The organism is Streptomyces sp. NPDC005803, assembly GCF_040630435.1.
Lineage (GTDB): Bacteria > Actinomycetota > Actinomycetes > Streptomycetales > Streptomycetaceae > Streptomyces.
The window spans coordinates 1-57,671 of the sequence record NZ_JBEXXO010000035.1 but is presented as its reverse complement, the minus strand read 5'-3'; the positions used below and the strand labels follow the sequence as shown (position 1 = coordinate 57,671).

The window sequence follows — 57,671 nt, the reverse complement described above, 5'->3', positions numbered from 1 at the left end:
CGGCGCGGCCGTCCAGACGCGGGGCGAGCGGCCGGGCACGGAGGAGGTCGTCGGGCTGGTCGTCAGCTGGCGCGGCGATCTGGAACTCGCCCTGCCCACCGAGAACGACCTGGCGTTCTCGTACATGATCCCCATCGACCGCGTCGCCGCGCTCGTGCCGCTCGTCGCCGAGCTGAGCGGGCCGGACGGCTGGGACCGGGGGCTGGAGCGGCGGCTGCGGCACTGGTTCGCCGGCGGCGAGGAGCCCGCGGTGCGTTTCGGGGTCGTCGCACCCGGCACCGGCCGTGACCGCGCGCTCCAGCACCAGCTCCACCGGGCCCACCTCGTCTGCCGGGGCGGTGTCACCCGGCCCGAGGAACTGGTCGAGACCCTGGTGGCACAGCTGCGGCCACCCCGCTACCAGCGCAACGCCTACCGCGACTGGCTGCTGGAGGGCGGCAACGCCCCGGACCGCTCGGACGGCGGCAGGCCCGCCGGGTCGGGGCCGGTGCTCGCCGTGATCGGACTGGACGAGGACCCCGACCCGGCGGCCCTGGTCCCGCTGCTGGCACGCGTCAGGACACTCGGATTCCGGCTGCTGGTCATCTTCCGCCGCGCCGACGGCGAGGGACTGGCCGAGGTGGCGCGCCACCTGCTGGTGCCGGCCCTGGAGGAGCGGGCCGAGGTGCTGGTGCGCCGGGTCGAGCACATCGAGCGCGAGTGGACCGGGCTGCGGGGCATGGTGGACTCGGCCTCCCTGGTCCCGCGCCCCGCGGTCGACGCGGCGGCCCGCCGCCGCCGGCTGCGGGAACTGCGGCTGCTGGCCGACCCGCAGGACCAGCTGACGGAACTGAAGCGGCTGTTACGCGAGTTACGTGACGACCTCGGCCGGGCGCACGGGCCGGGCCGTGCGGCTCTGCCCGCCCCGCGGACCGGCCGCGGCCCGACGGAGCGCCGATGAGAGTTCCCTGCCCGCACCGCCGCTTCACCGGCGCCCCCTGCGGCGGCGCCGTCCAGCCGACCGGCTACTGCGACACCTGCGGCCGCGACGAGACCGCCCCGGGGCTGCCGCCGCTGCCCACCGCCCCCGAGCGGAACGGCCCCGCCGGACTCCTCGAACTGCCGCTGCTGGACCCCGGCAGCCCCGCCGAGCGCCTCGCCGCCGCGGAGCGGCCGGTGCGCATCGTGATGACCTGCTCGGCCGACGCGTGCCGCACCTCGTTCGTCCCGCCGGACACGGCCGCCCCGCCACCGGACGAGGGGTACTGCCCGCGGTGCGGCACCCCGTACTCCTACCGCCCCGAACTGACGAAGGAGGGGCCCCCGCTCCAGGACCAGTACCGGATCCGCGGTCCCATCGCGCACGGCGGCCAGGGCTGGGTGTATCTGGCCGAGGACACCCACCTGGAGGACTTCGTCGCCGTCAAGGGCCTGCTCAACCGGTACGCGGAACGCGGAGCCGCCCAGGCCGGCGAGGAGCGCCGCAGCCTCGTCGCCATCCGGCACGAACGCATCGTCCAGATCCGTGACTTCGTCAGCACCCGCAACGCGGACGGCACCGTCTCCGGCGGCTACATCGTGATGGAGGACGTCGGCGACCGGACGCTCTCCGCCGTCGTCGAGTCGACCCGCCAGGGCGCCTTCGTCCTCGATATCGAACACGTCATCACCTACGGCTGCCAGATCCTGGAGGCCCTCGCCCATCTGCACGGCATGGGATTCCTGTACGGCGACATGAAGCCGTCCAACGTCATCCACCAGCTCGACGGGATCAAGGTCATCGACCTCGGCGGGGTCCGCAAGGCGGGGGCCACCGACCCGCCCCCGGTGATCACCCCGTGGTTCGCCGCCCCCGAGACGGACGGGACGGGCCCCCTCACCGTCGCCCACGACATCCACACCGTCGGGGTCACCCTGGCCGAACTGGCGGGCTGGGCGGTCGGCGACGACGTGCCGGGGCTCGGCATCAGCTCGTTCCGGCTGGCCGTGGACCGGGCCACGGCCCACGACCCGGAGCGCCGGTTCGGCTCCGCCGAGGAGATGGCGGGCCAACTGCGCGGCGTGCTGCGCGAGATCCGGGCCCTGCGCGGCAAACGCGACCAGCCCGAGCCCTCGGCCTACTTCACCCCCTCCACCGAACTGCTGGGCGCGCGCCTGGGCTCGGTGCCCGACTACGCGCACTGGCTGAGCCGCCCGCTGTACGGCCGCCGCGAGACGCCGCAGGCGCCCGCGCTGGACGCGGGACGGCCCACCCCGACCGAGATCGCCCGCAGGCTGCCGGTGCCCCGGCCCTACCCGCGGGACCCGCAGGCCGCCCGGTTCGGGGTCAGCAGCTACGACCCGGGGCAGCCGCTGACCCAGCCGGACGAGGGGGAGCGGTCGGTGGAGATCTGCCTGCACAACGCCCGGCTGCTCCTCGGCCAGGACGGCGACGACGCCCTGGTGGCGGCCCGGGAACAGGTACAGGCCGCCGCCGCGATCCCGGGCCCGGGGCCCGTCCGGCAGTGGCGGCTCAGCTGGCACTGGGGTCTCGTCGCACTGCGCAGCGCCGATGTGCTGGACGACCGGCAGTCGATGCTCGAAGCGGCCCTGGAGCACTTCTCCGCCGTGCACCGGGCCCTGCCCGGCGAGTACGCGGCCAAGCTCGCCCTCGCGTACAGCGCGGAACAGCTCGGCGACGGCCGGCCGGCCGCGACGGGGCCCTCGGCGTACGAACTCTTCCGTGCCGTGCACGCCCGCAACCCCTCGCACGTCGGCGCGGCCCTGGGACTGGCCAGGCTCGCCCTCGCGCGCGGCGACCGGACCGCGGCGACCGAGGTCCTCGACCTGGTGCCCGACGAGTCACGGGACCACACCGTCGCCCGCGTCGCGGCCCTGCGCATCAGGGCGGCCCGGCTCGCGACGGGCGAGCGGCCCCTGCCCGGGGAAGCGGAGATCGACGCCTGTCTGACCGCCCTGGCACCGGGGCCGGGCACCCCGCCCCCGGCCGTCGCCGGCGACGAGGCGGCCTGGCTGCTGCGGACCGAGCTGTACGAGTGGAAGCTCGACGCCGTCCGGGCCGCCGGCCGGGCCGCACGCCCCCGGGGCGGCCCGCTGCGGATCGGGCTGCCGCCACCGCCCGTACCGGGGGAACGGGCGGTGCGGGCGGAGCTGGAGCAGTGCTACCGCTGGCTCGCCCGGCAACGGCAGCGACCGGCCGAGTACGAGCGGCTGATCGACCTCTCCCACGCGGTCCGCCCGCAGACCCGCTTCTGACGGCCGGCGCCGATGGACACGTCCGCCGCGGCCGCACGGCCGGTCCCGGCCGCTGCCGCCGGAGCGTCGGCCCGCTCGCCCGCGCCCGCCCCGTGGGCCCCTGGGGTCCGTGTCCGCCCGCCCGGCTCGCCGCCCGCCCTGCCGCGACCGCAGCCCGCACCCCGTCCCGTCACCCCTGGAGGCAGTCCCATGGGCGCTACCGCCCCCTCGTCCGGGCTCGAGTTCACGGTGTCGCTCGACGTCCGGCGCGACCAGCAGCCGCACCATGACGCCCGGATCGACGCCCACCTGCGGGTCAAGGCCGTCGGCATCGGCCCCCGCGACCAGGTGCCCGCCGTCGAACTCGCCGTCGTCATCGCGCTCGACGTCGCCGCCGGGCGCCGGGAGACCGCGGCGGCCGCCCTCGCCGCCGCGCTGCGCGCCCTGCCCGACGGTGTCTCCTTCGCCGTCCTGGGCGGCGCCGACGCGAACGGGGAGCCGACCCGCTGCTACCCGCTCGGCGGCCGGTGGGCGCTGGCCGACACGATGGAGAAGCGCCGCGCCGCGTTCAGCGCGGGCCGGATCGCCCCGGCCGCCGACGACCGGCCGCCGCCCGGCTATCCGGCCTGGCTCGCCGCCGCCCGCGAGCTGCTCGCCGAGCGCCCGCTGCCGCTGCGCCACCTGCTGCTGATCACCGACGGCAGCGGACGGGACCCGGCGGACGACGCCGGCCCGGACGGCGACGGCGGCGCGCTGCGCACCGAACTCGCCGCCTGTGACGGCGCGTTCACCGCGGACGTCGTCGCGGTCGGCGCGGACTGGGACCCCGCGCCGCTGCTCGCCGTCGTCGAGACCCTGCACGGCACCGCCGAGCACGCCCCCGACCGGTTCGCCCCGGCGGTCACCGAGGCGCTGCGCCGGCTGCGCCGGGTCCGCAGCCCGGAACTGCCCGTCGTGGTGACCGCGCGCCCGGCGGTGCGCGCGGTGGAGCTGACCGAGACCGCCCCCCGTCAGCAACGCCTCGAACCCGCCCACCGCCAGGAGACGAAGGAGCCGCACCGGATCGGCTTCCCCACCCACCAGTGGGAGCCGGGCACCCGCGACTACCTCCTCACCGTGCACGCCGACGCGAGCACCGACCCGCTCGGCGTGCTGCTCCAACTGGCCACCGTCTCCGTCGGGGAGGCCATCGCCCCGCTGCTGGTGCGCTGGCTGCCGCCCGGAGTCGCCGTGGGCGCGGGGGCCACCGGCGGTGGGGGCGGCACGCTCCAGGCGATGAACGCCGCCACCCAGATGCGGACCGCCCTCAACCGCGGCTACGCCGCGCTCGACCCGATGAGCCGCGACGAGGCCGAGCGGCAGTTCGGCCTCGCGGTCCGGCTCGCCACCGAGATCGGCGCCGCCTGGGTCCTCCAGGACGTGCGCAAGGTGGCCGACATCCTGGACGGCCGCCGCGGACTGGTCCGCGTCGGCCCGACCGTCGACCGCGGCACCGTCCGCCGTGGACAGCTGCACATCGCGTCGGGCCACCGGCTGGACCTGCCCGGCCACACCACGGGGAAGCCGGTGAAGTGCCCGCACTGCCGTCATCTCGCCGGGCCGCACGCCCGGTTCTGCATCGCCTGCGGAAGGAGCCTGTGATGGCGAGGCGCTCGACGGCCAGGTGGGTCCGCCTCTTCGGGGCCCGCCGGCCGAGCCGTTCCCGGACCAGACGGCTGCTGGAGCGGCACCTGGTGGTCATGGTGGTGACCGCGCTGGTCGCGATGACCGCGCTGCTCGTCTCCTACCGGGAGGTGCAGAACGCCGCCGGTGAGATGCGCACCCGTGGCGCGCCCGCCGTGCAGGGCGTCGCGGCCACCCAGCTCGCGCTGCTGCGCGCCCACCAGGAGGCGCAGACGTCGGTGGACCAGAAGATCGACACGGTGGTCGGCGCCGGCGCGCGGTACGAGAACCAGCTGTCCGCCGCCAGCCAGGGCCTGTCCCGGCTCTCCGACGTACAGCTCGACGGGGACCGCGGCCGCGGCGTCCTCAAAACCGTCACCGGCGTGCTGACCTCGTACAGCAGCTCGCTGACGCCGGGCGCCGTCAAGTACGTGCGCGAAGAGGACAACCTGATGCAGCAGGAGAAGTTCCTGGAGGCCAAGACGCTCCTCAGCCGCCCGGGGACCGGTGTCGTGCCGCGTCTGGACGTCCTCCAGGAGCACCAGATGCGGCGCGTGGACCGGGTCAGCTCGATGGGCGCCCTCCAGCAGGCCGGCTGGGCGGTCGCCGAACTGGCCCTCCTCGTCCTGGCCCTGACCGGCCTCAGCGCCCTGTGGGTGCTGCGCACCCGCTGCGGCCGCACCCTCGACCCCTGGCTGCTGGCGGCGGTGCTGGTGACGCTCGCCCTGGCGGTCGTGCCGCTGTGGTCGACCGCGGCCACCCAGGAGCGGCTGGACACCGCCCGCCACCGGCTGGTCGCCATCGAGGAACGCGCCCACGTCCACGGCGACCTGGCCGGATCCCAGCGCTACGTCACCGACACCTCCACCGCCCTGCGCGGCCGGCTGGCAGCCCGGAGCTGGCAGAGCTGGACGTACTACGGCGCACTGGGCGGCGGCGCGCTGATCGTCCTGCTGCCGGCCGTCGGCATCGTCCGGCGCCTCAACGCCGACTACTGGAGGGCCGGATGAACCCCTGCGCTCGCACGGTCCTGCTCGTCCTGGCCCTGTTCATGACCGCGGCCGGCTGCGGACTCGGGGCCCCCGGCGGCAGCGACGCGGAACCGAAGGTGACGATCCTCGGCCCCTGGACCGACGATCAGGAACGCCAGTTCAAGGACGTCCTCGACGGGTTCGGAATTCCGTACACCTACCAGGGGACCGCCGCCACCCGCGAGGTGCTGCTCGCCGAGGTGCAGGCGGGCAACCCGCCCGACATCGCGATCCTGCCGGGCGTCGGCGAACTCGTCGAGTACGCGGACGAGGGCCGGCTGCGCTCCCTGGACGGCCTGTACGACCCCGACGAGTACGGGCAGCCCTGGCGGCCCAGGGCGGAGGGCGTCCCTGAACACCGGTGGGTGCCGCTCAAGGCCGACCTCAAGTCCATCGTCTGGTACCGCAAGGGCGAGGCCCCGCGGCGCCGCCCCGCGCCGCCGGCCGCGTGGTGCGTCGGCATGGGCGACGACGGCGCGTCCGGCTGGCCCGGCAGCGACTGGATCGAAGACCTCATCCTCCAGCGGATGGGCCCGGTGCTGTACGCGCGCTGGGCGACCGGCGACCTGGACTGGACCGACGACCGGGTGGTCGCCGCCTGGACCGCCTGGGCCCGGATGCTCGCCCAGGACCCGGCCGCGGCCGGCCGCATGCTGCTGGCCGACCACCGCGGGAAGGCCGGGGGGCACGGGCTGCTCTTCGGCGGCGGCTGCGACCTGGAGCACCAGGGGTCCTTCGCCCGCGCCTTCTACGGAAAGCGCAGCGGCGAGGCGGCGTTCGAGGACTCCGCGCCCCTGCTGCCCGGCGGCTCCTATACGGTGAAGGCGCACGAGGTGTCGGCCGACTTCGCCGCGCTCTTCGGCGGGGGCGGCGCGGCCCGTGACCTGATCCGGCGGCTCGCCTCCCGGGAGGCGCAGGAGGACTGGGGCCGCAAGGCCGGGGTGTTCTCGCCGAACGCCGCGGTCCCGGCCAAGCGGGGCGCGGTCGACGAAGAGGTGAGCCGGCGCTTGACGGACCAGCGGGTCCCGCTGTGCCTCGACGCGTCGGACGTCATGCCGGCGGCGGTGCGGGACGCGTTCTACGAGGCCGTGCTGCTCACGATGGCGCATCCGGCCGAGCCGGTGAAGGCGAAGCTGGAGGACATCCAGAAGGTCCAGGGCGCCCAGTCGCGAAACACCCCCCGGTTGACCGGGGTGTGTGGAAGACCACAGTGAATTTTTGTGGAACTCCCACAAACGGGGATGGGTGCGGGCTGGCACTTCGCCTGCATGGCCCAACACTTCTGTCAGGCTCCACCAGGAAACCGGGCAGGAGACTGTGCGGAGTCGACGGCAGGGTTTTCGCGGTCGGGTTCGTAGGGTCGATACATGACCGTTGTGGACGAAACCCAGGGCGAGCCGAGCGACACCCGTGGCCGTGTGGCCGAACTGCTGGCACTGCGCGAGCAGGCCCGGCGCGGACCGAGTGACCGGGCGACCGAGGCACAGCACGCCAAGGGCAAGCTGACGGCGCGTGAGCGCATCGAGCTGCTCCTGGACCCGGGTTCGTTCAAGGAGGTCGAGCAGCTGCGCCGGCACCGGGCGACCGGCTTCGGCCTGGAGGAGAAGAAGCCCTACACCGACGGTGTCATCACCGGCTGGGGCACGGTCGACGGCCGCACGGTCTTCGTCTACGCCCACGACTTCCGGATCTTCGGCGGCGCGCTGGGCGAGGCCCACGCCACGAAGATCCACAAGATCATGGACATGGCCATCTCGGCCGGTGCCCCGCTGGTCTCGCTCAACGACGGCGCCGGCGCCCGTATCCAGGAGGGCGTCTCGGCCCTCGCCGGCTACGGCGGCATCTTCCAGCGCAACACCCGGGCCTCCGGAGTCATCCCGCAGATCAGCGTGATGCTCGGCCCGTGCGCGGGCGGCGCGGCCTACAGCCCCGCCCTCACGGACTTCGTCTTCATGGTCCGCGAGACCTCGCAGATGTTCATCACCGGACCGGACGTCGTCAAGGCGGTCACCGGCGAGGAGATCACGCAGAACGGCCTCGGCGGCGCCGATGTGCACGCCGAGACCTCGGGCGTCGCGCACTTCGCGTACGACGACGAGGAGACCTGCATCGCGGAGGTCCGCTACCTGATCGGGATGCTGCCCTCGAACAACCGCGAGAACCCGCCCGTCGCGCCGAGCGACGACCCGGCCGACCGGCGCGGCGACGTCCTGCTGGACCTGGTCCCGGCCGACGGCAACCGCCCGTACGACATGCACAAGGTCATCGAGGAGCTCGTCGACGACGGCGACTACCTGGAGATCCACGAGCGCTGGGCCCGCAACATCATCTGCGCACTGGCCCGTCTGGACGGCCAGGTCGTCGGCATCGTCGCCAACCAGCCGCAGGCCCTGGCCGGTGTCCTGGACATCGAGGCGAGCGAGAAGGCAGCCCGCTTCGTCCAGATGTGTGACGCGTTCAACATTCCCCTCATCACTCTTCTGGACGTACCCGGCTTCCTGCCCGGCGTCGATCAGGAGCACGGTGGAATCATCCGGCACGGCGCGAAGCTGCTCTACGCCTACTGCAACGCGACGGTGCCGAGGATCTCGCTGATCCTGCGCAAGGCCTACGGCGGTGCGTACATCGTGATGGACAGCCAGTCCATCGGTGCGGACCTCACCTACGCCTGGCCGACCAACGAGATCGCGGTGATGGGCGCCGAAGGTGCCGCCAACGTCATCTTCCGCCGGCAGATCGCCGACGCCGAGGACCCGGAGGCCATGCGGACCCGCATGGTCAAGGAGTACAAGGCCGAACTGATGCACCCGTACTACGCCGCCGAGCGCGGCCTGGTCGACGACGTCATCGACCCTGCCGAGACCCGCGAGGTCCTGATCGCCTCGCTGGCGATGCTCCGGTCCAAGCACGCCGACCTGCCGTCCCGCAAGCACGGCAACCCCCCGCAGTAGTCCGCGGCCCCACAAGGCCCCGCGAAGACCTGCCGAGAAGACGGAGAGAGATACATGAGCACTGCCACCGAGTCCGTGCTGCGCGTCGAGAAGGGCCTGGCCGGCCCCGAGGAGCTGGCCGCCATCACGGCGGTCCTGCTCGCCCGTGCCGCTGCCCAGCCCGCCGGAACCCCCGCCCGCCACGGCCGCGACACCGCGGGCTGGCGCCGCCTGGAGCGCACCCCCGGCTTCCGCGCCCCGCACAGCTGGCAGGGCTGACGCCCGAGCCTGAATGCGGCCACACCGGCACGGTGTGGCCGCATTCGCCGTTTCCCGGCCCCTTCGGCGGCGTGGGAAGCGCCCGTCGGTGTGGGAAGAGCCCTCGTCGGCCCACGGAGGCCGCGTCGGCCCACGGAGCCCGCGTCGGCCCACGGAGCCCGCGTCGGCCCACGGAGGCCCTCCCCGGGCACGCGGAAGCCCCTGTCGGCACGTGGAAGCCCTCGCCGGCGCACCAAGGCCCCTCGTCGGCCCTCGCGAGCCCGTCCGGCGATCGAGGGCACGGCAACCCCCGGCCGAGGGCCGGGCGCACGACCGAAAGGCCCCGCACCCCCGAGGAGGGGGTGCGGGGCCTTTCGTACATCCGGGCCCGGAAGGGGACCTACCGCAGGCGTGCCATCAGCGCGTGCTCCACCAGGGTGATCAGCGCACTCTTCGCGTCCGCCCGGTGCCGCGCGTCCGTCGTGAGGATCGGGGTGTCGGGCCCGATCTGGAGGGCTTCGCGGACCTCGTCGGGGGTGTAGGGCTGGTGTCCGTCGAAGCCGTTGAGGGCGATGACGAAGGGGAGGCCGCTGTTCTCGAAGTAGTCGACGGCGGGGAAGCAGTCGGCCAGGCGGCGGGTGTCGACGAGGACGACGGCGCCGATGGCGCCGCGTACCAGGTCGTCCCACATGAACCAGAAGCGGTCCTGTCCGGGGGTACCGAAGAGGTACAGGATCAGGTCCTGGTCCAGGGTGATGCGGCCGAAGTCCATGGCCACCGTCGTGGTGGTCTTGTCCCCGGTGTGTGTGAGGTCGTCGATGCCCGCGGACGCGGACGTCATCACGGCTTCGGTGCGCAGCGGATTGATCTCCGAAACGGCACCGACAAACGTGGTCTTACCCACGCCGAAGCCCCCTGCCACCACGATCTTCGCCGAGGTAGTGGAGCGGGCCGCTCCGCCGCTAGAGCTTGCGAAGTCCACTGAGCACCCTTTCGAGCAGTGTCACATCTGGCTGGCCGCCGGCGGACTCGTCGCCGCCGGGCTGGTGGATAGCGACGAGTCCGGCCTCAGCCAGGTCGGCTACGAGGATCCGGGCAACGCCGAGGGGGATCGAGAGCAAGGCCGAGACCTCGGCCACCGACTTGATCTCGACGCACAGCCGGCAGATCCGCTGGTGCTCGGGCAACTGCCCTTGCAGCCGGGACGGATCGGCCGTCGTACTGACCAACGCCTCAATGGCGAGTTGGTAGCGCGGTCGGGTCCGGCCGCCGGTCATGGCGTACGGACGAACCAGCGGATTGTGTGCCGCGGGCGCGGCCGGCTCCGGGGCGCGCCGCGGCTGCACCGGCTGGATGCGGGGCGGCGGCGGGGAGTCGTACCGGTGCGGCCGCTGCGGCCGGTGGGGCTGCTGCGGCCAGTCGTCCGCGCTCTGCACGTGCCGCGGCTGCTGCGCCTGCTGCGGCCAGTCGTCCGCGCCCTGAGCCTGCTGGGGCTGCTGGTATGGCTGATAAGGCTGCTGCGCGCCCTGTCTGCCGGGTGTGGAGGGGAAGCCGAAACCATTGTCCCCGTGCTCACCCTGAGGGTGCTGACCACCGTTGAACTGGTGCCCGCCTGGGGGTGTACCCACGATTCCTCCTCCGCCTGCCGGTCCCGATTCCAGTGGGTCCGCGCCACCGCACCCTATGGCGCGGTGACGCGAAACGCACTGTCTGTCTACTAGTTAAGAAGACTTCCCTGAAGCTCGGCACGGAGGTCCGGGGTGAGGACGCTGCCGGCACGGTCGACCAGAAGGGCCATTTCGTACCCAACCAGACCGATGTCGGCGTCCGGGTGTGCGAGAACGGCCAGCGAAGATCCATCGGAGACGGACATGATGAAGAGAAATCCTCGCTCCATCTCCACAACGGTCTGATTGACGGCGCCGCCCTCGAAGATCCGGGAGGCGCCCGCGGTCAGCGAGGTCAGACCGGAGGCGACAGCCGCCAGCTGGTCGGCACGGTCGCGCGGAAATCCCTCGGACATCGCCAGCAGGAGTCCGTCGGCGGAGACCACCACCGTGTGCGACACCCCAGGGGTGTTGTCCACGAAGTTGGTGATCAACCAGTTCAGATTCTGCGCCGCCTGGCTCATCGGGCTCACACTAACGCTCCTGGTTGTAGGTATTACTGGTGTCCGAACCCGCGTTACGTCCCCGCAGCACGCCACGGCGCAGGTTGCTCAACCTGCCCCGCACGTCCTCCGGGGCGCGGGAGACCTGGGGGCCGCCCTGCTGGGTCTGTTCGGCCGTGCCCTCGACCAGATTGGCCTTGGGCACGCGCCGGGGGAGACCGGACGGGGTGACCCCGCCCGCCTTCGGCTCCCGGAGCTTCTCGGCCCGCTCCCAGCGCTCGTCGTTCGCCGAGCGCCAGTCCTCGGAACCGGCCCCGTCCGCCTGCGCGGACGGCTGCTGCCGCGGCGGTTCCTCCCGCTGCGGCTGCTGGACGGCGACGGGCTGGTCGTTGCCACGGCCGGTGGGCTGCCAGTGCTGCTGGCCGCCGCGGCGCGGCAGACCGGCGTCGGTCAGCTCGTGGCCGGCGTTCGGCACGGGTCCCGAGTGGTCGAAGCCTACGCTTTCCTGCGCGGGTGCGGGAGCGCTCGGACGAGATTCCGCGTCCTGCGCCACCGGCTCGAACGCGCCCTGGTACGTGCCCTGATCAGCCCACTCCGCCTGCTGGGGCTGAGCGGCGTACTGCTCGTCGTAGCCCTGCGCGGGCGCCTGAGGAGCCGCGTACGGCGCCTCCTGGTAGCCGCCCTGGGCGTCGTAGCCGGGCTGCTCGGCATAGCCGGCGTCGCTCCGGTACGGGTCGTAGGCGCCTTCGTAGGAGGGCTGCTCGTACGGCTGCTCCAGCGGGCCGCCCGTCTGCGCGTCCTGGGCGTAGGAGGGCTGCTCGTACGGCTGCTCCTGCGAGCCGTCCGTCTGCGGGTCCTGGGCGTACTGGTCCGCGGCGTAGGGGGCCTCGCCGTACGGCGTCTCGGCGTACTGCTGCTGCGGCTCCTGCTGCTGCGGGAACTGCGGGCGCTCACCGCCCGCCTGGGCCTCCAGCGCGGCACGGCGCTCCTCGCGCATCAGCGAGCGGCCCACCGGGTCGAGCTGGGCGGAGTCCGCGGACGGCTCCTCGTAGCGCGAGTCGTCGAAGCCGAGCTCCGCGGCCGTACGCATCTGCGGCTGCTGCGGAGCGGCGTCGAAGGACTGCTGGTGCTGCTGCTGAGGAATGATCGAGGAGACGGTGAAGTCGTCCTGGACGGGGGCGCCGTCGCCGCCGCCACCGTGGGTGATCGCGTCCGGCAGCATGACCAGCGAGGTGGTCCCGGCCTGCTCGCCCGAGGGGCGCAGCTGGACCCGGATGCCGTGCCGGTCGGAGAGGCGGCCGACCACGAACAGGCCCATGCGCTGGGAGACCGCGGCGTCCACCGTCGGCGGGTTGGCCAGCTTGTGGTTGATGTCGGCGAAGTCCTCGGCGGTGAGGCCGATGCCCTTGTCGTGGATCTCGATCATCACGCGGCTGTCGGGCAGCCGGGTCGCGGTGACCCGCACCTTGGTCTGCGGCGAGGAGAAGGTGGTGGCGTTCTCCAGCAGCTCGGCCAGCAGGTGCACGAGGTCGGTGACGGCCTGGCCGTGGATCTCGGTCTCCGGCACGCCGGAGAGCTCGATGCGCTCGTACGACTCCACCTCGGACGACGCGGCCCGCAGGACGTCCACCAGCGGGACCGGCTGGTTCCAGCGACGGCCGGGCTCCTCGCCGGCGAGGACGAGGAGGTTCTCGCCGTTGCGGCGCATACGGGTCGCCAGGTGGTCCAGCCGGAAGAGGCTCTCCAACTGGTCCGGGTCCGCCTCGTTGTTCTCCAGGTCGGTGATGAGGGTCAGCTGGCCCTCGATGAGCGACTGGTTGCGGCGCGAGAGGTTGGTGAAGATCGCGTTGACGTTGCCCCGCAGCATGGCCTGCTCGGCCGCCAGCCGGACCGCCTCGCGGTGCACCTGGTCGAAGGCGCGGGCGACCTCGCCGATCTCGTCCTGGGTGTTGATCGGGATCGGCTGGACGCGGGTGTCCACCCGGCCCGGATCGGTCCGGGAGAGCTGGTCGACGAGGGAGGGCAGCCGCTGCTCGGCGATGCCGAAGGCGGCCGTACGCAGCTGGCGCATCGAGCGGCTCATCTGGCGGGCCATGAGCCCCGCCAGGAGGAAGGCGGCCAGCAGGGCGACGATGACGATCGCGGCGTTCACGATGGCGTCGGTCCGGGCGCTGGAGGAGATGTCCGCGGCCTCGGTCACCGCCTTGTCGACGAGCTCGTCCTCGACCGTGGTGTAGCCGTCGAACTTCGCGGTGGCCGCGGCCATCCAGGTCTCGGGGGTGATCCCCTTCGCCTTGAGCTGCTTGGGGTTCCTGCCGAGGCCGATCTCCTGGGCCATGCCGTCGTAGACCGAGCCGTCGACGGTGGGCGGCGTCACGAACGGCACCCCCGCCGCGTCGGCCTGCTGCTTCGCGGACTTGAGCTTGGCGGCGCCCTCGGCGGCCTTGCCGGCCATGACCGTCTTCAGCCGGGCGGCGTCGGCCTCCGTACCACCGGAGACGAATTCGCCGAGGGCGATCTGCTCCAGGTAGTTGTACGAGCCGAAGGCCTTGACCTGGTCGTTGAACGTGCCGTTCTCCTGGCTGGGCCGCACCAGAAGGTGCAGGCCGATGGAGCGCTGAAGCGATTCTGCAGCCTTGGCCAGCTCGATCGCGTACACGGTACGGCCGTAGCTGGTGATGTTCCCGGTACCGAGGCCGAGCTCGTTGCAGAACTCCATGAGGGAGTGCTGGACCTGGGTGTATCCCTCTTCGGTCTTCACCGGGTCCAGGGCGGCCGTGTAGGCGGCCTTGCGCAGGTCCGGAAGCTTGGGCTCCTCCAGCTTGAAGAGCTTGAGGCGGCGTTCCAGGCCCTGCTTGCCGGGCATGTCCTTCACGGCCGTGTCGAACTTCTCCGCGGCCGCGTCGGTGGTGGCCCGGGCCTGGGTGACGGCCTCGGCGTCGCGATCGTTGGACAGCAGCGGCTGAGCGGTGAGGTCACGCTCGTTGAGCAGTGCCTGACCGTACTCGGCGGCCGCGCGCACGATCAGCGCGGTCTTCTCGGCGTCCTGGGCCTCCTGCCAGGTGTCGACCGAACCCTTCACCTGGAAGCCGCCCATGATCAGGCCGACCAGTACCGGGATCAGGAGGATCGCGTTCAGCCGGGTGGGCACCCGCCAGTTGCGCGGGGACAGCCGACTGGTGCTGCCACCGGCCGGTATCCCCTCGGAGACATCGGCGGACGGCGCCGCGGCGCGCGGCGGCGGGGTGAAGTTACCCCGCTCCGCCTGCGCCGTTGCGCCTTCGTTGTTACGCCTCACTCGACCAACAACCTCTCGGCGTCGGCACCTACGCTGTGCCGTGTTCTTCGTTCAGGGCCGTACTACTCGGGAGTTCGTCGCATTGCAGCACGGCTACCGGTCGCGTTCCAAACAGTCGGAATGTGCGATTCCGAGTGGCCCGGGCCTCAGATAAAACGGGCATAAAGAACGAGCCCCGTCAAAAGGCGGGGCTCATGTGAGCGCAGTGGAACCGACCGTGCGCATCGGGTGTCGGCCGTCGGGCAATTCTCATTCGAAACGTTATGAACACGGGGGCGGATCGTGTCAAAGGACACAGTCCGCCCCCGTGCGACTACTGCAATTACCGTACGGCAATACCGACTTGTGCCTACTTCAGCCGTGCCATCAGCGCGTGCTCCACGAGGGTGATCAGGCCGCTCTTCGCGTCCGCCCGGTGCCGCGCGTCCGTCGTGATGATCGGGGTGTCGGGCCCGATCTGGAGGGCTTCGCGGACCTCGTCGGGGGTGTAGGGCTGGTGTCCGTCGAAGCCGTTGAGGGCGATGACGAAGGGGAGGCCGCTGTTCTCGAAGTAGTCGACGGCGGGGAAGCAGTCGGCCAGGCGGCGGGTGTCGACGAGGACGACGGCGCCGATGGCGCCGCGTACCAGGTCGTCCCACATGAACCAGAAGCGGTCCTGTCCGGGGGTACCGAAGAGGTACAGGATCAGGTCCTGGTCCAGGGTGATACGGCCGAAGTCCATGGCCACCGTCGTGGTGGTCTTGCCGCCGGTGTGTGTGAGGTCGTCGATGCCCGCGGACGCGGACGTCATCACGGCTTCGGTGCGCAGCGGATTGATCTCCGAAACGGCACCGACGAACGTGGTCTTGCCCACGCCGAACCCGCCCGCCACCACGATCTTCGCCGAGGTGGTGGCCCGGGCCGCACCGCCGCTAGAGCTTGCGAAGTCCACTGAGCACCCTTTCGAGCAGTGTCACATCCGGCGCGCCGCCGGCCTCTCCGTTGCCCGGCTGGTGGATGGCCACCATGCCGGCTTCCGCCAGGTCGGCCACGAGGATCCGGGCCACACCGAGCGGCATCGACAGCAGGGCCGACACCTCGGCCACCGACTTGACTTCACGGCACAGGTGGCAGATGCGCTGGTGCTCGGGGAGCAGCGTCCCCAGGTGCGCCGGGTCGGCCGTGGTGCTGACCAGTGCCTCTATCGCTAGCTGGTAGCGCGGTCGGGTCCGGCCGCCGGTCATGGCGTACGGACGGACCAGCGGCTGGTCGCCCTCACCTTCGTACGACGCGTGGTTCAACGCGCCGTACGGATCGGGTGAGGCGGGTGGCGGGGTCATGAATCCTCCGGGCGTGACAGCAGGGTGTCGGCTTGCCGTCTGAAGGGGCCGGTGGGGGGCTGTAAGCGGCCGGACGGACGAGAGATGAGTGCGGTACCTGGGCTGGTCGTCTGGTTCACCGGATCACGGCCGCCTAGTGGAGCAGGCTGCCCTGGAGCTCGGCGCGGAGGTCCGGGGTCAGGACCGTGCCCGCCCGGTCCACCAGCAGGGCCATTTCGTAGCCGACCAGACCGATGTCGGCGTCCGGGTGGGCGAGAACGGCCAGCGAGGAGCCGTCCGAGATGGACATCAGGAAGAGGAATCCGCGTTCCATCTCCACCACGGTCTGGCTGACGGCGCCGCCCTCGAAGATCCGGGAGGCGCCCGCGGTCAGCGAGGTCAGACCGGAGGCGACAGCCGCCAGCTGGTCGGCGCGGTCGCGCGGGAAACCTTCGGACATCGCCAGCAGCAGGCCGTCTGCGGAGACCACCACCGTGTGCGACACCCCGGGGGTGTTGTCCACGAAGTTGGTGATCAACCAGTTCAGATTCTGCGCGGCCTGACTCATCGGGCTCAACTAACGCTCCTGCTGGTGAGTGGGGCCGAGGGGAAAACTGCCGGTCGACGGGCCGTTGTTGGCCTGACGTCCCTGCTGGATGCCCCGGCGGAGATTGGTCAGCCGCCCGCGCACATCGTCGGGCGCACGCGACACCTGGGGACCGGACTGATGGTTCTGCTGCTGGGCGGTGCCCGGCACCAGATTGGCACGCGGGACCCGGCGAGGAAGACCGGACGTGGTAATTCCGCCCGCTGCGGGCTTCTTCACCCGCTCCGCCTGCCGGACGAGTTCGTCGTTCGGCGAGGCGCGCCAGGAGCTCGTGGGGCCGTGGGCGTCGCGGCGCGGTGCGGCGGGAGCGGGACGCTCCTCGGCGGGCTGCTGGGGGTAGCCGGGCGCCTGCGGCGCTGCGGGCGGCTGCTGGCCGCCCTGCTGCGGACCGTGGAACCAGTTCGTCTCCAGCGTGTCGTACAGCGGGGTACGGCCGTCACCGGGACCGGCCGGCGGCAAGGCCTCCGGCTGCTGCGGCTGCTGCGGGAGGGCCGGCCGGTAGTCCGCGCCCGGAGCCGGCGCGACGGGCGGACGCGGGGCGCCGAAGTCCCCGTTGTCACGGTCACGCTGGCGCGGGGGAGCCTGGTGCCGGTCCTGCGCCGGGGCGGGCTGCCCGAAGTCCGGGCGGGCGAACTGCGCGGTGCTCGCCGGGTCCGGCATCTGCGGCGCGGACCGCTGCTGCGGAGCCGGTGCCGAGAAGTCCGGACGGGGGAACTCGGCGGTGGCGGCGGGGCCCTGCTGGTGGTCCACCGGCGGACGCGGGGTGAGCGGCGGCGGGTTCACCGGCCGCTGGAACTGGCCGGTGGACTCGGGCTCCTCGTGACCGCGGGGCGCGTCGAGCGGGGAGCGCCGCGGTGCGGACGGCTCCTCGTTGCTGCCCCAGCTGGTGGTCTGCGGACGCTGCGGCTGGGGGTTGCCGCCGGGGAGCTCCGCGCGCGGGCCGCCGACCGGCGGCAGCTGGCGCTCGTTCTGGCCGGGGCCGCCGGGCTGCTGGAAGCCGCCGCCCTGGCCGGGCGGGTTCTGCCGGGCCTGCTGCGGCTGCGGAGCCTGCCGTCGGGGACCGTTCTGCTCGGGGCGCTGGTCGAACAGACTGGGCTGGCCCGCGTCCGTACGGCCGGGGCCGTCGCCCTGGCCGCGGGCGCCCAGCCGGGCGCCGCCGCCGAAGGCGCCGGAGAGCCCGCCGCCCTGACGCGGCGGCTCGGGGCGCGAGGCGTCCGGCTGCCGGCCATGCGGACCGGTGCCGGGGAACCCGGCGCTCTGGAAGCCGGAGTTCTGCTGGCCGTTGGGCTGGCCCTGCTGTCCCTGTCCGGGCTGACCCGGCTGGCCCTGCTGTCCCTGTCCGGGCTGACCCGGCTGGCCCTGCGGGTTCTGGGGGCGGCCGGCGCCGCCGTCGCGGGCCGGCAGGGCCGCCCGCGGACCGGAGCCCGCGCCGACCTGGCCGCGCGCGGCACCGGGGCCCGCGGCGAGCCGCCCGCCGGGAGCCGACGGAGAGCTTTCGAGACCGGTGCGGGGCGCGTTGCCGCCGGCGAGAAGCCCGCCGGGGGCGGCCTGCTGGCCCGGAGCCTGCTTCGGAGCCGGCTGCTTGCCGCCGTGCGCGACGTCGACCGGAAGCATGACCAGCGCGGTCGTACCGCCGGAGTCCGAGGGGCGCAGCTGGATGCGGATGCCGTGACGCAGCGACAGCCGGCCGACCACGAACAGACCCATGCGGCGGGAGACCGAGACGTCCACGGTGGGCGGCGAGGCGAGCCGCTCGTTGATCGCCGCGAGGTCCTCGGGGGAGAGGCCGATACCCGTGTCGTGGATCTCGACGAGCACCCGGCCGTCGGGCAGCGCGTGACCGGTGACCCGGACCTTCGTCTGCGGCGAGGAGAACGACGTGGCGTTCTCCAGCAGCTCGGCGAGGAGGTGCACGAGGTCGTTGACGACCCGGCCGGCGACCTCGGTCGCGGGCACCGCGGCCAGTTCGATGCGCTCGTACTGCTCCACCTCGGAGGCGGCGGCGCGGAGCACGTCGACCAGCGGCACGGGCCGGGTCCACCGGCGGCCCGGCTCCTCGCCCGCGAGGACGAGGAGGTTCTCGCCGTTACGGCGCATACGGGTCGCGAGGTGGTCGAGCTTGAAGAGCGAGGACAGCTGGTCCGGGTCGGCCTCGCGCGACTCCAGCTCGGAGATGAGCGAGAGCTGACGCTGGATGAGGCCCTGGGAACGGCGCGAGAGGTTGGTGAACATCGCGTTGACGTTGCCCCGGAGGAGGGCCTGCTCGGCGGCGAGGCGGACGGCCTCGCGGTGCACGTCGTCGAAGGCCGCGGCCACCTTGCCGATCTCGTCCCGGGAGTGCACACCGACCGACTCGACCGAGGTGTCGACGTCCTGCGGGTCGGCCTCCGAGAGCTGCTTGACGAGCTCGGGCAGACGGTCCTGGGCGACGCGCGTCGCGGTGTCCTGCAGCCGGCGCAGCGAGCGGATCATGGACCGGGCGACGACGAAGGCGCCGACCAGCGAGACGCCGAGCACCAGCAGGATGAGCGCACCGCTGATGATCGCCTCGCGCTGGGACTCGTCGCGCAGCTCGCGCGCCTTGCCCTCCATGTCGCTGAGGAGCGTCTCCTCGATCTGCTTCATGGCCTGGATCTTGGTGGAGTCCTGGTCGTACCAGTCCATGTACGAACGCCGGGCGCCCGGGCTGCTCATGCCGTTCGGGTTGTCGAGCACCTTCTTGGCGTAGGTGTCGGCGGCCTTGATCTCGGGCTGGCCCTCGTCGAGCGTGGAGGTCAGCTCGTCGGCGCTCTTGCCCGTGGTCGTGTAGATCGCCTCGAAGGAGCGGCGTGCCGCGTCCTCCTTGCGCTGGGCGGCCAGACCGAACTGCTGGTCGTTGCGGTCCAGGTCCGGCTGCTTGTCGTTGCCGCCCGGCAGCGCGGCGGCGATGATCGCGCGCTGGACCGACGCGTACTCCTTGGCGGAGGAGAAGGCCGCCAGGGCGCGGGTCCGCTTGATCATCTCCGGGCTGCTGGTCGCCTGCGCCATGTCCTGGGAGAGGCTCAGCAGCGAGGTGATCAGCTGGCTGTAGGCGTCGACGGTCTGGAGACTCGGACTGCCCTTGGCGTACGCCTGCTTGCGGATGTCACGGATGGAGCCGAGCTGCGAGGCGATCTGCTGGACGCTGGAGTGGATGCTCTCCAGCGCCTCGTCACCGGTGGTGTCACCGATGTCGTTCGTCGCCGTGAAGAACGCCTTCTTCGCGCGGTCGGTCTTCTTCCGCGGCTCCGTGACCTTGAAGTCGTCCGCCGGCACGCCGTTGGACAGCGGTCCCGCCGAGCGGTCGCGCTCCTCCTGGAGCGCCTGGGCCAGCGAGGTCGCCTGCTTCGTCATCCGGGTGAGCAGCTGCATGTGCTCCAGCTGCTGGATGTCGTTCATGGAGTCGTTGATACGCAGACCACCCAGCGTGGTCGCGGCGACCACGGGGAGGGCCAGCAGGGAGACCAGACGCGTGCTGATGCGCCAGTTGCGGAGAGCTACTCGTGATCCGGTGTTGACCGGGCCCCGCGGCTTGGGCGCGGGGGCCGGATCGGACCCGCCGCCCGCCGCAGCACCGGAGCGCTGGGCGCGGTCGCCGCTGTCGCCGGCCGCGGCCGGCCCGGGGTTCTGGGCGTGCTGGGGCGAGGAGCCGCGGTCGGTCCCGCCGCGCGGCTCCTGTTCCGCCGCAGCGCTGCCATCCCTCTTGAAACGTCCCTGCACTAGCGTCGCAACCTCTGGACCAGGCGTTCTCCCGTCATGAACGGAAGGAACGGTGTCGGCGTCGTGGGGCGTTGTACCGCCCCATGGTGGTCGTGAGTGACCGGCGCTCTTCCCCTTCCCGCCGCCACTCGGCGCTGCGTTGCGCCCCCTGCGCGCCGGCTTGAAACCCGCGGCGGTGCGTGGAATTCCAGCACAGTGCCGGATCTCCAACAAGGGCCAGGTACCGGCCTGTGACCTGGGTGACACGTTGTGATGGCGAAGTAACAAGCCGTGGAGGCCGTTCCCCGGCATAACGGATCATTACCGGCGAATCAGAGCGATGAGCCCAGTGTCCCAGTCGACATGATCAGGAGCGGAATGGATCATTCAATACTGCAATGTCCGTTTGTTCCGCCTCCATCCGTGGCCCGAATTGGGGTGATTGTCGCTCCCTTCGTGAGCAAACTCACAGGATGATCGCCGTCTCTTCCCGGGTTGCTCAGGGAATTGGATGTTTAGCCTGACGCTTTACAGGGATGGCAGAACCGACAACCGGCGCCCCTCCGCGGGCCGCCCCTACCGACAGGGTCCGTACGGCAGATGAAGACGACGATGATGTTCCGCAACATTGCCAACCCCCGGCGCACCACGCTGGCGCACCTCAAGGACGCCGAAGCGCTGCACACGCCGGAGCAGCCGGAACACGCGGTCGACCTGCCGACGCAGACGGCCAACCCGCGCCGCACGATCCTGATGGTCGCCCCCGCCGCCACGGCCGCCGCGGAGTAGTCCCGCACCGCGTCCCCCCTCACCCGAGGCGATAGCCTGGAGCGTCAGTCTTCAGCCACCCAGCAAGTGAGGGGCGACAGCAACCCGTGCGCATCGCCAGGTTCTCCATCGACGGCAATGTCGCCTTCGGCGCGGTCGAGGGCGACGGGCCCGATGGTCTCGTCCTCGACATCATCAAGGGCATCCCGTACGCCGAGTTCGAGCTCTCCGGGACCAAGGTCCCGCTGAACAAGGTCCGGCTGCTGCCGCCCGTGCTCCCCAACAAGGTCGTGGCCATCGGCCGCAACTACGCGGAGCACGCCGCCGAGCTCGGCAACGAGGTCCCCGACGCCCCCGTCGCCTTCTTCAAGCCCACCACCTCGGTGACCGGCTCCGGCGACGCCATCGAGTACCCCTCCTTCTCCCAGGACGTGCACTACGAGGGCGAGCTGGCCGTGGTCATCGGCCGGATGTGCCGCGAGGTGCCGCGCGAGCGGGTCAAGGACGTCATCTTCGGCTACACCTGCGCCAACGATGTCACCGCCCGCGACGCCCAGAAGCGCGAGAAGCAGTGGGCCAGGGCCAAGGGCTTCGACACCTCCTGCCCGCTCGGCCCCTGGGTGGAGACCGACCTCGACCCCCGCGACCTCACCATCCAGACCACCGTCAACGGTGAGCAACGCCAGCTCGGCCGGACGAGCGAAATGATCCGGAGCATCGAGGACCTGGTCGTCCACATCACGGAAGCCATGACGCTGCTCCCGGGCGACGTGATCCTCACGGGCACTCCCGCAGGGGTCGGACCCCTCCATGTCGGCGACGAGGTCGCCGTCACCATCGAAGGCATCGGCACTCTCACCAACAAGGTGATCAAGCGTGGTTAACGCAGCAGTTCGCGTACGTTTCTGTCCCTCCCCGACCGGCAACCCCCACGTGGGCCTGGTCAGGACGGCTCTCTTCAACTGGGCCTTCGCCCGCCACCACCAGGGCACCCTCGTCTTCCGCATCGAGGACACCGACGCGGCGCGCGACTCCGAGGAGTCGTACGAGCAGCTCCTCGACGCGATGCGCTGGCTCGGCCTCGACTGGGACGAGGGCCCCGAGGTCGGCGGCCCGCACGCCCCGTACCGCCAGTCGCAGCGCATGGACATCTACCAGGACGTCGCCGAGAAGCTCCTGGCCGCGGGCCACGCGTACCACTGCTACTGCACCACCGAGGAGCTCGACACCCGTCGCGACGCCGCCCGGGCCGCCGGCAAGCCGTCGGGCTACGACGGCCACTGCCGTGACCTCGGCGCCGAGCAGAAGGCCGCGTACGAGGCCGAGGGGCGCACGTCCATCGTCCGCTTCCGGATGCCCGACGAGGCGATCACCTTCACCGACCTGGTCCGCGGCGACATCACCGTCCAGCCGGAGAACGTCCCGGACTACGGCATCGTCCGCGCCAACGGCGCCCCGCTCTACACGCTGGTCAACCCGGTCGACGACGCGCTGATGGAGATCACGCACGTCCTGCGCGGCGAGGACCTGCTCTCCTCCACCCCGCGCCAGATCGCCCTCTACCGGGCGCTCATCGAGCTGGGCATCGCCAAGGACACCCCGGCCTTCGGCCACCTCCCCTACGTCATGGGCGAGGGCAACAAGAAGCTCTCCAAGCGCGACCCGCAGGCCTCGCTCAACCTGTACCGCGAGCGCGGCTTCGTGCGGGAGGGGCTGCTCAACTACCTCTCGCTGCTCGGCTGGTCGATCGCCGAGGACCGGGACATCTTCGACATCGACGAGATGGTCGCCGCGTTCGACATCAAGGACGTCAACGCCAACCCGGCCCGCTTCGACCTCAAGAAGTGCGAGCACGTCAACGCGGAGCACATCCGCAGGCTGGACGTGAAGACCTTCACCGAGGCCTGCGGCCCCTGGCTCAAGGCCCCGTTCGCCCCCTGGGCCCCGGAGGCCTTCGACGCGGAGGTGTTCGCCGAGATCGCCCCGCACGCCCAGACCCGGGTCACGGTCCTCTCCGAGATCACCGCCAACGTCGACTTCCTCTTCCTCGACGAGCCGGCGACCGACGAGGCGTCCTGGGCCAAGGCGATGAAGGAGGGCTCCGACGCCCTGCTCGTCACGGCCCGCGCCGAGCTGATCGCCGCCGAGTGGAACGCGGAGGCCCTCAAGGCCGCCGTCCTCACGGCCGGCGAGCAGCACGGCCTGAAGCTCGGCAAGGCCCAGGCCCCGGTCCGCGTCGCCGTCACCGGCCGCACGGTCGGCCTGCCGCTCTTCGAGTCCCTGGAGATCCTGGGCCGCGAGAAGACGATCGCCCGCATCGACGCGGCGCTCGCGAAGCTGGCCGCGTAACGGCTGGTGAGCACACGAGGGGGTGGCTGTCCCGATGGGGCGGCCACCCCCTCGGCGTCGCCGGGCTTCGTTTCCCGGCCACATGGCCGCGCCGCCACCGGCGCTGCGCCGGGGCGGGCCCCGCACGGCCCCGTGGGCAGCCCGAACGCCGTACGAGGGCACCCGGCGCCTCCGGAAGCCCGCCCAGCGCGCCCCGTGGCCGCATAGGCTGGTGCGTATGCCGATCCGAGCCGTGCTCTGGGACATCGACGACACGATCTTCGACTACTCCGGCGCCGACCGCGTCGGCATGCGCAAGCACCTGCAGACCGAGGGCCTGCCCGAGGGGTACACCTCCCTCGGGCAGGCCCTCGACGCGTGGAGGGCCATCACGGACGTGCAGTGGGCGCGGTTCGCGGCCGGCGAGGTCGACTTCCAGGGGCAGCGCCGGGAGCGGGTGCGGGCGTTCCTGGGGCGCTGGCTGAGCGACGGGGAGGCCGACAGCTGGTTCGGCAGGCACGCAGGCCACTACGAGGCGGCCTGGGAACTGTTCCCCGACGTCGTGCCGGTCCTGGACCGGCTGGCCGGCGGATACCGCCACGCCGTCCTGTCGAACTCCAGCATCCACAACCAGGACCGCAAGCTGCGCACACTCGGGGTACGGGACCGCTTCGAGGTGGTGCTGTGCGCCGTGGAACTGGGCGTCTCCAAGCCCGCCGCCGGCGCCTTCCTCGCCGCCTGCGAGGCCCTGGACCTCGCCCCGCACGAGGTGGCGTACGTCGGCGACGAACCCGACATCGACGCGGGCGGGGCCGTGGCCGCGGGGCTGACCGGCATCTGGCTGGACCGGCGCGGGCGGGGCGGACGGCCCGAGCTCGCCCGGATCACGGCCCTCGATCAGCTCCCCGGCCTGCTGGCGGGCGATACCCGTTTTGGAGCGCCGGACACCTTCGGGTAATGTTCTTTCTGCGCCGCCCGAGCGGAACGAAAGATCCGGACGGGAAGCGCAGACAGAGACAAGACCTGTCAAGGGTTGCGTTTCAGTGGGCTATGGTGTAATTGGCAACACTACGGTTTCTGGTACCGTCATTCTAGGTTCGAGTCCTGGTAGCCCAGCGCAAGATCGCAAGACCAGCACGTTGTAGGAACAAGCCCCCGTTGTGTAGCGGCCTAGCACGCTGCCCTCTCACGGCAGTAGCGCCGGTTCGAATCCGGTCGGGGGTACAGATCCTTCCCGCGAGAACATCTGGGTCGCACCCACGTTCTCGACGCAGGATCGCTAGGGCCCCCGTTGTGTAGCGGCCTAGCACGCTGCCCTCTCACGGCAGTAGCGCCGGTTCGAATCCGGTCGGGGGTACTTGTCACACCATGGGCTATGGTGTAATTGGCAACACTACGGTTTCTGGTACCGTCATTCTAGGTTCGAGTCCTGGTAGCCCAGCGCAAGACCCGCAAGTCGCAGTATCCAAGCCCCCGTTGTGTAGCGGCCTAGCACGCTGCCCTCTCACGGCAGTAGCGCCGGTTCAAATCCGGTCGGGGGTACAACAGAGCAGCAGGCAAAGGCCCTTCACTCCGGTGAGGGGCCTTTCGCTTGTGCGCGCGGCCTGTTCGGGCCGGTGGTGACCCTGCTGATCGGCCTGCGGATCAACCCCTTCCGGGGAGCGCGCCACTGGCCTCTGGTGCGCGCGCGATGCCGCGCCTGCTGCGGGAGTTGAGCCGGGCCACGAGGAGGGGGCTGCTCGGATGCGCCCGGTTGTCCGGCACGCCGAGGACGTACTACGTCGTCCAGGACGGGGAGCAGAAGGGGGAGAAGCGGTACGCGTACGCCGTGGGGCCGGACATGCCGCACCGCAAAGCGAGGGCGGTGATCAACCGCACGGGGAAGAGGTCCGGCAGCACTGAGGCTGTGGCACGAGACCTGTGCGGCGCCGAGGGCGGCTACGAGTCGGTCACGCCGACGAGCCGGCATTCGGGCCGGCCGCGGCGACCGGGTCGCTGCCGGGGGAGGGGCGGGGCCGCCGTACGGCGGATCGTCTCGCACACCGCTCGCCGGCGAAGTGAGGTGCTGAAGGGGGCCGCCACGACGCTGGGGCGGCCTGCGGAAGAAGGCGCGGGGGTGCCGGATCAGCCCGTGCGGCGCAGGGCCTCGCTCAGCCGGGCCGCCGAGTCGATGACGGCCTGGGCGTGCATCCGGCCCGGGTGGCGGGTCAGCCGCTCGATCGGTCCGGAGACAGAGACCGCCGCGACCACCCGGTTCGAGGGGCCGCGCACCGGAGCGGAGACCGAGGCCACGCCCGGCTCGCGCTCACCGATCGACTGGGCCCAGCCCCGGCGCCGTACGCCGGAGAGCGCCGTCGCGGTGAAGCGGGCGCCCTGGAGGCCCCGGTGGAGGCGCTCGGGCTCCTCCCAGGCCATCAGGATCTGGGCGGAGGATCCCGCCTTCATGGTGAGCGTGGAGCCGACCGGCACGGTGTCCCGCAGTCCGGACAGCCGCTCCGCCGCCGCCACGCAGATCCGCATGTCGCCCTGCCGGCGATAGAGCTGGGCGCTCTCGCCGGTGATGTCGCGCAGATGCGTGAGCACGGGCCCGGCCGTGGCCAGGAGCCGGTCCTCGCCCGCCGCGGCGGCGAGCTCCGAAAGGCGGGGGCCGAGGATGAACCGGCCCTGCATGTCCCTTGCCACCATGCGGTGGTGTTCCAGTGCCACGGCCAGCCGGTGAGCCGTGGGTCGTGCGAGCCCGGTCGCCGCGACCAGCCCGGCAAGGGTGGCCGGCCCGGACTCCAGGGCGCTCAATACCAGAGCCGCCTTGTCGAGTACGCCGACGCCGCTAGAGTTGTCCATACGACGATACTCGCGTCTCACTCTGTGAAACGCAAGTTCAATTTTCCAGGGAAGTTGCGAACCTGTACGGGCGGCCCCACAACGGCCCGTAGCCACCGCCCCGCACGGGGGTCCGGACGGGGGCGCACCGAATCTCTAGTTGGGCCGGCGACGACGCCGGCCGGAGGGAAAGCGATGGGTAGGACACTCGCGGAGAAGGTTTGGGACGACCACGTCGTCCGGCGCGCCGAAGGCGAGCCCGACCTCCTCTACATCGATCTGCACCTGCTGCACGAGGTGACCAGCCCGCAGGCCTTCGACGGTCTGCGGCAGGCCGGACGCCCGGTGCGGCGCCTCGACCTCACCATCGCCACCGAGGACCACAACACCCCGACCCTCGACATCGACAAGCCGATCGCCGACCCGGTCTCCCGCGCTCAGCTGGAGACCCTGCGCAAGAACTGCGCGGAGTTCGGCGTCCGGCTGCACCCGCTGGGCGACGTCGAGCAGGGCGTCGTGCACGTGGTCGGCCCGCAGCTGGGCCTGACCCAGCCCGGCACCACGGTCGTCTGCGGCGACTCCCACACCTCCACGCACGGTGCGTTCGGCGCCCTGGCGTTCGGCATCGGCACCAGCCAGGTCGAGCACGTGCTCGCCACCCAGACGCTGCCGCTGGCCCGCCCGAAGACGATGGCGATCACCGTCGAAGGCGAACTGCCCGACAGCGTCACCGCCAAGGACCTGATCCTCGCGATCATCGCGCGGATCGGCACCGGCGGCGGCCAGGGCTACATCCTCGAATACCGCGGCTCCGCCATCGAGAAGCTCTCGATGGAGGCCCGGATGACCATCTGCAACATGTCGATCGAGGCGGGCGCGCGGGCGGGCATGATCGCCCCCGACCGGACCACCTTCGACTATCTGCGGGGACGGGACCACGCCCCGCAGGGCGAGGACTGGGACGCGGCCGTCGCGTACTGGAAGACGCTGCGCACCGACGACGACGCGGTCTTCGACGCCGAGGTGGTCATCGAGGCCGCCGAACTGGCGCCGTTCGTCACCTGGGGCACCAACCCCGGTCAGGGCGCGCCGCTGTCGGCCAACGTCCCCGACCCCGCTTCGTACGAGGACGCCTCGGAGCGCAACGCCGCCGAAAAGGCCCTGGAGTACATGGGGTTGACCGCCGGCCAGCCGCTGCGCGAGATCAGTGTCGACACCGTCTTCGTAGGTTCCTGCACCAACGGCCGGATCGAGGACCTGCGCAACGCGGCCGCGATCCTGGACGGCCGCAAAGTCGCCGACGGCGTACGGATGCTGGTCGTCCCGGGCTCCGTCCGGGTCGCCCTGCAGGCCGTGGAGGAGGGCCTGGACAAGGTCTTCACCGCCGCCGGAGCCGAATGGCGGCACGCGGGTTGCTCGATGTGCCTCGGCATGAACCCCGACCAGCTGGCCCCCGGCGAGCGCTCCGCCTCGACCTCGAACCGCAACTTCGAGGGCCGGCAGGGCAAGGGCGGCCGTACGCACCTGGTCTCCCCGCAGGTCGCCGCCGCCACCGCCGTGCTGGGCCACCTGGCCTCGCCGGCCGACCTGTCCGACGCCCGTACGCCCGCCGGAGTCTGAGAATCATGGAAGCTTTCACCGCACACACAGGCCGGGCCGTCCCGCTGCGCCGCAGCAACGTCGACACCGACCAGATCATCCCCGCCCACTGGCTGAAGAAGGTCACCCGGGACGGCTTCGAGGACGGGCTCTTCGAGGCCTGGCGCAAGGACGAGAACTTCGTCCTCAACCGCCCGGAGCGCAAGGGCGCCTCGGTCCTGGTGGCCGGCCCCGACTTCGGCACCGGCTCGTCCCGCGAGCACGCCGTCTGGGCGCTCCAGAACTACGGTTTCAAGACCGTCATCTCCTCCCGCTTCGCCGACATCTTCCGCGGCAACTCGCTGAAGAACGGGCTGTTGACCGTGGTCCTGGACCAGAAGGTCGTCGACGCCCTGTGGGAGCTCACCGAGGCGGACCCGACGGCCGAGATCACCGTCGACCTGGAGAAGCGGCAGGTCCTCGCGGACGGCGTCACCGCCGACTTCGAGCTCGACGAGAACGCCCGCTGGCGGCTGCTGAACGGTCTGGACGACATCAGCCTCACCCTCCAGAACGAAGCGGACATCGCGGACTACGAGGCGGCCAGGCCGGCCCACAAGCCCCGTACAATTAACGCCTGAGCAGCGCGTTTCCAGGACTGCGCCCCCTGCCTTCTGGTAGGGGGCGCAGTCGCTTGTTGAGCCCCCGTCGGGCGACAACTCGCCCCAGATGGCACAATCGGTGCATGGAACGCGACAGCCAACTCAAGCTTTACGGCCAAGTCGCCGACCAATTGAAGGAAGCGCACTCACGAGTGCGTGCACTGCAAGTCCCGGATGGCGTACGGATGGCGCTGAACCGGAAGCTGCTGGTCCTCACGGCCGCGGCAAAGCACGATCTCCCAGGCGCGGCAAGGCGTCTGGACCGGTTGATGAAGGACCTCGATGAGGGCCGATTCCCCGAAGGTGACTGACTCTGCGGAACTGCGCAGCGGTCGACTTCGTTGCGGCACTAGGGTGATTAGCCCGTTTCGTGTTTGATTTGCGGTATATATCTGCCTAACGTGCGAAAAAGCCTGAACAGTTTCGTTCGGGCGATGTCTCCGAAGGGGAAGACGTGAACAAGGCGCAGCTCGTAGAAGCGATTGCCGACAAGGTCGGCGGCCGTCAGCAGGCCGCGGACGCCGTCGACGCGGTGCTCGACGCGATCGTTCGTGCGGTTGTCGCAGGTGACCGGGTTTCGGTCACCGGCTTCGGCTCGTTCGAGAAGGTCGACCGCCCCGCCCGTTACGCCCGCAACCCGCAGACGGGTGAGCGCGTACGGGTCAAGAAGACTTCGGTGCCCCGCTTCCGTGCGGGACAGGGGTTCAAGGACCTGGTGAGCGGCTCGAAGAAGCTCCCCAAGAACGACGTGGCCGTGAAGAAGGCGCCCAAGGGCAGCCTCTCGGGCGGTTCTTCCACCCGTACGACGGCCAAGGCCGCCGCCAAGAAGGCCACCGCCAAGAAGGCCGTGGCGAAGAAGGCGACCGCGAAGAAGACCACGGCGCCGGCGAAGAAGACCACGGCCTCCGCCAAGAAGACCACCGCGACGAAGACGTCCCCGGCGGCGAAGAAGACCACGGGGGCCGCGAAGAAGGCGACCCCGGCGGCGGCGGCGAAGAAGACGGCGCCCGCCAAGAAGGCCGTCGCCGCCAAAACGGCGCCCGCCAAGAAGACCACGGCGAAGAAGGCGCCCGCGAAGAAGACGACAGCGCGCACGACCACGGCCAAGAAGGCGACTGCACGCAAGAAGTGAGGACCGGATCCTCAGGGCTCCTCACACGCGCCGGGCCGGGCTCCCCTCGGGGAGCCCGGCCCGCGGGCTGTCCGGGGCCGTGCGGCCCGGGTTCAGAAGGTCTGCAGCGTCACCAGGGTGATCCGCAGCCCGGCGCCCTCGCCCTCGCCCTCGATCCGCACCCGTTGCCCCGGACGCAGCAGCCGCAGGCCGCCGGCGTCGAAGGCGGGGGCGTCGAAGTCCACCGGGGTGCCGTCGTCGAGCAGCACGCTGCCGCTGCGGGTCTCGGGGTCGTACGTGTACGAGGTCGCCTGCATGGGCGGCAGCTTATCGGTCCGCCGCGGGAACACCCGCGGCCCAGCGTCCCGCCGTGTACGGGCCGACGCCCAGCGCCAGCGCCGCCCGCAGATCGTCGCCCGTGTCCACGTCCCTGCGCACCGAGTCGATACCGGGCAGGGTGACCTCGACCGCCCCCGACCCGAGGTGCCGGGCCCGGGACGGGCCGCCGAAAGCGGGCCGCAATTCCACTCCCGGCCCGGCGGAGAGAAATGTCGTTCCGATTCCCGCGGCATCGGCCACAAAAGCCCGGGGAAAAGCGGCGGAGAATTCGAGTACGCGGGACAATTCCGCAGGCCGCAAGGCGGGCAGATCGGCGTTCAGCGCGGCGAGGGCCGCCCCCGGCCGGACCGACCGCACCGCGCGCTCACCGTGCGCGAGGGCGGCGTTGAGCCCGGCCGCCGGGGTGTCGGCCACGATCCTGGCCCCGAGCGCGGCCAACGCCGCCCCGGCCGCCGTGTCGTCCGTGACGACCACCACATCCGCGACCCCCGGGCAGGACAGCGCGGCCGCCACGGTGTCCCGGGCGAACGCCAGGGCGAGCCGCGGCCTCAGCAGGGCGCCGGAAGCGGGCGTCAGCCTGCTCTTGGCCCGCGCCAGGGGCTTCAACGGGACGACCAGAGACCAGGGGCCGGTCGGGTCGGTGTTCGTGGCGGTCTCCCCCTCGGTGCGCATGGCCGCCTATTCTCGCCTGCCGGTGCGACAACCCGGAGGGGCGGCCCCGGAGGCGAGGCGTACGGTGTTCTCGACAGAGCAGGGGCCCGGGGCGAGACTTGACCGTCGGTAGTCGGTCAGCAGTCGGCTCCACATGTCAGGCCCATAGAGGAAGGTGTCCGAGTGTCCCGCCGCAGAATCGGCTTCTGGTACCGCCTGGCAGCGGTCATCGCGAAACCGCCGCTGGTGATTCTGTTCAAGCGCGACTGGCGGGGAATGGAGCACATTCCGGCCGACGGCGGATTCATCACCGCGGTCAATCACAACTCGTACCTGGACCCGCTTTCGTACGGGCATTTCCAGTACAACACGGGACGGGTGCCCCGGCTCCTGGCCAAGGCGGGCCTCTTCAAGACCCCCTTCGTCGGAATGATGCTGCGCGGCACCGGACAGATCCCCGTGTACCGCGAGACCACGAACGCGCTGGACGCCTTCCGGGCCGCCGTCGACGCCATCGAGCGCGGCGAGTGCGTCGCCTTCTACCCCGAGGGCACCCTCACCCGGGACCCCGAGATGTGGCCGATGGCCGGCAAGACCGGTGCCGCCCGGGTGGCGTTGATGACGCGCGCCCCGGTCATCCCCGTCGCCCAGTGGGGCGCCAACCTGGCGATGCCGCCCTACGCGAGGGAGAAGAAGCTGCGGCTCCTTCCCCGTAAGACCCTTCAGGTCCAGGCCGGTCCGCCCGTGGACCTCTCCCGGTTCTACGACAAGGAACCGACGCCCGACGTCCTGCGCGAGGCGACCGAGACCATCATGCTCGCCGTCACCGCGCAGCTGGCGGAGATTCGCGGCCAGCGGGCCCCCGCCGAGCTCTACGACCACCGCAAGGCCCGTGCACAGCAACGGCGCAAGCTCGAGGAAGAGGGACCCAAGTGACGCACCCCGTGAAGGCAGCCGTCTTCGGAACCGGCTCATGGGGTACGGCCTTCGCCATGGTCCTCGCCGACGCGGGCTGCGAGGTGACCCTGTGGGGGCGCCGGGCCGAGGTCGCCGAGGCCGTCAACACGACCCGTACCAACCCCGGCTACTTGCCGGGCATCGAACTCCCCGCATCGGTCCGGGCCACCACGGACGCGGCCGAGGCGCTGCGCGGCGCGGACTTCGCGGTCCTCGTCGTGCCGTCCCAGACGCTGCGCGCCAACCTCGCCGACTGGGCCCCGCACCTGGAGCCGCAGACGGTCCTGGTCTCGCTGATGAAGGGCGTCGAACTCGGAACCGCGAAGCGGATGAGCGAGGTCATCGAGGACGTCACCGAGGTCTCCGCCGACCGCGTCGCCGTCGTCACCGGGCCCAACCTCGCCAAGGAGATCGCCGAACGCCGCCCCGCCGCGGCCGTCGTCGCCTGCCGGGACGAGTCCGTCGCGCGTCGCCTCCAGGCCGCCTGCCACACCCCGTACTTCCGCCCGTACACCAGCACCGACGTGGTCGGCTGCGAACTCGGGGGCGCCGTCAAGAACGTCATCGGGCTGGCCGTGGGCATCGCCGACGGCATGGGGCTCGGTGACAACACCAAGGGCTCGCTCATCACCCGCGGCCTCGCCGAGACCATCAGGCTGGGCCTGGCCATGGGCGCCGACCCGCTGACCTTCTCCGGACTCGCGGGCCTCGGCGACCTGGTGGCGACCTGCTCGTCGCCGCTCTCCCGCAACCACACCTTCGGCACCAACCTCGGTCGCGGCATGACGCTCCAGGAGACCATCGCCGTCACCAAGCAGACCGCCGAGGGCGTCAAGTCCTGCGAGTCCGTGCTCGAGCTGGCCCGCCGGCACGGCGTGGAGATGCCCCTCACCGAGACGGTCGTCGGCATCGTCCACGAGGGCAAGTCCCCGATGGTCGCGCTCAAGGAACTGATGTCGCGCAGCGCCAAGGCCGAACGGCACTGAGAACGGTCGGGCGGCCCGCGAGCGGTGGGCCGCACGCTTCCCGCGGCGCCGCATGGTCCTGCCGGCTCCGCCGCGAGGAACCCTCGGTGACTGGGGAGCGCGCCCACCCGAACGCGTCCACACACCGATCAAAGGCCACGCCCCGGCCTCCGGCAGGCCGGCCCCGTTCGGGCCCGGACGGCCCCGGCCGCGCTGACGCGACCCGTACCAGCAGGTACGCTCATCGCGATATGAGCAGCGAGAACCTCCCCCAGAGCACGGAGCAGCAGCTCCGCAAGCCGCGTGTGGCCGTCGTGTTCGGCGGCCGCAGTTCCGAACACGGCATTTCGGTGGTCACGGCCGGTGCGGTCCTGAACGCGATCGACCGGACGAAGTACGACGTCCTGCCGATCGGCATCACGACGGACGGCCGCTGGGCGCTCACCGCCGACGAGCCCGAACGCATGGCCATCACGGACCGGAAGATGCCCGACGTGGCACAACTGGCCGAGTCCGAGGAGGGCGGTGTGGTGCTCTCCGTCGATCCCGGCAGCCGCGAAGTGGTCTACAGCGAGCCCGGATCGGTCCCCAAGGCACTCGGTGAGGTCGACGTCGTCTTCCCCGTCCTGCACGGCCCCTACGGTGAGGACGGCACGCTCCAGGGCCTCCTGGAGCTCTCCGGTGTGCCCTACGTCGGCGCCGGCGTCCTCGCCTCGGCGGTCGGCCAGGACAAGGAGTACATGAAGCGCGTCTTCACCTCCTTCGGGCTCCCCGTCGGGCCGTACCTCGTCGTACGCCCCCGCGAGTGGGACAACGACCCTCAGGGCGCCCGCGAGCGCATCACGGACTTCGCCGGCGAGCACGGCTGGCCGCTCTTCATCAAGCCCGCCCGGGCCGGCTCGTCCATCGGCATCACCAAGGTCGAGGACCCCTCCGGCCTCGACGAGGCGATCGAGGAGGCCCGCCGCCACGACCCCAAGTTCCTCGTGGAGTCGCTGCTGCGGGGCCGCGAGATCGAGTGCGGGGTGCTGGAGTTCGAGGACGGTCCGCGCGCCAGCGTGCCCGCCGAGATCCCGCCGGTCACCTCGCACGACTTCTACGACTTCGAGGCCAAGTACATCGACGCGGCGTCCGGGATCGTGCCCGCGCCCCTCACCGACGAGGAGACCGCCGAGGTCCAGCGGCTCGCGGTCGCGGCCTTCGAAGCCACCTCCTGCGAGGGGCTGGTGCGCGCCGACTTCTTCCTCACCGAGGACGGCGGCTTCGTCATCAACGAGGTCAACACCCTGCCGGGCTTCACCCCGATCTCCATGTACCCGCGCATGTGGCAGGAGAGCGGCGTCAGCTACCCGCAACTGGTGGACCGGCTCATCCAGGCGGCGCTGGACCGGCCGACCGGCCTGCGCTGAGAGCGCACCCGCACCCCGCAGGGAGTGCGCCCCGCGCGGGGCGCACTCCCTACAGGCTGCTGGGAACCGTCTTCTTGACCGCCGGCGCGAAGGCCGCCAGCGGAGTCGCGTCGTGCGCGTACGCCTTTGAGAGCGTGACTTCGACGTACGCCTTGCGCAGGGTGGTCGTGAAGCGCGGCCCGTCGCCCTCCCGTTGCTCCAGCAGCCAGTTGACGCCGTCGGCCTCGGCGGCCTTCGACTGGGCGTCGTCCATCTTCGCGGGGCGCGTCACACCGCAGCGCAGTACGATCGCCCCGTCCCCCCACCCGGCGGTCAGATCCGAACGGGGCGCGGGATCACTGCGCTCCAGACCGGCGACGGAACGCGGCAGCTCCTTGTGCAGCGCACGGCAGTAGGCTGCGGCTTCCGAGGACGGGGTGGGCACCGTGACCGACGCCGACGGATCCGTGGAACTGCAGCCCGCCGCAGCCAGGACGACCAGGACGGCGGACGTACCGAGGAGCACGGGGTGAGGGAGCCGGCGGCAGGAAGATGTCACCGGCCCAGCGTAGACGGGGGCTACAGGTGAACGACCGGACAGGTCAGGGTTCGGGTGATGCCGTCCACTTGCTGGACCTTGGCGACCACCATGCGTCCGAGTTCGTCGACCGTGTCGGCCTGGGCGCGCACGATCACGTCGTAGGGGCCGGTGACGTCCTCTGCCTGGATCACTCCCGGAATCTTGGCGATGGTCTCGGCGACGGTCGACGCCTTGCCCACCTCGGTCTGGATAAGGATGTACGCCTGTACCACGGAACCTCCAGGGCGGCCACGAGGATCATGTGGGGGAAAGGGACGCCACGGTATCGCGTTGCCACGGGCCGCGGGGAGACCTGCGGGCCGGATGACGTCCACAGCGTGGCGTACAGAACACACAAGTTGACGTATCTCTTGACAGTACCGACAGCAGTGACGGCCCGCGACCGCAAGCTCAGCGGGGCGGACGGGGGACAGACGTGCCCGTGACCAGCAGGACGGACCGCCCCCGGCGGCCCCGCTCCACGGCAGGTTCGGGCACCCGGCCGCTGAAGCAGGCCGGACGCCCGTCCGGCCCCATAGATGAGAGGTGAGACTCGGTGAAGGGAACCGTGGGCGAGTTGGGGGAGTTCGGGCTCATCAGGGAGCTGACCTCCCGGCTCACCACCACTCCGGCGGTACGGCTGGGGCCCGGCGACGACGCCGCGGTCGTCACCGCCCCCGACCGCAGGGTCGTGGCCAGCACGGACATCCTGCTGGAGGGAAGGCACTTCAGGCGTGACTGGTCGACGGCGTACGACGTCGGCCGCAAGGCCGCCGCGCAGAACCTCGCCGACATCGCCGCCATGGGCGCCGTGCCCACCGCGCTGCTCCTCGGCCTCGTCGTCCCCGCCGAACTCCCGGTCACCTGGGCCGGGGAGCTGATGGACGGCATCCGCGACGAGTGCCAGGTCGCGGGGGCGGCGGTGGTCGGCGGCGACGTGGTGCGCGGCGACACCATCACCGTCGCGATCACCGCGCTCGGCGATCTGCGCAACCACGAACCCGTCACCAGGGCGGGGGCCCAGCCCGGAGACGTCGTCGCCGTCACCGGCTGGCTCGGCTGGTCCGCCGCCGGGTACGCCGTCCTCTCCCGCGGATTCCGCTCACCCCGCGCCTTCGTGGAGGCCCACCGCCGGCCCGAACCGCCGTACCACGCGGGCCCCGCGGCGGCCGGGCTCGGCGCCACCGCCATGACCGACGTCAGCGACGGGCTCGTCGCCGACCTCGGGCACATCGCCGAGGCCAGCAAGGTCCGCATCGACCTGCGCTCCGGGCTCATCGACATCCCGACCCAGATGTCCGACATCGGGCAGGCGGTCGGCGTGGACCCGCTCCAGTGGGTGCTCACCGGCGGCGAGGACCACGCGATCGTCGCGACGTTCCCGCCCGACGTGAAGCTGCCGGCCCGCTGGAAGGTGATCGGCGAGGTCCTCAACCCCTCGGCGCTGCCGCAGGTGACGGTCGACGGGGCGCCCTGGACCAGCAAGAGCGGCTGGGACCACTTCGGGGACATCGAGGACGCCCAGTAGATTACGGCGTATGCCCGTACCCCCCGCCGTACCGCCCCGCGTGCTCACCGTCGCCGGATCCGACTCCGGCGGCGGTGCGGGCATCCAGGCCGACCTGAAGACGATGCTGGCGCTCGGTGCGCACGGCATGAGCGTGCTCACCGCCGTCACCGCCCAGAACTCGCGGGGCGTGCAGGGCGCCTGGGAGCTGCCCGCGGAAGCCGTGCGCGCCCAGTACCGCAGCGTCGTGGACGACATCGGCGTGAGCGCGGTCGAGACCGGCATGCTCGCGTCGGCGCTGCTCGTCGAGACCGTCGCCGCACTGCTCGCCGGGACGGACGCCCCCGCCGTCGTCGACCCGGTCGGCGTCTCCAAGCACGGAGACCCGCTCCTGGCCGCCGAGGCGCTGGACGCGGTCCGGACCAAACTGCTGCCCGTCGCGACCGTGGCGACCCCGAACCTCGACGAAGTGGCACAGCTCACCGGCATCACGGTCACCGACGAGGCCGGAATGCGGCACGCCGCCGCCGAACTCCTCGGATTCGGGCCCCGCTGGGTGGTCGTCAAGGGCGGACACCTGCCGGACGAACCCGTCGACCTGCTCACGGACGGCACCGAGGAGCACTGGCTGCGCGCCCCCCGCCACGACAACCGCCACACCCACGGCACGGGCTGCACCCTGGCCTCCGCCATCGCCTGCGGACTCGCCCTCGGCCAGGACGTGCCCACGGCGGTACGGGCCGCGAAGGCCTACGTCACCGGCGCGATCGCGGCGGGCTTCCCGCTGGGATCGGGGATCGGCCCGGTCGATCACGGGTGGCGTCTGCGGGACGCCCGCTGACCCGCCGCCCCCGAAGAGCACAGCAAAAAGCCGGTCCACCGAGGTGGACCGGCTTTTTGGGCAACCGGTAGGGCTGCGCTACGACGGGAACGTCAGCGCGCGACCTTGCCGGCCTTGATGCACGAGGTGCAGACGTTGAGCCGCTTCGGCGTCCGCCCGACCACGGCACGCACGCGCTGGATGTTGGGATTCCAGCGACGGGACGTACGGCGGTGCGAGTGCGAAATGCTGTTGCCGAAGCTCGGCCCCTTGCCGCAAACGTCGCAGTTGGCAGCCACGGGTCACTCCAAAACTTCAGATGCACTTACAGTGAATTCCGGCACGCCGGATTCATTGGATGAAGTGGCGGTACCGGGGGAATGTCCCGACTCTCGTCGGGCAACCGAAGCAGCATACAACGGCTGCGTCGGAGATACGAAACTACCATGGGTTCCCCATCCGCCCGCCCCGCCCCAGGACCCGCCCCGGCCCCCGGCCGCGACTACTCTGCGGGGCAGCCCGCCGCCCCGGTACGTGCTTTCGAGGAGGACCATCAGGTGCCGCAGACCGCCGACGACCTGGACGCCGTCGCGGTGCGTACCTGGTGCTCACTGGCGCTGGACGCACTGGGCCGGGAGCGCGAGGCCATCGACGCGATCAACGTGTACCCCGTCGCCGACGGCGACACCGGGACCAATCTCTACCTGACCGTGGAATCCGCGGCGGCCGCCGTCGAGGCGGTCTTCGCCGCCCACGAGACCGGCGCCTCGGTCCCCTCCACCGCCGACGCGGTACGCGCCATGGCGCACGGGGCGCTGATCGGGGCCCGCGGGAACTCCGGCACGATCCTGGCGCAGCTGCTGCGCGGCATGGCCGGGGTGCTGGCCGAGGGAGCGGGCGCCGGCCGGCTGCGGCTCGCGCTGGCCAGGGCGGCGGCCTCGGCCCGCCAGGCGGTCGCCCACCCCGTCGAGGGCACGGTCCTGACCGTGGCCTCCGAGGCCGCCACGGCCGCGGGGAGGGTGCCGGACGACGCCGGAGCGCCCGCGGTGGTGCGGGCGGCGTACGAGGGGGCGCGGACGGCCCTGGACGCGACCCCCGGACAGCTCGCCGTCCTCGGCCGGGCCGGGGTCGTCGACGCCGGCGGCAGGGGGCTGGTGGCGGTGCTCGGCGCGCTGGTCGAGGCGGTCTCGGGACGGGCTCCGGAACGGGTGTACGAGGCGTCGCCCGCCACCCCTGACCCCGCTGCCGCGGACTGCCCCGCGGGCGACGGCCCGCAGGACGGACCGGCCTTCGAGGTCATCTACCTGCTGGAGGCCGACGACCGGGCCGTGGAGCGGCTGCGGACCCGGCTCGACGGGCTGGGCGACTCCCTCGTGGTGGTCGGCGGCGACGGGCTGTGGAACGTCCATGTGCACGTCGACGACGCGGGAGCGGCGGTGGAGGCCGGGGTCGAGGCCGGGAGGCCGTACCGCATCCGGATCACCCACTTCGCCGCGGACCGGCTGCACGCCCGCCCCGAGCCCGCCCAGCGCGCCGTCGTCGTGGTCGTCCCGGGCGACGGCCTCGGCGGCCTGTGCGCGCAGGCCGGCGCGACGACGGTGCTCGCGCGGCCCGGGGAACCCCCGGCCAGCGGCGAACTCGTCGACGCCATCCGCCGCGCGCACGCCCGCGAGGTGGTGCTCCTGCCCAACGACGGGGACCTGCGCCACACCGCGGCGGCCGCCGCCGAACAGGCCCGGGCCGAGGGCGTGCGGGTCGCCCTCATCCCCACCCGGGCGGCCGTCCAGGGCATCGCGGCCCTGGCCGTCCACGAACCGGACCGCAGCTTCGACGAGGACGTCGTCGCGATGACCGCGGCGGCCGGCGCCACCCGCTACGCCGAACTGGCCGTCGCCGAACGGCAGTCCTGGACCATGGCGGGCATCTGCCAGGCCGGCGACATCCTCGGCCTGATCGACGGCGACGTGGCCGTCATCGGCGCGGACGTCCCCGGGACGGCCCGCAAGGTGCTGGACCGGATGCTGGCGGCGGGCGGCGAACTCGTCACCCTGGTCCTCGGCGAGGACGTCCCCGACACCCTGGCCGAAGCGCTGGAGGGACACGTCCGCGAGGGCTACATGGCGGTGGACACGGTGGTCTACCGCGGCGGCCACCAGTGCGCTCCGCTGCTGATCGGGGTGGAGTAGGACCCCGCCGCCCGCGGCGCTCCCCGAGGCCGTCGCCGCCCCGCCGGGCGAGGGGGAGGCCACCCGCGGTGACAGGTGCCCGGTGGCGCCCGTCGGACAACTGTCAGTGCCGTGGTGTGCAATGGATCGCGTGTCTGCGTTCGACGAACCCCTCAAGAAGCTGCTCGGTGGCGCCACCGCGAAGGTGATGGCCGAGCACCTCGACCTGCACACGGTCGGCGACCTCCTGCACCACTACCCGCGGCGGTACGAGGAGCGCGGCCGGCTCACGGCGCTGACCGACCTCCCGCTCGACGAACACGTGACGGTCGTGGCCCAGGTCGACGACGCCCGCGTGATGATGTTCAACGGCGGCCGGGGCAAGCGGCTCGAAGTGACGCTCACCGACGGCCACGGCAGGCTCCAGCTGGTCTTCTTCGGCCACGGCGTCCACAAGCCGCACAAGGAGCTCCTGCCGGGCCGGCGCGCCATGTTCGCCGGCAAGGTCTCCGTCTTCAACCGCAAGATGCAGCTGGCCCACCCCACGTACCAGCTGCTCGACTCCGACCCGGCCGACGAGGCCGGGGCGACCGAGGCCGTGGACGCGTTCGCCGGGCGGCTGCTGCCGATCTACCCCGCCTGCAAACAGCTCGACTCCTGGCGCATCGCCAAAGCGGTCGACGCCGTGCTGCCGAGCGCCCAGGAGGCCGTGGACCCGCTCCCGGCCGCGCTGCGCGAGGGCCGCGGCTTCACCCCGCTGCCCGAGGCGCTCCTGAAGATCCACCGACCGCAGACCAAGGCCGACGTCGCCGCGGCCCGCGACCGGCTGAAGTGGGACGAGGCCTTCGTCCTCCAGGTCGCCCTGGCCCGCCGCCGGTACGCGGACACCCAGCTGCCCGCCGTCGCCCGCAAGCCGGTGCCCGGCGGACTCCTCGACGCCTTCGACGCCACACTGCCGTTCACCCTCACCGACGGCCAGGTCAAGGTCTCCCAGGAGATCTTCGACGACCTCGCGACCGAGCACCCCATGCACCGGCTGCTCCAGGGCGAGGTCGGATCGGGCAAGACCATGGTCGCCCTGCGCGCCATGCTGGGCACCGTCGACGCCGGCGGGCAGGCCGCCATGCTCGCGCCCACGGAGGTCCTCGCCCAGCAGCACCACCGGTCCGTCACCGAGATGATGGGGGAGCTCGCCGAGGGCGGCATGCTCGGAGGGTCGGACCAGGGCACGAAGGTGGTGCTGCTCACCGGTTCCATGGGCATGGCGGCCCGCCGTCAGGCCCTGCTCGACCTCGTCACCGGCGAGGCCGGGATCGTCATCGGGACGCATGCGCTGATCGAGGACAAGGTGCGGTTCCACGACCTGGGGCTGGTCGTCGTCGACGAACAGCACCGCTTCGGGGTGGAACAGCGCGACGCCCTGCGCTCCAAGGGGAAGCAGCCCCCGCACCTGCTCGTCATGACCGCCACCCCCATTCCCCGTACGGTCGCCATGACCGTCTTCGGCGACCTGGAGACCTCCGTCCTGGACCAGCTGCCGGCCGGCCGCTCGCCGATCGCCAGCCACGTCGTGCCCGCCAGGGACAAGCCCCACTTCCTCAGCCGCGCCTGGGAACGGGTCCGCGAGGAGGTGGAGAACGGCCACCAGGCGTACGTGGTCTGCCCCCGCATCGGCGACGACGAGGACGACGCCGCCAAGAAGAAGGGGAAGAAGGCCGACGCGGAGAAGGAGGAGGGGGACAAGCGCCCTCCGCTCGCCGTCCTGGAGATCGCCGAGCAACTTGCCAAGGGGCCTCTGAGCGGTCTGCGCATCGAGGTGCTGCACGGCAGGATGCACCCCGACGCCAAGGACGACGTGATGCGGCGCTTCGCCGCGGGCCAGGTCGACGTCCTGGTCGCCACCACCGTCATCGAGGTCGGGGTCAACGTCCCCAACGCCACCGCGATGGTGATCATGGACGCCGACCGGTTCGGCGTCTCCCAGCTCCACCAGCTGCGCGGCCGGGTGGGCCGCGGATCCGCCCCGGGCCTCTGCCTGCTGGTGAGCGACGCCCACGAGGCGAGCCCCGCCCGCGCCCGGCTCTCCGCCGTCGCCGCCACCCTCGACGGCTTCGAACTCTCCCGGATCGACCTCGAACAGCGCCGTGAGGGCGATGTCCTCGGGCAGGCCCAGTCCGGGGTCCGCTCCTCGCTCCGGGTGCTGAGCGTCATCGACGACGAGGAGGTCATCGCCGCCGCTCGCCAGGAGGCCGTCACGGTCGTGGCGGCCGACCCGGATCTGGAGCACCTGCCCGAGCTGCGCGTCGCCCTCGACGCCCTGCTCGACAAGGACCGCGAGGAGTACCTCGACAAGGGGTGACGCCCGAGGCCGCGGGGCAGGCAGCGCCGGGCGGCCGGGGGAGCCCCACCCGCCCCGACGCCATATCGTGGTGGCACGGCGCCCGCAGCACCCTGCGCGCCGCCCCGAACCGAGGACCAGACACCCATGACCCGCGTGATCGCAGGCGTGGCCGGCGGACGCCGCCTGGCCGTCCCGCCCGGCACCGGCACCCGCCCCACCTCCGACCGCGCGCGCGAGGGCCTGTTCTCCACCTGGCAGGCCCTCCTCGGCACCCTCGACGGCATCCGGATCGCCGACCTCTACGCGGGCTCGGGAGCCGTCGGCCTCGAAGCGCTCTCCCGCGGGGCGGTGCACGCCCTGCTCGTCGAGGCCGACGCCAAGGCCGTCCGCACCGTCCGGGACAACGCCCGCACCCTTGGCCTGCCCGGCGCCGAGGTCCGCGCCGGCAAAGCCGAACAGATCGTGACGGGACCGGCGCCCGCGGACCCGTACGACGTGGTCTTCCTCGATCCGCCGTACGCCGTCACCGACGACGATCTTGGCGAGATCCTGCTCACACTCCGTGCCCAGGGGTGGCTCACAGCCGACGCGCTCGTCACGGTGGAACGCAGCACCAGAGGCGGAGAATTCAGCTGGCCCACGGGATTCGAGCCATTGCGGGCCCGTCGCTACGGCGAGGGAACGCTTTGGTACGGTCGCGCCGCCGCTACGTGCGAAGACGCACGATGACCGGACCGGAGAGCGAGGGAATCAAGTTGCGCCGCGCCGTCTGCCCGGGGTCGTTCGACCCCATCACCAACGGACATCTCGACATCATCGGCCGCGCCTCGAAGCTGTACGACGTCGTACATGTCGCGGTGATGATCAACCAGTCCAAGAAGGGCCTGTTCACGGTCGACGAGCGGATCGACATGATCCGCCAGGTCACCTCGGACTTCGGCAACGTCCAGGTCGAGGCCTTCCACGGGCTGCTGGTCGACTTCTGCAAGCAGCGCGACATCCCGGCGATCGTGAAGGGTCTGCGGGCCGTCAGCGACTTCGACTACGAGCTCCAGATGGCCCAGATGAACAACGGGCTCTCGGGCGTGGAAACGCTCTTCGTGCCGACCAACCCGACCTACAGTTTCCTGTCGTCCTCCCTGGTCAAGGAGGTGGCGACCTGGGGCGGAGACGTCTCGCACCTGCTGCCGCCGCTGGTCCACGAGGCCCTGACCGCGCGTCTCTCCCGGCAGTGACCCGCTGACAGTCCGTCACCAGCGTCCCGCACCGGGCCGGGAGAGGCGCCGGGGTGCGCGGGCCCGGCCTGATCCGGTGGGAGACCCACGGGTGTCGGGCGGGCGCCGACTGGCCGTACAGTCGTTCCGTCCGTCTCCAATCGGCAGTAGAGAGTGGCGAGCACACGGTGGACGTGCAGAAGAAGCTCGACGAGATCGTCGAAGCGGTCGGGAACGCCCGGTCCATGCCCATGTCGGCGTCCTGCGTGGTCAACCGCGCCGAACTGCTCTCGATGCTCGAAGAGGTGCGTGAGGCCCTGCCCGGCTCCCTCGCGCAGGCCGCGGAGGTCATCGGCGGCCACGAGCAGCTCGTCGAGCAGGCCCGCCAGGAGGCCGGCCGGATCATCGAGGCCGCCCACGCCGAGCGCGGCTCGCTGATCTCCGGCACGGAGATCGCCCGGCAGTCCCAGGCCGAGGCCGACCGGATCCTCGGCGAGGCCCGCAAGGAGGCCGACGAGATCCGCGCCGAGGCCGACGAGTACGTCGACAGCAAGCTCGCCAATTTCGAGGTCGTCCTCACCAAGACGATCGGCTCGGTCGACCGGGGCCGCGAGAAGCTCCTCGGCCGGGGCCAGGGCTTCGACGAGCAGGGCTACGAGGACCCGGACTTCGCCGAGGCCCCCGAGCGCAGCGCCGACCCGGCCACGCTCCAGCGCCGGGCCGACGAGTACGTGGACACCAAGCTCGGCGCCTTCGAGGCGGTGCTCGCCAAGACCCTGGAGGCCGTCGGCCGGGGCCGGCAGAAGCTGCACGGCCGGGTCGCCACCGATGAACTCGGCGCGCACATGGCCGCCCAGGACGCCGCGGGCAGCCAGGGTCACACCAGTGACGAGGACCACTGGGCGGGTCTGGCCGGGCTCGCCACCCCCGAACCGCTCCAGGTGCCCCAGCAGCAGCACGGCGAGCCGCAGTACCCGGCGCAGCCGGAGCCGCAGTACGCGCAGGCGTACGCCTACCAGGAGCAGCCGCAGCAGGACGTCTACCAGGACCAGCCGCGGCAGGACGCGTACCAGGGCCAGTCGCAGCAGGACGGGTACGGCTACCAGCAGCCCGATCCGTACGCGGGCTACCAGCAGCAGGGCTACGACCCCAACCAGTCCCAGGCCGCGATGCCGGCGCAGGGCTACGACGCCTGGCAGCAGCCCGTGCAGGCCCCGCAGCAGCACCTCCAGCAGCACGGCGAGGGCGCCCTGGACGAGACCAGCCTGTTCGACACCGGCATGATCGACCTGGACCAGCTCCGCCGGTACGAACAGGAGCGCTGAGCGCCCCCGGGGGACCCGGCCGGGCTCCGGACCAGGCGCCCTCCCCGGGACCGGAGCGGGGCCGGATTGGGAGCTGGGCGGTGTGTCCAGTATCCTGGCACTTCGGTCGCGCGTATGTCCGCGATCCCGGCTGCCCGCTTCGACTCCGAACCGGTCGGCCCACCCCCACCCCGCGTAACGCACATGATTCGAAAGCAGGAGAAGCCCTGAACGGCCACCTCGACCACCGAAACCCTCTCGTGTTCGATACGCACGAGCTGGGTCGGCGTCCCGGTGCCCTCAAGCGGCTGACCCGCTCGGCGGACGCCCCCAAGGACCTCGGTATCGACGGGGTCATCGGTGTGCCGGAGGGCGCACCCGTGGAGCTCGACGTCCGCCTCGAATCGGTCATGGAAGGTGTGCTCGTCACAGGCACCGCCCGTGCGACCGCCGAGGGGGAGTGCGTAAGGTGTCTGGAGCCGCTGAGCCTTGAGGTCGAGGCGGACTTCCAGGAAATGTTCTCGTACCCTGACGCCGATGACCGGAACCGCAGCAAGACCGCGGACCCGGTCGACGACGCCGAGGACGACGAGGACAGGTACTTCCTCGAGGACGGCCTGTTCGACCTCGAGTCGGTGCTGCGTGATGCGGTGGTGCTCGCACTGCCGATGCAGCCGGTGTGCAAGGAGACCTGTGCCGGTCTGTGTTCCGAATGCGGAATCAGGCTGGACGAGAATCCTGGCCATCGTCACGATGCCGTCGACGCTCGTTGGGCGGCACTGCAAGGACTCGCCGAGACCGTTCAGGACGGCGAGAAGGACAACATGGGCGGCGCCGGTCCCGGCGTCGACGAGAAGCAGGAGAAGTAGCCGTGGCTGTTCCGAAGCGGAAGATGTCGCGCAGCAACACGCGCCACCGCCGGTCGCAGTGGAAGGCTGCGGTCCCCACCCTGGTTTCGTGCGAGCGTTGCCAGGAGCCGAAGCTGCAGCACATCGCGTGCCCCAGCTGCGGCACGTACAACAAGCGCCAGGTCCTCGAGGTCTGAGCGGCTGGTGAGAGGCCCGATGTCTGAGTTGTCCCACGCCAAGAAGCAGGCAGACAACGTCAACACAGCCTCGTCCCACACGCTTCTGGAAGGGCGGCTCGGGTATCGCCTCGAGTCCGCCCTTCTGGTGCGTGCGCTGACCCATCGTTCGTACGCGTACGAGAACGGCGGTCTGCCCACCAACGAGCGGCTCGAATTCCTCGGGGATTCGGTGCTCGGCCTGGTGGTCACGGACACGCTGTACCGCACACACCCCGACCTGCCTGAAGGCCAGCTGGCCAAATTGCGGGCCGCGGTGGTCAACTCGCGTGCGCTTGCGGAAGTGGGCCGCGGCCTCGAACTCGGCTCCTTCATCCGGCTCGGCCGCGGTGAAGAGGGCACGGGTGGCCGGGACAAGGCGTCCATCCTCGCCGACACCCTGGAAGCGGTGATCGGTGCGGTCTATCTCGATCAGGGCCTCGACGCGGCCTCGGAGCTGGTACACCGGCTCTTCGACCCGCTGATCGACAGGTCCTCGAACCTCGGCGCCGGCCTGGACTGGAAGACCAGTCTCCAGGAGCTCACCGCGAGCGAGAGCCTCGGAGTCCCCGAGTACCTCGTCACGGAGACCGGCCCGGACCACGAGAAGACCTTTACTGCTGCCGCTCGCGTCGGTGGTGTCTCGTACGGCACCGGCACCGGCCGTAGCAAGAAGGAAGCGGAGCAGCAGGCGGCCGAGTCCGCCTGGCGCGAGATCAGCGCCGCCGCGGAAGCGCGGGAGGCCGCGGCGAAGGCCGCTGCCGACGGAGGGGCCGCCGACACCCCTGCCGACCCGGCGTCCACGGACGTTGCTCCTGCCTGACCCCGAGAACCCCCCGGTGCCCAGCGCATCGGGGGGTTCTCTCTGTCCCCCTCGCCTTCCGAACCGTCCCGCGGGGCTTTCGGACCACTCGTCAGGAGCGACACCGTGCCCGAACTGCCCGAGGTCGAAGTCGTCCGGCGCGGTCTCGAGCGCTGGGTCGCGGGGCGCACGGTCGGCGAGGTCGAGGTGCTGCACCCGCGTGCGGTCCGCCGGCACCTCGCGGGCGGCGCGGACTTCGCGGCGCGGCTCGCCGGCGTCCGCCTGGGGACGGCGATGCGCCGCGGCAAGTACCTGTGGGTGCCGCTCGACGAGGCGGCCACCTCACTCCTCGGCCACCTGGGCATGAGCGGTCAGCTGCTCGTACAGCCCACGGGCGCTCCCGACGAGAAACACCTGCGGATCAGGGTCTGTTTCGACGACGCCGTCGGCACCGAGCTGCGCTTCGTCGACCAGCGCACCTTCGGCGGGCTCTCGCTCCACGAGAACACCGCCGACGGACTGCCCGACATCATCGCGCACATCGCCCGCGACCCCCTGGACCCGGCCTTCGACGATGCCGCGTTCCACACCGCGCTGCGACTGCGCCGCACGACGGTCAAGCGCGCGCTGCTGGACCAGTCCCTGATCAGCGGCGTCGGGAACATCTACGCGGACGAGGCGCTCTGGCGCGCCCGGCTGCACTACGACCGGCCGACGGCGACCCTGAGCCGCCCCAAGTCGGCCGAGCTGCTCGGCCACGTCCGCGACGTGATGAACGCGGCGCTGGCGCAGGGCGGCACGAGCTTCGACAGCCTCTACGTGAACGTGAACGGCGAGTCGGGCTACTTCGACCGCTCGCTCGACGCCTACGGGCGCGAGGACGAGCCCTGCCACCGCTGCGGAACGCCGATGCGGCGCCGCGCCTGGATGAACCGGTCGAGCTACTTCTGCCCGCGCTGCCAGCGACCGCCGCGCGCCTAAGGGCTGTCCCGTCATCCCTGGCGGGCGCACGACGACAGCTACGGCACCTCGCCGCGTTGTCGGAACGCCCGAATACATCCAGTATGCGGACGCTCCTCTGCCTTGCGATGCACCGCATCTGACGCCGCGCGCCGATCCACCAGGGATTACGGGACAGCCCTTCGGGCCGGGTCGCGGGGTTCGGCCGTACTGCCCCGACGGCCCTAGGACCCGCTCGCGTGGGCCTCGTCGTACCGCCCTCGTGCCGCCAGGACCTCCGACATCCGGCCCTCGACGAGCTGGATGAGGCCGAGCAGCTGTCCGGCGACCTGCCGCCCCAGGGGTGTGAGCTCGTAGTCGACGCGGGGCGGGTTGGTCGGCTGGGCCTCGCGGTGCACCAGGCCGTCGCGCTCCAGCGCGTGCAGCGTCTGGGACAGCATCTTCTCGCTGACCCCGTCGACCCTGCGCCGCAGCGCGTTGAACCGCAGGCTGCCCTCGTACAGCGCGCCGAGCGTCAGACTGCCCCAGCGGCCGGTGACGTGCTCCAGGGTGCCGCGCGAGGGGCACTGCTTGGAGAACACGTCGAAGGGGAGTGCGCTGTCCGGGCCGCCCTCGCCCGGTGTGCTGCCGCCGGTCTCGTCCATGACGCCAGCGTACGCCCGCACAGCGCCTTCCGTGGGGTTGCGCTTTCCACGGGTGAGCGAGTGGGGCGTACGAGGCTGGAGCAGCGGGTGGTGCGAGGGGGGCGGGGCTCAGGAGCGCCCCTGGAGCGTCAGAAGCCGAAGTCCTGCGTCCACCAGGGGCCGCCGGAGCCGAAGTGGACACCGACGCCGAGCGTCTTGTAGTCGCAATTGAGAATGTTTGCTCGGTGGCCTTCGCTGTTCATCCAGGCCTCCATGACCGCCTCCGCGTCGGCCTGGCCGCGGGCTATGTTCTCCCCGCCGAGCCCCGAGACGCCGGCCGCGGAGGCGCGGTCCCACGGGGTCTTCCCGTCGGGGTCGGTGTGGTCGAAGAACCCGCGGGCCGCCATGTCGTCGCTGAAGTTCTGGGCGAGCGAGGCCAGTGAGGAGCTCGCGGTCACCGGGCTGCAGCCGACCTTGCCGCGCTCCTGGTTGACCAGGGCGAGCACGGCGGCCTGGGCCGAGGTGGCGACGGCCGGCGCCGTGGTCGTGGGGGGTGCCGGGGTGGAGGCCGAGGTCTTGGGCGCGGCCGGGCTCGACGCGGTGGCCGGCGCCGAACTCTTCGTGGCTCCGGTGGTGGGGGTCTTCGAGGCGGTGGAGCGCCGCACCTGCTCCTTGGGGGCCGCCTTCTTCGTCTTCGCCGGAGCGGCGGTCTTCGAGGGGGCCGCGGGGGAGGCGGACGGCGTGCCGGCCTCGGGGGAGCCCGACTTCCTGGGCGCCTCGGGGCGCCCGGTGCCGCGGGAGGCCGGGGTCGAAGCGGAGGCGCGGTCGGCCGGCGCGGTCGTCGCGCCGCCCTGCGTGAGCAGGTCCGGCACCCCTTCGGAGCGCACCTGGTCGGCGGCCGAGCTACCGCCCACGTTGTAGTGGTCACCGCCGGGGAGCAGACCGGAGGCCACCGCCACGGCGCCTACGGCCATGGCCGCGGAGACGCCGAGCAGTCCCGTGCGTACCGGTATGCGAGACCGCTTCCTGCGGCGGGCCCCCGGGTTCCGGCCCGCGGTCGCCGCGGTCTCCTGCGCGTCCTGGTCAGCGGCGGGAGCCGCGGCGGAGCGTCGATGGCGTCCCATCTGCTGTGCCCTTCTGATGGTCTGGACGCCGTTGTCGGCGCACCTTGGCTCACCCGAACGAGTGAAGCTTTTGCGAGGGGACTGTACGCCATGGCGAATGGGCCAGAAGTGCTCCACGAGCAATTGGCCGGTTAGCGTTCAGGCATGAACGAAGATGTGCGACTCACCGCTTGGGTACGCGGCCGAGTACAGCAAGTAGGGTTCCGCTGGTTCACCAGGGCAAACGCTTTGGAGATCGGCGGCCTCACCGGATTCGCCCTCAATCTCGACGACGGCAGGGTGCAGGTGGTGGCCGAGGGGCGGCGTGACAATTGCCACCGTCTGCTGGATTGGCTGCGCTCGGACGACACACCCGGCCGCGTTGACGGAGTGACTGAGATCTGGGACACGCCGCGAGGGGGATATGAGGGATTCGCGATCCGCTGATCCGGTCATCGGATGGGGGGACGGGCGCGGCTTGTGTTCGGGCCGTGTTCGAAGCGCGGCGGGGGGTTACGGCGGGGGGTCCGGTCATGCCTACACATGAAATGACCTGCGGAATGACCTGATGGTTGCCAAGATTCCGATGCCGTGCCAGGCTGCGGCAGTAAGGATGATCTCCGTGCCCCCGAGGGCCCCGCTGGATAGCCGCGCCGCATGATCGACAAGCCGCGCGCCCCCGGGACGCCCGCCTCTACGGCGTGTGATCGTGTTGACCGTCAAACTTTTTGGTGAGACGCTGAAATCCCCGCGCACCTCAGCTGTTCGGCAGGGCTGTTTGGCAGCAGAACAGCAGTGAACACAGAGCACTGCCGCACATCGCGGGTGCGATTCCCTCACGACCCACACCGCATCGGTCGGTCACTCAGTGTGGAGGACCATCCATCATGGCAAAGGCGCTTCTCGGTTACGTCGGCGGTTCCGACCCGCGACTCCTCGCCGAGATGCGACGGCTTCAGCAGCGCGTCCAGGATCTTGAGTCCGAGCTCGTACGGATTCAGGACGAGAACGACGCGCTCAACGCCGCCGCCCAGCACCAAGAGTCGCTGCTCGACAGCATCGACATCGACGTACCTCAGGCGGAGCCGGCGCTGACCTGACCGAAGGCCCTCAGGGGCGGGTCGGGCCGCACGCGCCAGCCGCACGGGATCATCGCCGGATCGTCACCGGATCATTGAAGATCAAGCCCTCTTGATCTGCTTCTCCATGTGCCTCGTCGCCCATTCGGCACGCGCGCCTTCATGGAGTCGGAGGATCCGTCGACGCAGCATTGCACAAGATTTGCAAGGGACGCTTCGGCGTCCCTTCTTTCTTTTCCCCCTCAGGCCTGCGCCGTCCCGCCCCGGAGCCGCACCCCTTCCCTTAACGTCTGATGTGCCCTGCACCTTCATCAGCGAAACCGAGAGCGAAAGGTAGAGTCCGGCGGCGTGCACCTCAAGGCCCTGACCCTGCGTGGTTTCAAATCGTTCGCCTCCGCCACGACCCTGCGGTTCGAGCCCGGGATCACGTGTGTGGTGGGCCCCAATGGATCGGGCAAGTCCAATGTGGTGGACGCGCTCTCCTGGGTCATGGGTGAGCAGGGCGCCAAATCCCTGCGCGGCGGCAAGATGGAGGACGTGATCTTCGCCGGGACCACCGGGCGGCCGCCGCTCGGCAGGGCGGAAGTATCGCTGACCATCGACAATTCCGACGGCGCGCTTCCCATCGAGTACGCCGAAGTGACGATCACCCGGATCATGTTCCGCAACGGCGGCAGCGAATACCAGATCAATGGCGACACCTGCCGGCTGCTGGACATCCAGGAACTCCTCTCGGACTCCGGCATCGGCCGGGAGATGCACGTCATCGTCGGCCAGGGCCAGCTCGATTCCGTACTCCACGGTGATCCGATGGCGCGCCGCGGGTTCATCGAGGAGGCCGCCGGCGTCCTCAAGCACCGCAAGCGCAAGGAGAAGGCGCTGCGGAAGCTGGACGCGATGGGGGCGAACCTGGCCCGCGTGCAGGACCTCACCGACGAACTGAGGCGGCAGCTGAAACCGCTCGGCCGGCAGGCCGCGGTGGCCCGCCGGGCCGCCGTCATCCAGGCCGATCTGCGCGACGCCCGGCTGCGCCTCCTCGCCGACGACCTGGTGCGGCTGCACACCGCGCTGCGCGGCGAGATCGCCGACGAGGCGGCGCTGAAGCGGCGCCGCGAGGCGGCCGAGGCGGAACTGAAGGCCGCCCTCACGCGCGAGGCCGAACTGGAGGGCGAGGTACGGCGGCTGACACCGCGGCTCCAGCGGGCCCAGCAGACCTGGTACGAGCTGTCGCAGCTGGCCGAACGGGTGCGCGGCACCGTCTCGCTCGCCGACGCCCGCGTCAAGAGCGCCACCGCGCCGCCCGAGGAGGAGCGGCGCGGGCGCGATCCCGAGGACATGGAGCGCGAGGCGGCGCGGATCCGCGAACAGGAGGCGGAGCTGACCGCCGCGCTGGAGGCGGCGGAACACGCGCTGGAGGACACCGCGTCCCACCGGGCCGAACTGGAACGGGAACTGGCGGCCGAGGAACGCAGGCTCAAGGACGCGGCCCGCGCCCTGGCGGACCGCCGCGAAGGGCTCGCCCGGCTCAACGGCCAGGTCAACGCGGCCCGCAGCCGGGCCGGTTCGGCGCAGTCGGAGATCGACCGGCTGGCCGCCTCGCGCGACGAGGCGCGGGAGCGGGCTGTCGCGGCCCAGGAGGAGTACGAGCAGCTGAAGGCCGAGGTCGACGGCCTGGAGGCCGGGGACACGGAACTCGGCGAGCGCCACGAGGCCGCCAAGCGCGAACTGAAGGCGGCGGAGGGGGCGCTCTCCACGGCCCGGGAGGACCTCACCACCGCCGAACGCAAGCGCGCGGCCCTCGCGGCCCGCCATGAGGCGCTGTCCCTCGGGCTGCGCCGGAAGGACGGCACCGGGGTGCTGCTCGGCGCACGGGACCGGCTCGCGGGCCTGCTCGGACCGGCCGCGGAACTGCTCACGGTGGCCCCGGGGCACGAGGTCGCGGTGGCGGCGGCACTGGGCGCGGCGGCGGACGCGGTGGCGGTGACGGATCCGGCCACGGCGGCGGAGGCGATCCGGCTGCTGCGCAAGCAGGACGCGGGACGCGCGTCCCTCCTGCTCGGGGGCGGGGGAGCGGACATGAGCGCGGGCGGCGCCGTTTCCGGCGGATCCGTGGCCGTGGGGCACGTACCCGGTCAGAGCCCGGAGGCGGACCCCGTGCCGCTGACCGGTGCCGTCCATGTCCCCGGGCAGGGAGCGGAGCCCGCACCCCGGACGCCGGGGACCGCCGTGCCCCCCACCCCCCGCGGACCGGCCGAAGCCGAAGGCGCGGGAGCCCGGACCGGAACCGAGGACGCGGGGCCCATGGCCGCCCTGGCCCTCGCCGGCGGCCCGGACGCCCCCGCCGTCGCCGGCGGCCCGGACGCCCCCGCCGTCGCCGATCTCGTCAGCGGTCCCGTCGCGCTGATGGCGGCGGTCCGCAGGCTCGTACGGGACATGGTGGTCGTCGGGACGCTGGAGGACGCCGAGGACCTGATCGCCGCCCGCCCGGAGCTGACGGCGGTCACCGGTGAGGGGGACGTGCTCTCGGCGCACTTCGCCCACGGCGGCTCGGCGGGGGCGCCCAGCCTCCTGGAGGTCCAGGCGTCCGTGGACGAGGCGGCGGCCGAGCTGGCCCGGCTCGCCGTGCGGTGCGAGGAGCTGGCCGGGACGCAGCAGCGCGCGGCCCGGCGGCGGGGTGAGTGCGCGGCGCTCGTCGAGGAGATCGGGGAGCGCCGCCGGGCCGCGGACCGGGAGAAGTCCGGGGTCGCCCAGCAGCTCGGCCGGCTGGCCGGGCAGGCCCGTGGCGCGGCCGGCGAGGCCGAGCGGATGACCGCGTCCGCCGCCCGCGCCCAGGAGGCCCTGGAGCGGGCGACCGAGGAGGCCGAGGAGCTGGCCGAGCGGCTGCTGGTGGCCGAGGAGGCGGCGCAGGACGGTGCGGACGAGGAGCCGGACACCGCCGTGCGCGACCGGCTGGCCGCCGACGGAGCCAACGCCCGCCAGACCGAGATGGAGGCCCGGCTCCAGGTCCGTACCCACGAGGAACGGGTCAAGGCCCTCGCCGGCCGCGCCGACTCCCTCGACCGGGGCGCCCGCGCCGAACGTGAGGCCCGCGCCCGCGTCGAGCAGCGCCGCGCCCGGCTGCGCCACGAGGCCGCCGTCGCGTCGGCCGTCGCGTCCGGTGCCCGCCAGCTGCTCGGCCATGTCGAGGTGTCCGTCGTGCGGGCGCAGGAGGAGCGGGCCGCCGCCGAGGGTTCGAAGGCCGAGCGGGAGAGGGAGCTGGCGGCCGAACGCCACCGGGGGCGCGAACTCAAGGGCGAACTCGACAAGCTGACGGACTCGGTCCACCGGGGCGAGGTGCTCGGGGCCGAGAAGCGGCTGCGGATAGAGCAGTTGGAGGCGAAGGCCCTGGAGGAACTGGGTGTGGAGCCGGCCGGTCTGGCGGCGGAGTACGGCCCCGACCAGCTGGTGCCCCCGTCGCTCGCGGCCGAGGGGGAGGAGCTGCCGGAGGACCCGGAGCACCCGCGCAACCAGCCCAGGCCGTTCGTCCGGGCCGAGCAGGAGAAGCGGCTGAAGTCGGCCGAACGGGCGTATCAGCAACTCGGGAAGGTGAATCCGCTCGCCCTGGAGGAGTTCTCGGCGCTGGAGGAGCGGCACAAGTTCCTCTCCGAGCAGCTTGAGGACCTGAAGAAGACCCGGGCCGATCTGATGCAGGTCATCAAGGAGGTCGACGAGCGGGTCGAGCAGGTCTTCACGGAGGCGTACCGGGACACGGCCAGGGAGTTCGAGGGCGTCTTCTCGCGCCTCTTCCCGGGCGGCGAGGGGCGGCTCGTCCTGACCGATCCGGACAACATGCTGACGACCGGTGTGGACGTCGAGGCCAGGCCCCCGGGCAAGAAGGTCAAGCGGCTTTCCCTGCTGTCAGGCGGGGAGAGGTCGCTCACGGCGGTGGCGTTGCTGGTCGCGATCTTCAAAGCCAGGCCGAGCCCGTTCTATGTCATGGACGAGGTCGAGGCCGCGCTCGACGACACCAATCTGCAGCGGCTGATCCGGATCATGGAGGAGCTCCAGGAGAGCTCCCAGCTCATCGTGATCACGCATCAGAAGCGGACGATGGAGGTCGCCGACGCGCTGTACGGCGTCTCGATGCAGGGTGACGGCGTCTCCAAGGTGATCAGCCAGCGGTTGCGCTGAGCCTTCACGCAATCTTCAAGGCTTCAAAGTGCCGATCCGCGACTTCGGGGTAGGCGTGGCACGAGACCCCCTTGTTGACTTCAAAACTTGAACACATAGTCTCTGCAACGTCGTTTTTACCTTCAAGTGGTGGCACGACTGATGTTGTGCCCCACTAGAAGGGCTCACCCCCCACGCCTGACGTTGCGGCCAGGCCCCAGGAGTTCATGTGACCAGCACATCGCAGGGACCAGAGTCCGGAGCCAGGACGGCTCACCCGGACCACATCGGCCATGTCATCTTCATCACCGCTGCGGCCGCTATGGGTGGCTTCCTCTTCGGCTACGACAGCTCCGTCATCAACGGCGCCGTCGAAGCGATCCGCAGCCGGTACGACATCGGCTCCGGCACGCTCGCCCAGGTCATCGCCATCGCCCTGATCGGCTGCGCGATCGGCGCCGCCACGGCCGGCCGGATCGCCGACCGCATCGGCCGCATCCGCTGCATGCAGATCGCCTCGGTGCTCTTCACCATCAGCGCCGTGGGCTCCGCGCTCCCCTTCGCGCTCTGGGACCTGGCGATGTGGCGCATCATCGGCGGCTTCGCCATCGGCATGGCGTCGGTGATCGGCCCGGCGTACATCGCCGAGGTCTCCCCGCCCGCCTACCGCGGCCGTCTCGGCTCCTTCCAGCAGGCGGCGATCGTCATCGGCATCGCCATCTCCCAGCTGGTCAACTACGGCATCCTGCAGATCGCCGACGGTGACCAGCGCGGCAAGATCGGCGGGCTGGAAGCCTGGCAGTGGATGCTCGGTGTGATGGTCGTGCCCGCGATCCTCTACGGGCTCCTGTCGTTCGCGATCCCCGAGTCGCCGCGCTTCCTGATCTCCGTCGGCAAGAAGGAGCGGGCCCGGCAGATCCTCGAGGAGGTCGAGGGCAAGAACGTCGACCTCGACGCCCGGGTCACCGAGATCGAGACCGCGATGCACCGCGAGCACAAGTCGAGCTTCAAGGACCTGCTCGGCAGTCGCTTCGGCTTCCTGCCCATCGTCTGGGTCGGTATCGGCCTGTCGGTGTTCCAGCAGCTCGTCGGCATCAACGTGGCGTTCTACTACTCCGCGACGCTGTGGCAGTCGGTCGGCATCGACCCGACCGACTCGTTCTTCTGGTCGTTCACGACCTCGATCATCAACATCATCGGTACGGTGATCGCGATGGTCCTGGTGGACCGGGTGGGCCGCCGCCCGCTGGCCCTCGTCGGCTCCTGCGGCATGGCCGTCGCCCTCGCCTTCGAGGCCTGGGCGTTCTCCGCCGACCTGGTCGACGGCAAGCTCCCCACGGCCGAGGGCGTGGTCGCGCTCGTCGCCGCCCACGTCTTCGTGCTCTTCTTCGCCCTCTCGTGGGGCGTCGTCGTCTGGGTCTTCCTCGGTGAGATGTTCCCGAACCGGATCCGCGCCGCCGCGCTCGGCGTCGCCGCCTCCGCGCAGTGGATCGCCAACTGGGCGATCACCGCGAGCTTCCCGAGCCTGGCCGACTGGAACCTGTCGGGCACGTACATCATCTACGCCTGCTTCGCCACGCTCTCGATCCCCTTCGTCATCAAGTTCGTCAAGGAGACCAAGGGCAAGGCGCTGGAGGAGATGGGTTAGTCCCCGCTGCCCCCTCCTCGAAAACCGTACGGCCCCGGCTCGCACCCGCGAACCGGGGCCGTGCGCGTCTCACCCCCCGATCGCCCCGCAGAACAGCCGCAGACTGCGCCACCCCTCCTCGACCGGCATCCCGCCGCACAGGGGGTGCAGCACCAGGCTGTCCAGCTCCCCCGAGGCGGCCGCGCACTCCTGCGGGGTGACGACCCGGTAGACGCCCTCCTCCCGGAGCTCCGCCACCGTCGTCGCCGCCGAGCGGACGGCCGAGCGGATGTCCTTGGACTGCCAGGAGGCGTACGTGCGCGCCTCGTGCAGGAAGTGCTCCCCGTACGCGGCCCACGTCCGGTCCGGGTCCTCGGACACGTGCAGCAACGGCGTCTCGGCCGAGGGCATCATGCAGAAGCCCTCGGTGCCGTGCTCCGCGCGCTGCTCGTGGTAGTACGCCTCCAGCTCCGGCAGGTGCGCGCTCGGGAACAGCGGCAGCCCCAGCCGGGCCGCCCGCCGCGCGGCCGCCCGCGAGCTGCCGCCCACCAGCAGCAGCGGATGCGGGCGGGTGTACGGGCGCGGGGTGACCGTGACCGTACGGCCCCGGAACTCGAACGGCTCCCCGGTCCACGCCCGCAGCAGCGTCTCCAGCACCTCGTCCTGGAGCCGGCCGCGCCTGCCCCACTCGACGCCCGCCCGTTCGTACTCCTCGGGCCGGTAGCCGATCCCCGCGACCGTGACCAGCCGGCCCGCACTCAGCAGATCGAGCACCGCGATGTCCTCGGCCAGCCGCAACGGGTCGTGCAGCGGCCCGATGACCGCGGAGACGGTGACCGCGATCCGGCGGGTGGCCCCGAAGACGGCCCCGGCCAGGACGAAGGGGGAGGGCAGCCAGGAGTTGGCGGCCCCGTGGTGTTCCTCGGTCTGCACCGTGTCGACGCCGTTCTCGTCGGCGTACGCGGCCATGTCCAGTGCCGCGCGGTAGCGGGCCGAGAGGGACCCCGGGGTGGCGGCGGGGTCGACGAGGTTGAACCGGACGACTGTGAAGGCCATGACGCTGTCCCCTTCGCCGGGCGGGCTGGGCGGGGCCGGACCATAGCTGACTGGGCGTCAGAAGTGTAGGGGCCCGGCCCGCCGCCGAGCGCCCGGCCGTGGCGGCACCGCGGGCGGACCGCCCGCCGCGGCGTCGTCCGGCGCACAGGGCGGGAGCCGTGCGCGGACCGCCCGGCACCCGCGCCTCCCCCCCCGGCCACCTCGGGGGCCAGGTCACCCGCGGCCGGGTGCGACGTCCCTGCTCAGCGTCCGGTGCGCGCCCTCGTCCCCCCGCGGGGCCGGGCATCCCCCGCTCGGCGCCGCACGTGACCGATACTGGGTGGGTTATGGAATTCGTCATCCTTGCTGTAGTCATCGCCCTGGTCGCGGTCGGCGTGATCAGCGGGCTCGTGGTCAGCAGCCGCAAGAAGAAGCAGCTGCCCCCGGCACCGTCGAGCACGCCGACCCTCACTCCTCCCGCCGAGCCCCATGTCGGCGAGGAGGCCGAGAAGCCGCGCGACGCGTCGCGCCGCACCATCGAGGAGGTCGGCCTTCCGCCCGAGGAGGCCGCCGGGCAGGCCCCGGAAACCGCCGAACCCGAGGCGCCCGCCGCCCCCGCGCTGGACGTCCCCGAGCCCACCGCCGGCCGGCTCGTCCGGCTGCGGGCCAGGCTCGCCCGCTCGCAGAACTCCCTCGGCAAGGGGCTGCTCACGCTCCTGTCCCGGGACAACCTCGACGAGGACACCTGGGAGGAGATCGAGGACACCCTCCTCACCGCCGACGTCGGCGTGGCCCCCACCCAGGAACTGGTCGAACGGCTCCGGGAACGCGTCCGCGTCCTCGGCACCCGTACCCCCGACGAGCTGCGCGCGCTGCTGCGCGAGGAGCTCCTCACCCTGCTCGGCACCGACTTCGACCGTGCGGTCCGGACGGAGAGCGGCGCCGACACCCCCGGCGTCGTGATGGTCGTCGGCGTCAACGGCACCGGCAAGACCACCACCACCGGCAAGCTGGCCCGGGTCCTCGTGGCCGACGGCCGCAGCGTGGTGCTCGGTGCGGCCGACACCTTCCGTGCCGCCGCCGCCGATCAGCTCCAGACCTGGGGCGAGCGCGTGGGCGCCCGCACCGTGCGCGGGCCCGAGGGCGGCGATCCGGCGTCGATCGCCTTCGACGCCGTGAAGGAAGGCATCGCCGAGGGCGCCGACGTCGTCCTCATCGACACGGCGGGCCGGCTGCACACCAAGACCGGGCTGATGGACGAGCTCGGCAAGGTCAAGAGGGTCGTCGAGAAGCACGGCCCGCTCGACGAGATCCTGCTCGTCCTCGACGCGACCACCGGGCAGAACGGCCTGGTGCAGGCGCGGGTCTTCGCCGAGGTCGTCGACATCACCGGCATCGTCCTCACCAAGCTCGACGGCACCGCCAAGGGCGGCATCGTCATCGCCGTCCAGCGCGAGCTGGGCGTACCGGTGAAGCTGATCGGGCTCGGCGAGGGGCCGGACGACCTGGCTCCGTTCGAGCCGGAGGCGTTCGTGGACGCCCTGATCGGGGACTGAGCGCCCCTGTACAGCGAGGAGCCCGGCCGCACGCACCGCGCGGCCGGGCTCC

General features: G+C 71.6%; 51 protein-coding genes and 5 tRNA genes (1 of these 56 running past the window's edge). 39 read left to right on the top strand and 17 right to left on the bottom strand.

The genetic code is table 11. The features are described 5' to 3' along the window. The 7 genes from ABZ454_RS34430 to ABZ454_RS34400 form a co-directional block, all read left to right on the top strand. On the top strand, positions 1–940 hold the 3' portion of the coding sequence (locus ABZ454_RS34430) for a serine protease (protein ID WP_359543478.1). 452 nt of this gene lie to the left of the window's left edge; only the last 940 of its 1,392 coding nucleotides appear in the window; its start codon lies off the left edge, out of view; its stop codon occupies positions 938–940. Then, entirely contained in the window at positions 937–3,234 is a 2,298-nt protein-coding gene (locus ABZ454_RS34425) for a tetratricopeptide repeat protein (RefSeq protein WP_359543477.1), read from the top strand. The genes ABZ454_RS34430 and ABZ454_RS34425 overlap by 4 nt, the downstream gene beginning before the upstream one ends. Before the next feature lie 189 nt (positions 3,235–3,423). Further along, positions 3,424–4,854 carry a zinc ribbon domain-containing protein gene (locus tag ABZ454_RS34420; protein WP_359543476.1) on the top strand — a complete coding sequence of 477 codons (1,431 nt, stop codon included), beginning with the start codon at positions 3,424–3,426 and terminating at the stop codon, positions 4,852–4,854. Further along, on the top strand, positions 4,854–5,885 hold the full coding sequence (locus ABZ454_RS34415) for a hypothetical protein (protein WP_359543475.1): 1,032 nt from the start codon (positions 4,854–4,856) through the stop codon (positions 5,883–5,885). Before ABZ454_RS34420 ends, ABZ454_RS34415 begins: the two co-directional genes overlap by 1 nt. Further along, the gene (locus ABZ454_RS34410) at positions 5,882–7,120 is read left to right on the top strand and encodes a carbohydrate ABC transporter substrate-binding protein (protein WP_359543474.1); all 1,239 of its coding nucleotides are present in this window, start codon (positions 5,882–5,884) and stop codon (positions 7,118–7,120) included. Before ABZ454_RS34415 ends, ABZ454_RS34410 begins: the two co-directional genes overlap by 4 nt. A gap of 153 nt (positions 7,121–7,273) precedes the next feature. Continuing rightward, positions 7,274–8,857 carry an acyl-CoA carboxylase subunit beta gene (locus ABZ454_RS34405; RefSeq protein ID WP_356321680.1) on the top strand — a complete coding sequence of 528 codons (1,584 nt, stop codon included), beginning with the start codon at positions 7,274–7,276 and terminating at the stop codon, positions 8,855–8,857. A 54-nt stretch (positions 8,858–8,911) separates the two neighbouring features. Then, on the top strand, positions 8,912–9,115 hold the full coding sequence (locus tag ABZ454_RS34400; RefSeq protein WP_356321681.1) for an acyl-CoA carboxylase subunit epsilon: 204 nt from the start codon (positions 8,912–8,914) through the stop codon (positions 9,113–9,115). Between the two features lie 379 nt (positions 9,116–9,494). Here the strand turns inward: ABZ454_RS34400 and ABZ454_RS34395 are convergent, their stop codons facing one another. The 8 genes from ABZ454_RS34395 to ABZ454_RS34360 form a co-directional block, all read right to left on the bottom strand. Continuing rightward, positions 9,495–10,076, bottom strand: a complete 582-nt coding sequence (locus ABZ454_RS34395; RefSeq protein ID WP_014048542.1) for an ATP/GTP-binding protein — start codon at positions 10,074–10,076, stop codon at positions 9,495–9,497. Beyond that, the gene (locus ABZ454_RS34390; protein WP_359543473.1) at positions 10,057–10,722 is read right to left on the bottom strand and encodes a DUF742 domain-containing protein; all 666 of its coding nucleotides are present in this window, start codon (positions 10,720–10,722) and stop codon (positions 10,057–10,059) included. Before ABZ454_RS34390 ends, ABZ454_RS34395 begins: the two co-directional genes overlap by 20 nt. An 89-nt stretch (positions 10,723–10,811) precedes the next feature. After that, the gene (locus ABZ454_RS34385) at positions 10,812–11,225 is read right to left on the bottom strand and encodes a roadblock/LC7 domain-containing protein (protein ID WP_018551717.1); all 414 of its coding nucleotides are present in this window, start codon (positions 11,223–11,225) and stop codon (positions 10,812–10,814) included. Positions 11,226–11,235: 10 nt separating this feature from the next. Then, positions 11,236–14,502: a nitrate- and nitrite sensing domain-containing protein gene (locus ABZ454_RS34380; RefSeq protein ID WP_359543472.1), complete on the bottom strand. Its 3,267-nt coding sequence runs from the start codon at positions 14,500–14,502 to the stop codon at positions 11,236–11,238. A gap of 349 nt (positions 14,503–14,851) precedes the next feature. Beyond that, on the bottom strand, positions 14,852–15,433 hold the full coding sequence (locus tag ABZ454_RS34375; protein ID WP_072487286.1) for an ATP/GTP-binding protein: 582 nt from the start codon (positions 15,431–15,433) through the stop codon (positions 14,852–14,854). Further along, on the bottom strand, positions 15,414–15,821 hold the full coding sequence (locus ABZ454_RS34370) for a DUF742 domain-containing protein (protein ID WP_073738726.1): 408 nt from the start codon (positions 15,819–15,821) through the stop codon (positions 15,414–15,416). The genes ABZ454_RS34375 and ABZ454_RS34370 overlap by 20 nt, the downstream gene beginning before the upstream one ends. A 133-nt stretch (positions 15,822–15,954) precedes the next feature. After that, positions 15,955–16,377, bottom strand: coding sequence for a roadblock/LC7 domain-containing protein (locus ABZ454_RS34365; RefSeq protein WP_003966009.1), 423 nt, complete (start codon positions 16,375–16,377; stop codon positions 15,955–15,957). Next, on the bottom strand, positions 16,378–20,145 hold the full coding sequence (locus tag ABZ454_RS34360; protein ID WP_359543471.1) for a nitrate- and nitrite sensing domain-containing protein: 3,768 nt from the start codon (positions 20,143–20,145) through the stop codon (positions 16,378–16,380). Between the two features lie 579 nt (positions 20,146–20,724). Between ABZ454_RS34360 and ABZ454_RS34355 the strand changes: the two genes are divergently transcribed. The 9 genes from ABZ454_RS34355 (at position 20,725) to ABZ454_RS34315 (ending at position 24,762) form a co-directional block, all read left to right on the top strand. Further along, positions 20,725–20,913: a hypothetical protein gene (locus tag ABZ454_RS34355; protein WP_356321685.1), complete on the top strand. Its 189-nt coding sequence runs from the start codon at positions 20,725–20,727 to the stop codon at positions 20,911–20,913. Between the two features lie 86 nt (positions 20,914–20,999). Then, a complete protein-coding gene (locus ABZ454_RS34350; protein WP_356321686.1) occupies positions 21,000–21,776 on the top strand; it encodes a fumarylacetoacetate hydrolase family protein in 777 nt (258 codons plus the stop codon). Continuing rightward, positions 21,769–23,241, top strand: a complete 1,473-nt coding sequence (gene gltX, locus ABZ454_RS34345) for a glutamate--tRNA ligase (RefSeq protein WP_359543470.1) — start codon at positions 21,769–21,771, stop codon at positions 23,239–23,241. The genes ABZ454_RS34350 and gltX overlap by 8 nt, the downstream gene beginning before the upstream one ends. A 217-nt stretch (positions 23,242–23,458) precedes the next feature. Further along, positions 23,459–24,178 (top strand): HAD family hydrolase, encoded by a 720-nt coding sequence (locus tag ABZ454_RS34340; RefSeq protein WP_359543469.1) that lies wholly within the window; start codon positions 23,459–23,461, stop codon positions 24,176–24,178. An 86-nt stretch (positions 24,179–24,264) separates the two neighbouring features. Further along, positions 24,265–24,336: transfer RNA gene (locus ABZ454_RS34335), tRNA-Gln, on the top strand. 35 nt (positions 24,337–24,371) lie between these two features. Beyond that, positions 24,372–24,444 (top strand) — tRNA-Glu (locus ABZ454_RS34330). Positions 24,445–24,504: 60 nt separating this feature from the next. Beyond that, a tRNA-Glu gene (locus tag ABZ454_RS34325) sits at positions 24,505–24,577 on the top strand. A gap of 12 nt (positions 24,578–24,589) precedes the next feature. Beyond that, positions 24,590–24,661 (top strand) — tRNA-Gln (locus ABZ454_RS34320). A 28-nt stretch (positions 24,662–24,689) separates the two neighbouring features. After that, a tRNA-Glu gene (locus tag ABZ454_RS34315) sits at positions 24,690–24,762 on the top strand. A 582-nt stretch (positions 24,763–25,344) separates the two neighbouring features. Here ABZ454_RS34315 and ndgR read toward each other — a convergent pair. After that, positions 25,345–26,061, bottom strand: a complete 717-nt coding sequence (gene ndgR / locus ABZ454_RS34310; protein WP_003966003.1) for an IclR family transcriptional regulator NdgR — start codon at positions 26,059–26,061, stop codon at positions 25,345–25,347. A gap of 174 nt (positions 26,062–26,235) precedes the next feature. Here ndgR and leuC point away from each other — a divergent pair, with 174 nt between their 5' ends. From leuC to ABZ454_RS34290, 4 genes are all read left to right on the top strand, one after another. Beyond that, positions 26,236–27,660 (top strand): 3-isopropylmalate dehydratase large subunit, encoded by a 1,425-nt coding sequence (gene leuC / locus ABZ454_RS34305; protein WP_356321689.1) that lies wholly within the window; start codon positions 26,236–26,238, stop codon positions 27,658–27,660. Between the two features lie 5 nt (positions 27,661–27,665). Continuing rightward, a complete protein-coding gene (gene leuD, locus ABZ454_RS34300; protein ID WP_356321690.1) occupies positions 27,666–28,259 on the top strand; it encodes a 3-isopropylmalate dehydratase small subunit in 594 nt (197 codons plus the stop codon). Positions 28,260–28,363: 104 nt separating this feature from the next. After that, positions 28,364–28,591 carry a hypothetical protein gene (locus ABZ454_RS34295; protein WP_359543468.1) on the top strand — a complete coding sequence of 76 codons (228 nt, stop codon included), beginning with the start codon at positions 28,364–28,366 and terminating at the stop codon, positions 28,589–28,591. Between the two features lie 143 nt (positions 28,592–28,734). Further along, positions 28,735–29,412, top strand: coding sequence for an HU family DNA-binding protein (locus ABZ454_RS34290; RefSeq protein ID WP_359543467.1), 678 nt, complete (start codon positions 28,735–28,737; stop codon positions 29,410–29,412). Positions 29,413–29,504: 92 nt separating this feature from the next. On the opposite strand, the gene ABZ454_RS34285 is transcribed toward ABZ454_RS34290, so the two are convergent. Continuing rightward, positions 29,505–29,708, bottom strand: a complete 204-nt coding sequence (locus tag ABZ454_RS34285; protein ID WP_356321694.1) for a hypothetical protein — start codon at positions 29,706–29,708, stop codon at positions 29,505–29,507. Positions 29,709–29,718: 10 nt separating this feature from the next. Beyond that, a complete protein-coding gene (gene cofC, locus ABZ454_RS34280) occupies positions 29,719–30,402 on the bottom strand; it encodes a 2-phospho-L-lactate guanylyltransferase (protein ID WP_356321695.1) in 684 nt (227 codons plus the stop codon). A gap of 162 nt (positions 30,403–30,564) precedes the next feature. Here cofC and ABZ454_RS34275 point away from each other — a divergent pair, with 162 nt between their 5' ends. The 3 genes from ABZ454_RS34275 to ABZ454_RS34265 all read left to right on the top strand — a co-directional run bounded on the left by ABZ454_RS34275 (position 30,565) and on the right by ABZ454_RS34265 (position 33,712). After that, positions 30,565–31,317, top strand: a complete 753-nt coding sequence (locus ABZ454_RS34275; RefSeq protein ID WP_356321696.1) for a lysophospholipid acyltransferase family protein — start codon at positions 30,565–30,567, stop codon at positions 31,315–31,317. Then, the gene (locus ABZ454_RS34270; protein ID WP_359543466.1) at positions 31,314–32,324 is read left to right on the top strand and encodes an NAD(P)H-dependent glycerol-3-phosphate dehydrogenase; all 1,011 of its coding nucleotides are present in this window, start codon (positions 31,314–31,316) and stop codon (positions 32,322–32,324) included. Before ABZ454_RS34275 ends, ABZ454_RS34270 begins: the two co-directional genes overlap by 4 nt. Before the next feature lie 230 nt (positions 32,325–32,554). Further along, positions 32,555–33,712 (top strand): D-alanine--D-alanine ligase family protein, encoded by a 1,158-nt coding sequence (locus ABZ454_RS34265; protein ID WP_356321698.1) that lies wholly within the window; start codon positions 32,555–32,557, stop codon positions 33,710–33,712. 49 nt (positions 33,713–33,761) lie between these two features. On the opposite strand, the gene ABZ454_RS34260 is transcribed toward ABZ454_RS34265, so the two are convergent. Then, on the bottom strand, positions 33,762–34,250 hold the full coding sequence (locus ABZ454_RS34260; RefSeq protein ID WP_359543465.1) for a DUF3515 domain-containing protein: 489 nt from the start codon (positions 34,248–34,250) through the stop codon (positions 33,762–33,764). A gap of 20 nt (positions 34,251–34,270) precedes the next feature. Next, entirely contained in the window at positions 34,271–34,504 is a 234-nt protein-coding gene (locus ABZ454_RS34255) for an Lrp/AsnC ligand binding domain-containing protein (protein ID WP_064070330.1), read from the bottom strand. 323 nt (positions 34,505–34,827) lie between these two features. Between ABZ454_RS34255 and ABZ454_RS34250 the strand changes: the two genes are divergently transcribed. After that, a complete protein-coding gene (locus tag ABZ454_RS34250) occupies positions 34,828–35,799 on the top strand; it encodes a thiamine-phosphate kinase (protein ID WP_356321700.1) in 972 nt (323 codons plus the stop codon). Positions 35,800–35,809: 10 nt separating this feature from the next. Continuing rightward, on the top strand, positions 35,810–36,619 hold the full coding sequence (gene thiD, locus ABZ454_RS34245) for a bifunctional hydroxymethylpyrimidine kinase/phosphomethylpyrimidine kinase (RefSeq protein WP_359543464.1): 810 nt from the start codon (positions 35,810–35,812) through the stop codon (positions 36,617–36,619). A 92-nt stretch (positions 36,620–36,711) separates the two neighbouring features. On the opposite strand, the gene rpmB is transcribed toward thiD, so the two are convergent. Further along, positions 36,712–36,897: a 50S ribosomal protein L28 gene (rpmB, locus tag ABZ454_RS34240; protein WP_003965989.1), complete on the bottom strand. Its 186-nt coding sequence runs from the start codon at positions 36,895–36,897 to the stop codon at positions 36,712–36,714. 258 nt (positions 36,898–37,155) lie between these two features. Between rpmB and ABZ454_RS34235 the strand changes: the two genes are divergently transcribed. From ABZ454_RS34235 to mutM, 9 genes are all read left to right on the top strand, one after another. Beyond that, positions 37,156–38,784 carry a DAK2 domain-containing protein gene (locus tag ABZ454_RS34235; protein WP_359543490.1) on the top strand — a complete coding sequence of 543 codons (1,629 nt, stop codon included), beginning with the start codon at positions 37,156–37,158 and terminating at the stop codon, positions 38,782–38,784. Between the two features lie 121 nt (positions 38,785–38,905). Then, on the top strand, positions 38,906–41,122 hold the full coding sequence (gene recG / locus ABZ454_RS34230) for an ATP-dependent DNA helicase RecG (protein WP_359543463.1): 2,217 nt from the start codon (positions 38,906–38,908) through the stop codon (positions 41,120–41,122). A gap of 126 nt (positions 41,123–41,248) precedes the next feature. Next, a complete protein-coding gene (rsmD, locus tag ABZ454_RS34225; RefSeq protein WP_356321703.1) occupies positions 41,249–41,833 on the top strand; it encodes a 16S rRNA (guanine(966)-N(2))-methyltransferase RsmD in 585 nt (194 codons plus the stop codon). 26 nt (positions 41,834–41,859) lie between these two features. Beyond that, positions 41,860–42,339, top strand: a complete 480-nt coding sequence (coaD, locus tag ABZ454_RS34220; protein WP_359543489.1) for a pantetheine-phosphate adenylyltransferase — start codon at positions 41,860–41,862, stop codon at positions 42,337–42,339. Positions 42,340–42,506: 167 nt separating this feature from the next. Continuing rightward, positions 42,507–43,643 carry a cell division initiation protein gene (locus ABZ454_RS34215; protein WP_359543462.1) on the top strand — a complete coding sequence of 379 codons (1,137 nt, stop codon included), beginning with the start codon at positions 42,507–42,509 and terminating at the stop codon, positions 43,641–43,643. A gap of 239 nt (positions 43,644–43,882) precedes the next feature. Next, on the top strand, positions 43,883–44,491 hold the full coding sequence (locus tag ABZ454_RS34210; RefSeq protein WP_356321705.1) for a DUF177 domain-containing protein: 609 nt from the start codon (positions 43,883–43,885) through the stop codon (positions 44,489–44,491). A gap of 2 nt (positions 44,492–44,493) precedes the next feature. Beyond that, entirely contained in the window at positions 44,494–44,667 is a 174-nt protein-coding gene (gene rpmF / locus ABZ454_RS34205) for a 50S ribosomal protein L32 (protein WP_003965982.1), read from the top strand. Positions 44,668–44,686: 19 nt separating this feature from the next. Then, entirely contained in the window at positions 44,687–45,508 is an 822-nt protein-coding gene (gene rnc / locus ABZ454_RS34200; protein ID WP_359543461.1) for a ribonuclease III, read from the top strand. Between the two features lie 105 nt (positions 45,509–45,613). Further along, positions 45,614–46,468 carry a bifunctional DNA-formamidopyrimidine glycosylase/DNA-(apurinic or apyrimidinic site) lyase gene (mutM, locus tag ABZ454_RS34195; protein ID WP_356321708.1) on the top strand — a complete coding sequence of 285 codons (855 nt, stop codon included), beginning with the start codon at positions 45,614–45,616 and terminating at the stop codon, positions 46,466–46,468. Between the two features lie 203 nt (positions 46,469–46,671). On the opposite strand, the gene ABZ454_RS34190 is transcribed toward mutM, so the two are convergent. Beyond that, positions 46,672–47,091 carry a helix-turn-helix domain-containing protein gene (locus ABZ454_RS34190; RefSeq protein WP_356321709.1) on the bottom strand — a complete coding sequence of 140 codons (420 nt, stop codon included), beginning with the start codon at positions 47,089–47,091 and terminating at the stop codon, positions 46,672–46,674. Positions 47,092–47,219: 128 nt separating this feature from the next. Further along, entirely contained in the window at positions 47,220–48,194 is a 975-nt protein-coding gene (locus ABZ454_RS34185) for a CAP domain-containing protein (RefSeq protein WP_359543460.1), read from the bottom strand. A gap of 144 nt (positions 48,195–48,338) precedes the next feature. On the opposite strand from ABZ454_RS34185, the gene ABZ454_RS34180 reads away from it, so the two are divergent. The 4 genes from ABZ454_RS34180 (at position 48,339) to ABZ454_RS34165 (ending at position 55,049) form a co-directional block, all read left to right on the top strand. Further along, positions 48,339–48,620 (top strand): acylphosphatase, encoded by a 282-nt coding sequence (locus ABZ454_RS34180; RefSeq protein ID WP_266783377.1) that lies wholly within the window; start codon positions 48,339–48,341, stop codon positions 48,618–48,620. Between the two features lie 440 nt (positions 48,621–49,060). After that, a complete protein-coding gene (locus tag ABZ454_RS34175) occupies positions 49,061–49,273 on the top strand; it encodes a hypothetical protein (protein ID WP_018551753.1) in 213 nt (70 codons plus the stop codon). Between the two features lie 327 nt (positions 49,274–49,600). Beyond that, positions 49,601–53,422: an AAA family ATPase gene (locus ABZ454_RS34170; protein WP_359543459.1), complete on the top strand. Its 3,822-nt coding sequence runs from the start codon at positions 49,601–49,603 to the stop codon at positions 53,420–53,422. A 208-nt stretch (positions 53,423–53,630) separates the two neighbouring features. Further along, positions 53,631–55,049, top strand: coding sequence for a sugar porter family MFS transporter (locus ABZ454_RS34165; protein ID WP_359543458.1), 1,419 nt, complete (start codon positions 53,631–53,633; stop codon positions 55,047–55,049). Positions 55,050–55,118: 69 nt separating this feature from the next. Here ABZ454_RS34165 and ABZ454_RS34160 read toward each other — a convergent pair whose 3' ends face one another. After that, a complete protein-coding gene (locus ABZ454_RS34160; RefSeq protein ID WP_356321713.1) occupies positions 55,119–56,084 on the bottom strand; it encodes an LLM class flavin-dependent oxidoreductase in 966 nt (321 codons plus the stop codon). A 326-nt stretch (positions 56,085–56,410) separates the two neighbouring features. Between ABZ454_RS34160 and ftsY the strand changes: the two genes are divergently transcribed. Continuing rightward, entirely contained in the window at positions 56,411–57,619 is a 1,209-nt protein-coding gene (gene ftsY / locus ABZ454_RS34155) for a signal recognition particle-docking protein FtsY (protein ID WP_359543457.1), read from the top strand. Positions 57,620–57,671: the final 52 nt, after the last annotated feature.

Coding starts and splice junctions, on each gene's coding strand:
- ABZ454_RS34425 (WP_359543477.1), top strand. CDS start 937: ATGAGAGTTCCCTGCCCGCACCGCCGCTTCACCGGCGCCCCCTGCGGC.
- ABZ454_RS34420 (WP_359543476.1), top strand. CDS start 3,424: ATGGGCGCTACCGCCCCCTCGTCCGGGCTCGAGTTCACGGTGTCGCTC.
- ABZ454_RS34415 (WP_359543475.1), top strand. CDS start 4,854: ATGGCGAGGCGCTCGACGGCCAGGTGGGTCCGCCTCTTCGGGGCCCGC.
- ABZ454_RS34410 (WP_359543474.1), top strand. CDS start 5,882: ATGAACCCCTGCGCTCGCACGGTCCTGCTCGTCCTGGCCCTGTTCATG.
- ABZ454_RS34405 (WP_356321680.1), top strand. CDS start 7,274: ATGACCGTTGTGGACGAAACCCAGGGCGAGCCGAGCGACACCCGTGGC.
- ABZ454_RS34400 (WP_356321681.1), top strand. CDS start 8,912: ATGAGCACTGCCACCGAGTCCGTGCTGCGCGTCGAGAAGGGCCTGGCC.
- ABZ454_RS34385 (WP_018551717.1), bottom strand. CDS start 11,225: ATGAGCCAGGCGGCGCAGAATCTGAACTGGTTGATCACCAACTTCGTG.
- ABZ454_RS34370 (WP_073738726.1), bottom strand. CDS start 15,821: ATGACCCCGCCACCCGCCTCACCCGATCCGTACGGCGCGTTGAACCAC.
- ABZ454_RS34355 (WP_356321685.1), top strand. CDS start 20,725: ATGAAGACGACGATGATGTTCCGCAACATTGCCAACCCCCGGCGCACC.
- ABZ454_RS34340 (WP_359543469.1), top strand. CDS start 23,459: ATGCCGATCCGAGCCGTGCTCTGGGACATCGACGACACGATCTTCGAC.
- ndgR (WP_003966003.1), bottom strand. CDS start 26,061: ATGGACAACTCTAGCGGCGTCGGCGTACTCGACAAGGCGGCTCTGGTA.
- leuC (WP_356321689.1), top strand. CDS start 26,236: ATGGGTAGGACACTCGCGGAGAAGGTTTGGGACGACCACGTCGTCCGG.
- leuD (WP_356321690.1), top strand. CDS start 27,666: ATGGAAGCTTTCACCGCACACACAGGCCGGGCCGTCCCGCTGCGCCGC.
- ABZ454_RS34295 (WP_359543468.1), top strand. CDS start 28,364: ATGGAACGCGACAGCCAACTCAAGCTTTACGGCCAAGTCGCCGACCAA.
- ABZ454_RS34285 (WP_356321694.1), bottom strand. CDS start 29,708: ATGCAGGCGACCTCGTACACGTACGACCCCGAGACCCGCAGCGGCAGC.
- cofC (WP_356321695.1), bottom strand. CDS start 30,402: ATGCGCACCGAGGGGGAGACCGCCACGAACACCGACCCGACCGGCCCC.
- ABZ454_RS34265 (WP_356321698.1), top strand. CDS start 32,555: ATGAGCAGCGAGAACCTCCCCCAGAGCACGGAGCAGCAGCTCCGCAAG.
- thiD (WP_359543464.1), top strand. CDS start 35,810: ATGCCCGTACCCCCCGCCGTACCGCCCCGCGTGCTCACCGTCGCCGGA.
- recG (WP_359543463.1), top strand. CDS start 38,906: ATGGATCGCGTGTCTGCGTTCGACGAACCCCTCAAGAAGCTGCTCGGT.
- rsmD (WP_356321703.1), top strand. CDS start 41,249: ATGACCCGCGTGATCGCAGGCGTGGCCGGCGGACGCCGCCTGGCCGTC.
- rnc (WP_359543461.1), top strand. CDS start 44,687: ATGTCTGAGTTGTCCCACGCCAAGAAGCAGGCAGACAACGTCAACACA.
- ABZ454_RS34190 (WP_356321709.1), bottom strand. CDS start 47,091: ATGGACGAGACCGGCGGCAGCACACCGGGCGAGGGCGGCCCGGACAGC.
- ABZ454_RS34185 (WP_359543460.1), bottom strand. CDS start 48,194: ATGGGACGCCATCGACGCTCCGCCGCGGCTCCCGCCGCTGACCAGGAC.
- ABZ454_RS34180 (WP_266783377.1), top strand. CDS start 48,339: ATGAACGAAGATGTGCGACTCACCGCTTGGGTACGCGGCCGAGTACAG.
- ABZ454_RS34175 (WP_018551753.1), top strand. CDS start 49,061: ATGGCAAAGGCGCTTCTCGGTTACGTCGGCGGTTCCGACCCGCGACTC.
- ABZ454_RS34160 (WP_356321713.1), bottom strand. CDS start 56,084: ATGGCCTTCACAGTCGTCCGGTTCAACCTCGTCGACCCCGCCGCCACC.
- ftsY (WP_359543457.1), top strand. CDS start 56,411: ATGGAATTCGTCATCCTTGCTGTAGTCATCGCCCTGGTCGCGGTCGGC.